Source organism: Rhizobium sp. BK591, from assembly GCF_014195045.1.
GTDB classification, from domain to species: domain Bacteria; phylum Pseudomonadota; class Alphaproteobacteria; order Rhizobiales; family Rhizobiaceae; genus Rhizobium; species Rhizobium anhuiense.
The window spans coordinates 684,669-741,031 of the sequence record NZ_JACIAZ010000002.1 but is presented as its reverse complement, the minus strand read 5'-3'; the positions used below and the strand labels follow the sequence as shown (position 1 = coordinate 741,031).

Below are 56,363 nucleotides of genomic sequence, written 5' to 3'. Positions count from 1 at the left end.
TGCCAAGGGTGATGTTTTCGTTTACGGCAGGGGTGGTGATAAGCCGCCTCTTCGGCGGCATGCCCGCCTGGAGGAAGGGTTGGGTCGCCATTGTGCCGTGCCTTCTTCTGATGATTTGCATTGCGGCGCCGGTTCCTGTCGTGTTGCGGCCTTACTACGACTTGATGTTCGCGATGGCCTTGGCCCCGCTCATCGTGATGCTCGGCCTCTTTCTGGAGATGCCCGCAAAAGCCGAGGCGTTGGCGACGTGGATTGGCTATATTTCCTATCCTGTCTACATCTTGCACCGCGGGGCGATCGGCGTTTTCAAGCCGGTTGCGGCGTCGATGGGATTGAATGGCCCTCTCGCATTCTCAGTGTTTCTCAGCGTGGTCCTGTGTTTCGCTTATCTGACCGCTCGTCTCGTTGACAAAACGATGGCCACACGGACTCGTCGCGCTCGATAAGTTGCGTCCGCTACGCCATGGGCTTTCTGTTTGGCGAGAGAACCTCTCACGACGATCACGAACGCTCCAAAAGCAGACCTGCCGCCAAGGCATGAAAGGCCTCGACCGCCTTCGGCAGCACGCTCTGCGGGTCGTCGCTGGCGGCGATCCAGAGGGCGGCATTGAGAGCCGCGCCGCTCAGCAATCGGGCAGCCGCCTCGGCGTCGAGCGGCTTGAGGATGCCTTGTGCGGTCAGGCGCTCCACCGTGCTCTTGGTCACCTGTAGACAATTGTTCTGGCTGGGCCATTGCGAGGGATCACCCAGCACCGCTGGTCCGTCGAGCAGAACGATGCGCTGGACTTCCGGATTGAGCGCCATCTCGATATAGGCCGCGCCCTCGGCGAGTAGGCCCTGCCAGTCGTCACCCGCCCGAGACCCGATCTGTTGAGCGCGCGCCGCCATCTCCGTGTCGATCTGATCGACGACCGCCGCCAGCAGCCCGCGCTTGTCTCCGAAGTTGTGGTAAAGCGCGCCGCGTGTCAGGCCGGCGTCAGCCGTCAGCTCGTCCATCGACGCTGCAGCGTAGCCCTTTTCGGCGAAAGCCTTTCGCGCCGCCGCGATCAGCTTGGCGCGGTTTTCCTGCATCGTTTCATTGCGTGTTTTCGCCATTCGACCCCTCAATTCACATACGAAGCGTATATTAACTTGACATACGATGCGTATGTCAGTTACTTCACATACGTACCGTATATCAAATCGAGCACGCTTGTGAAGCATTCCCCGCGCTCACCGGTCTTTGCCAACATCAAGAGAGATCAGAATGACCCAACGCGAAGCAATCTTTCCTGCCGAAAGGCACGCTCTTTACGAGGAGCACGGCTATTCCGCCGCCATCCGGTCCGGCGATCTGCTGTTTGTATCCGGACAGGTCGGCAGCCGCTCCGACGGAACGCCCGAACCCGATTTCGAACGCCAGGTGCGGCTGGCCTTTGAAAACCTCAAGGCGACGCTGAGCGCCGCCGGCTGCACGCTGGATGATATCGTTGACGTCACCTCCTTCCACACCGACCCCGAAAACCAGTTCGGGACGATCATGGCGGTCAAGCAGGAGATTTTCAGCAAGCCACCCTATCCGAATTGGACGGCGCTCGGGGTAAACTGGCTCGCCGGCTTCGACTTCGAGATAAAGGTCATCGCCCGCATTCCGGCAAGTCCTTGACATCGCCACCCGGCGCGCGGGAAATCCTGCCATGGTCTGTCGGACGAGCACTCTGCGGAAGAAGGATCCTGCGATGGAGCACTTCGACCGAACTCCGCCATTGCTCGGAAGCACCAAAGGAAAAATCGGCGAAATCAGTTGGCCGTAGGATGGCGGGCGGGGAGGCGGCGGCAAGACGTGGTGCCGACGCTGATCGATTACCAGAACGCCTATCCCGACGTCAGCATCGAGCTGTCGCTAGACAACAATGTCCATGACCTCGTCGGCGAGGGTTTCGAGCTCGGCATCCATATCGGTCCGCTATCGGGCAGCAGCCTGGTCGCCCGCCCGCTCACGCCCTACCGGCGGATCCTCGCTACCTCGCCGGAGGATCTGGCGAGCCATCTCTGCCTCGGCCACTCCTATTGGCGCATGCAGGATCGCTGGCACCTCGTCGGACCGAGAGGAGAAATGCGCGATGTGTTGATTTCCGGAAAATTCTCGACCAACCAGGGGACGGCGCTGCGCATGGCAGCGCTCAGCGGCGCGGGAATTGTCCTTCAGCCGGAACTGCTGCTCACCGCCGACATCACGGAAGGCCGGCTCGAGCAGGTGCTGCCGGAATGGTCCTACAAGCCCGTCCTGATGTCCCTCATCTATACCCCGAACCGGCGGCCGACGGCGACGCTGCGCACGGTGATCGATTTCCTGGTGGAACGCTTTGGCTGACGGCATCGGGCCGAAGCCTGCCAGACATTGAACACACGCTGACTGCCAACTTCTTTGGCAGGTATCTTCCATGAAGTAACGTCTATATATTTAATATGATTAAAATTTAATATTATAAGGAATTCGCAAATACCCCACAGAAACATGAGGCCTTATTGAAAAATCGACGAGATTACTTAAAATATATCTCCCGCCGACATTGACATCTCCATGCCACCCAAACATCGGTAAACCAAAAGATGAAAATTGCACGTCACGCTTGAGTAATTCCGCGACTGCACAAGCATTGAGGGATTTATGCTTTTTCTAAGCTTGCCGTGGGTGATTGGCCCCATTCCAATTGTGGCGACTGCGTGGGCTGCATACGTTTGCATTATCAGTATAGCAAAGAAAAGAGGGGCTGGCGGTGAGGCGTTTTTAGCTGGCTTACTGTTCCCAAGCGGGCTGACTGCAATATCGTGTCAGTTTTTTCTATCGGATTATAATTTAACTGCGCTGCTGATAAGCAGTCAAATAATCTCAAGTGCATGCTTCCTTTTTATACTGAACGCCAGCACATCGTCGCGATTGTTTGGCGCATCTGAAGCACAGTCTTCAGCTAGTCCTCCGGTCTTCTCGAGGCCTTTCGTGATTTTGTCCGCTTCTTTCATCATTTTCAATGTGTTTCTATGGCGGTTTCCTGGGCCTAATCGCTGCACTATCGGAAAATGCTTTGTCATGGAGTGGGGCCTAGGAAGGATAGATCGTGTTTTTTCAAGAATTTACTTAGAAACAATCTTGGGAACGATCATGTTGGCGGGAATAATTTCTCATCTTTTGCGGTTGTTTCTGAAAATTAGGCGCGCGACCGATATTCGAATTAAATAGTGGGGATTCCGTATTGGCAGACGTTGTCATTGTCATACTCTAGCTCGCGCGCTCAGACAGAAGTTGTAGCGCGTCGTCTGGATGACACCACCGTCAGCGTTTGGTTTCTGATAGTCGGGCTTCTGCTCTGCACGTGGCCCTCCAGATGTCGGCGACGGCGCAGAACCGGAAATCACCGCCGTGCCGGCGGCTTCGTGGCGGCGCGGCGCTGCAGCGCGAAACGTGCAGCCGAGCAGTTGACGTCGGGCACGAGATCGTAGGTCTGCTGGTAGAGGCTCTGCGCCAGCGTATTGTTGCCGCGGGTTTCCGAGGCGAGAGCGGCGAGCGCCGTGCGCTTGTAAGCCTCGACGATCGGTTCGGCGGCCTTTGCCAGCGCCGCATCGTCGGATGGTTCGGCGCTCAGCGAAAGGGCGGCATAGGTTGCGTCGCCATCCCTGCCGACGCGGCCGCCGACGGCGCCGTTGAAGCTTTGCTCGGAAACCTGGCGCATGCGCCGGGCATTCTTGATGCATGTCGGGATGCGGGCGGCTTCCGCGTTGATGCGTTCCGCCGTCGGGCCGCCGTCCGCGCTGCCGCTGTCGGACAGGATGACGTAGCCGATGATGCCGACGATGGCGAGATAGGCGACCCCCATGCCGGCGAGGAAGGCCGGCTGCTTGAGCAGCGATTTCTTCGGCTTGTCGTCACCGGCCTTGGAGGCCTCCTTCTTCGGCGCCTCCTTGGCGGCGGCTTTGACGACGAACTGGAATTCGACGTCCTTGCCGAGACGGAAGCTGTCGCCAGCTTTCAGCGAGGCCGTCTGCAGCAGCGCTTCGCCGCGCAGCATGATCGGGTTCAGACCCATGCGGCGAATGATGAAGCCGCCGTCGCTCTGGCGCTCGATGCGCGCATGGATCGGCGCCAGGAACGGATCGTCGACGACGATATCGGCGTTGGAAGCTCGACCGATCGACATTTCCGGCCGGTCGAGCACATGGCTGCGGCTCTGGCCGCCGGGCCCGGTCTGCAGCAGGCTTGGTTTGTTTCCGCGAAAAAAGGAAAAGGCCATGATCAGAACATCCCACTCGACATCATCTCGACGATTGCCGGCGCCAGCACCAGAAGAAGGATCGACACGACGATCATCATCGCCGGCATGACGATCTTGGCTTTCAGCTTTTCACTGGCCCTGTCGGCCTTTTCCCAGCGGCGGAAGCGCAGGTCGCGCGCATGTTCGCGCAGCAGCTCGACGCGGTTGCTGCCCTCGACTTCGCCCTGAATCACGGCGCGAATGACGCGCACGACCTCCTCGGCGGTCATGCGACGCTCCAGCCGCTGCAGCGCCTCGACCATGCCGGTGCCGAGCGCGACGTCCTTCAGCGTCTGTTCGATCTCCTCGCTCATGACGGTGCCGGGTGCGGCCTCGGCATAAAGCCTCAGGCTTTCCGGCAGCGTCGCCTGCGCCTGCTGCGTCATGACGACGAGATCGAGGAAATAGGGAAATTCGCGCGAGATGCGCTCCTTGCGGTCCTGCATCTTGTCGTCGGCGACGACCCAGAAATAGATCGCGGGAATCAGGCCGAGGATCAGCCCGGCGACCAGCCCGCCGATCACGCTGCCGCTGGCGATGCCGAACAGCACGCCGAGCAGGATGAAGCCGAACAGGCTGAGGACGACGAGAAGGGCGATATATTCCCGCCCCGTCACGCCGCCGAAGGGCCGGCCGCCATAGATCAGCTTCTGCTCGAGCTGGGCGCCGTAATCGGCCAGCAGCGGCTCGAAATGGGTCAGCACGAATTCGACAGGCGTGCGCATACCGATGCTGTCGACGATATTCGGCGGCGGGCCATCGCCGCCCGCGGACCGGCGCACCACCTGGATGCTGCCGAGCAGATCGCCAATCCACCAGACGAAGAGGGCGGCGGTGATGCCGGCAAAGACGACGGCGATCGGGGCGAGGGGTATTTGAGACATCATACCGACACCTTCATCATCGAGCGCATCCAGAAGAAGCCGGTGGCGTAGAGAATGGCGCCGACGATCGCGATGACGATGCCGATGGCGTTGCCGAACACCTTGTCGATCAGTTCCGGCTGGCCGAAAAAGATCATCAGGATCATGAACAGCGCGCCGCCGTTGACGACGCGGAAATTCATGCGCGCCTGCGACGACGAGGTGGTAATCTTCTGGTCGAGCTTCCAGATCTCCTTGAAGGATTTCGACATTTCCGTCAGCGGCTCGGAAATGTCGCCGCCCTGGCGGGCAAAGAGGCCGAGGGCCGCATCGACCATCTTGAAGTGCAGGCTCGGCACGTTGCGGCCGTGGCGGTCGAGCGCCTCGACCAAGCCGATGCCGAGCTTCTGTTCGCGGGCGATGCGCTCGAACTCGCGTGAGGCCGGCATCTGGCCGGTATCGGCCACCGCATTGACGGCGATGGCAAGCGGCTTGCCGGTGCGCACTGCCGAGACGATCTGGTCGACGGCATAGGGAAGCTGCGATTCGATCTGCAGCCAGCGGCGCTGCAGGAAGTAGCGGATGATCGCCTTGGGCAAGAAGAAGGCGACCGGGATGGCGATGACTATGCCGGCGATCGGCCCGAAGATCAGCGAGACCACCACGAAGACGAGGATTGCCGTGATGCCGTAGGCGAGGATCATCGTATAGGGCGGAACGGCATCGCGCCCGAAGACCTGGGCCGCCTCGCTGGCGAGCGCGATGTCGCGTTCGGTGGCGCGCAACAGCGGCGCCGGCCAGCGCACCGGCGCGCCCCAGACGAGCAGTCCCGCCGTCACCGCGCCGAGGGCGACCGTAAAGATCTGCAGAATGCTGATATTCATGGTTTCCCCCTCAAACGAACATGTCCAATTTTTCGATTTCGCCGTCGTCGTTGAACTCGACGAGCTCGGCGACGAAGCTCGGCAGGTAACCGGTGAAGGCATGCACTGCCTGGCCGCCGGCGCGGCCGACGAGATGGAAAATCGGCTCGACGATGACAAGGCCGGTATCCGGATCGATGCCGATCACCTCGGATATCTCGGTGACGGCGCGCCGGCCGCTTTCCAGGCGGTTGAGTTGCACGACGAGCTCGACGGCGGCGACGATCTGCTGGCGGATCGCCATCACAGGCAGCGAGCTCTGGCCCTGCAGCACCATCACCTCCAGGCGGGTCATCATGTCTTGCGGCGTATTGGCATGCGCCGTCGTCATCGAGCCGGCATGGCCGGTGTTCATCGCCTGCAGCATGTCGATCGCCTCCGCGCCGCGGCACTCGCCGACGATGATGCGATCGGGACGCATGCGCAGCGCGTTGCGCACCAGGTCGCGGATGGTGACGCTGGTCTCGGATTCCGCCGTCTTCGGCCGCGATTGCAGGTAAACGACATGGATGCCGTCGAGCTGCAGTTCCGACGTGTCCTCGACCGCCACGACGCGCTCGCCGACCGGGATGAACTGCGACAGGCTGTTCAACAGCGTCGTCTTGCCGGAGCCGGTGCCGCCCGAGACGACGATGTTCTTGCGGGCGCGGACGGCCGCCTCGAGGAAGGCGCGCATCGGCTCGCTGAGCGCACCTGCGGTGACCAGCTTGCTAATGTCGAGCCGCGACTTGCCGCCGAACTTGCGGATGGTCAGGCAGGCGCCCTTGACCGCCAGCGGTGGAATGACGGCGTTGACGCGTGAACCGTCCGGCATGCGGAAGTCGGCCATCGCCTCGCTCTCGTTGATCGAGCGGTTGGAATCGACGGCGATGCGCTCGATCACCTTCATCAGCTGCCGCTCATTGGCAAAGGCGAAGGGGTAGCGCTCCAGCAGGCCGAACTTTTCGACATAGATCTCGTCGTACCGCGTCACCATGATTTCCGAGATGACGTCGAGATCCATCAGCTCCGAGATCGTCCCCCAGCGATACATCAGCTCCTCGATATTGGAGCGCAGATGCATATGGGCGATCTCGTAACGGTCGCCGGCATTGAAAAGCGCCTGCCGAGCCTGGAAGGCGGCGCTGAAGCGGGTGTCGAGCTGGGCGAAGTCCGCGCGGGTGGATTCGAAGTTGAGCTTCAATTGCAAGGCCGAGATCAGCGCCTTGCCGACGTCGAACAGGCGGCGGTTGTCCTGTTCCTCGCGCGCCAGGCTTGCGGCATTCGACGAGGCGTCGCGCCGGCCGGTGCGGGCGATGCGTTTTGCCAGCCATCGATAGACGGCGTTCTTGATGACGAGGATGACAAGATCCTGCGGCGCGCTGTCGAGCGCCTCCTTGATGAACATGTCGAGACGCTCGCGGATGCGGCCGCGCGTCTCCTCGCGGCCGAAATCGGAAGATTTCACCAGCCGGTCATACTGCGTGTCTTTTAGCAGTCGCTCATGTATCTCCATCTGCAGCGCCAGCACCCGTTCCTGGTCCGGAAACTGCGTGACCGCCTCAGGCGCTGCCACCGGCTCGACGAGTTCGATCGTGACGTTCGGCACCCAGATCGACATGCCGGCCGAGACCGCGACCGGCGTGCCGGCCCGAAGCGGCTGGTCGTCGACGCGCGTCGGGTTGCGCCCATGATGCTGCACCGACCAGCCCTGGCCCGATTTCCGCAGCACGAATTGCGGCGAGGAGACATGGCTGCCGCGCAACCGCACGACGCCCGCACCGGCCGGCAGCGTCAGCGTGCTGCTTTCGCCGACAAAATAGGTCTCATTCGCCGAGAGCGGGATCACCTCCCGACCGCTGCCGTCCTCATAGGAAATTTTCAACAGCATGGCTCATTCCCCCGCGACGGTCACATGCGCGTCCAGTTGATGCTCGGCAGGTCCTCGACGGTATTGTCGGTCGGATTGCGCAGCACGAGATTGAGGCTGCCGTTCGACTGGCCCATGGCGAAGATCAGCATCTCGGCTTCCGACGGCGTCACTTCGACGGTCACATTGTTGTAAGTGCTGTTGGCCTTGGTCACCGCACCCTCCGGGGTCGTCGCCGCACCGACGGCCAGAACCTTGACGTTCTGCAGGAAGGTGCGGGTGACGACGCGGGTGCGTGAGCTGATGCCGAGTTTATAATCCTGCGCCTGCTTCCGGTAGGCGTTGACATCGTTCTCGTCGGCGCCCGGATACTGGGTGAGGTAGTTCTTCAGCATCTGCTCGACCGGCGACGGCGGCTGGGCCGGAGCCGGCGGTTGCCCAGTCGCGGCAGGCTGCTGGCCCGGAACGGCAGGCGCCTGGCCAGGTGTTCCGGGCTGAGTAGCGGCGGCAGGCGCCACCGGCTCGACCGGTTCGTCGACTGTACCGAGGATATCGACATAGCTGCCCGGCTCGACGAAATGGCCGACGGCCGCGGCAGCGTTGACGGGAAGGGTCAGCGCCCGCTTGCCGGGCGCGATCATCGTTGTCAGGCGTCCGCCATCGGTATCGTCGAAATACTGGAAGAGCAGCACGGAGCCGGCCGGAATGTCGCTCGCAGCCGTCCTGTCCTTCAGCCATTCCTGGTAGGCGCTGGCGGCGGGAACCGCGAGTTTGGCAAGCGCGCCGAAACTTTCCGGCAGCATCACCGGTTCGGCGAGCATATCGGGCGTGATCGCCTGGCCTCGCGTCACCTTCCGGTCTGGCTGGAGCCGCATGAAGGCATAGGCCACCTGCTCGTTCTTGACGCTCTCGGTCCAGAAGTAAAGCAGAACGCCGGTGATGAGCCCGACGATGACGGCCGCAATGAGCTTCCAGTTCATGGTGTTATTCCTTCGACGAAGGGTTGCCGGATTTGAATGACCTCGACGGTCCTGCCGTCGGTTTTGCTGCGCGTGTACAAGACATTGGCCTCGACGCTGCCGCGCCGGCCGTAAAGGGCGGTGACCCCGCCGCGCTCAGCCGGCGGCGTCTCGATGGTGAAGCCGTCGCGGGCAAGAAGATCGGCGCGCTGATCCGACCAGCGCGAGGCCGAAATGGTGCCTTTCGACACGACCGTGCGCGAGGTGTGGCCCTTGTCGCGATCGCCGATATCGCTCAGCACCTCGACGCCGGCCGGCGGACGCAGCGACATCGGCAGCTTGCTGACATCGGCAGGCGCCGCAAAGGCCGGCAGCGTCGAGGCGACATCCTCGAAGCGGCTCATCAGCACCTCGGTCATCGGCGCATCGGCGGGACGGCGGATCATGATCGAGACGCCCGGGATCGGCGCTCTTGCCGAAGGATTGGCCGGATCCTGCCGCCTGAGATAATCGAGGGCGGCCTCGCCGTCGCCGTCGAAGAAGCGCACCACCACGGCGAGGTCATCGCGGATGCGGCTTACCTTCGGGACGATCAGCATGTTGGCGGCGATGACGGCGGTCAGCTCTTGCCTGTCATTGCTCTTCGGCAGGGCAGGTCTTGTATTGACGGCCAGCACCCGCAGCCACTCGTCGGTGATATCGGAAATGCTGCGGTCGCTCTGGTAGGGCGTGAATTCTAGCGGCTGGCCGTTGATGGCGAGATCGCGCGGCGAACGTTCCGGCGCGCCGAGAATGCCGGCCAACATCGAATTCAGCGTCACCCTGAAATCCTTGTAGATCTCGGCACGGCCCGGCGTGGCCACCACGGTGGCGAGGCTGATGACCAGCGCCAAACTCGTGAGATGGCCGGCAAAACGGAAGGAGATGCGCGAGCCCTGTCCCATCTCATTTCGCTCCCGGAAAGACGCCGTCGAAGAGATCGCCGGAATCGTCGGCCACATCGCGGATTTCCCGGCGCAGCGTCGGATCGTAGCCGCGGCGCGTGGTATCGTTGTTGTGCGAGGCAAACAGCGTCGAGTCATCCACCGTGAACGCATCCTTCCAGCGGATGCTCCTGATCGTATCGAGATCGTCGGAATCCCTGAACTTGTAGACCCGGTCGGCGGTCGCGGTGACCAGCTGCGGCTTTTCGTTGGCGAGGTCGCCGACCATATCGCCGAAGTCGCGACCGTCGCTCTTCAGGGTATTTTGCACGTCGTCCCAGACAAAGGTGCGTTGCGGTTCGCCGTCGCCTTCATGCGACGGGGTGCGCGAGCAGTTCATGGCGTCGCGGCCGGGCAGGGCCGGCAAGGCCGGGATCGGGAAGACGTTCGAGAAGTCGGAGGTGCAGGTGAGCCCATTCGCCTCGGCGAAGGCGGCGTTGCGCATGGCGAGCATGGTCCCGACCTTCTTGGTGGAAATCCTGTTCGCGTGGATCACGAAAATCACGATCAGCAGGATGACCGGCGCGGCGAGCACGAATTCAATCGAGGCAAGCCCGCGACTGTCGCGGTGCAGCCGCATCAGCAGCCCGCGGCCCGGAGGACCGCCCATTGGCTCAGTGTGTGTTGACGGCAGCCCAGGCATTGGCTCCTCCCTGATCGAAGACGCGCGTCAGGCCGGTGAAACTGTCGGCGGCCGGGCTCTGCTTGATGGTGTTCGAGACCTCGCCCATATCGTCGGCAAGCGTGGCGGGAGCCAGCGATGCGAGCCAGTCCTGGGTATAGAGGTCGAAGGCCGTGTAATTGTGGACCCAGCTCTGCGCCAAGGCATAGGCGGATGGCGTCTTGTCCTTGAAGATGCGGACCTGCAGCCGGGCGCGCGGTGCGCGCGAAACGACCGCCAGCGTCTGGTAGTCGGTGAGCTGGTCGCCCCCGAAGGGCGTGAAGTTGAAGGGTATGCGTCCCTTCAGCCAATAGGGCTTCGGGAAGGAGACGACGGGCAGACTAGCGCCCGCCACGGAGATCGCACCGCCCGCCGGGCCGCAGACCTGGTTCCAGATCATGTCGAACTTGCGGGTGAAGTCGTTCTCGTCCTTTGTCTGCGCATCCGAATAACGCGGCGGCACGTCGATCGGCAGCTGGAAGGGGTTGGTGATGCCGAAGCCGACGCCGAAGACCTTGTCTGCCAGCCAGAAACTGACATCGAGCGCCAATTCTTCCCAAAAGCCGAGGTCGCCGGCATATTGCTCGACAATCGCCTTGAACGGAACCTTGCTCAGGTAAGCCGGGCCGAAGGCTTCATAAAAGATGTAGAATTCCACCAGTTGATCGTCGATGCCGCTCTCGTGGTTGACCCAGTCGCGAATATGGCTGCCGTCGACCCCGCCTGCCGTCAGCGGACCCTTGCCGTTGGGGAAGCCACGATTGGCGAACTCGCCGCGCATGAGGAGCGGATCCTGTCCCTGAGTCCCATAGGACATGGCAAGGCACATTTCGGTATAGGCCGCGGCGGGATTGACGCCATCACGGTCCACCGGCAGGTTGCCGCCGGCACCTTCTCCGGCCTGGCCGCAGGATTCGCACGGGGGATGGAAGACGACGTGATCCGACTTGTTGAGGCGCACGAGGTGCAGGGCTTCGTTGCCGACGCGCTGCGGAAAGCTTTCGACGAGGTAGTCGTTCAGATCGTTCATCGCATCGATGATGTCACTGGACTTGTTGATAAGACCCCAGGGATCGTATTTGACTTGCGCCGCCACCGTATAGGCAATCGCCTTGGTGGCTTCCGTCGCCCGGAATCCCTGGAACGCCAAGCAAGCGCCGTAGATTATGCCGCCGACGATCGGCACCTTTTGCCAGCCGGGGCAATAGGGCATCGGCGGAAGCGGCGGCAGCAGGGATGCCGGCCCAAAGCCTTCCGTGAAGGAATATTCGGCGAGTTTCGCCAGAATGACACCCGAGCGCAGGGCCAGTTCCGCCGTCGTAAGTTGGAAGGCGACCGAGGTCGCCATGACGACGGTTGCCTGCGACGAGGCGACGTTGTTCATCGCCATGATGTTGAGATAGCGCGCTTCCCAGTCGGCGTGGACGAGGGCGGCGGCGTCGGCCGTATCCTGCGTGCGCTGCTTGTCGTAGATCATCTGTCCGGTGTTCAGGATCCAGACGATCATCAAAGCGAGCGCGATCGCCATGTAGAGAATGATCGGCGAGAGGAAGCCGCGTTCGTCGCGGTGCAGACGTTTGATGAAGGTCGGTGTCATAGCAAGTTCACCTCCGCCGTCGAAATCGTGTAGTAGCGGCCGTCCTTCCTTTGGCCGCGGGCAAAGACCCAGCCGGCATATTCGAGCAGCAGGAAACGCGCTTCCACCTTGGCGGTCACCGGCACGTGCGGCGAGCGATTGATGGCGGCATAAAGCGCCATCGGCGCACGGTCGACAGTCACGGTGACGTTCTGCGGATCGAACATATAACGGGCCTGGTTGCGCATCGCGCGCCAGTTCTTCGAAAGGCCCGAGGCGTCGGCAAGGCTTTTCAGTGCGTCTTCCGGCGGCTGGCAGGCGCCGACGCATTTCAGCTGGTCGTAGGGAGCGGCCGGGATCAGCGCCAGGCGGGCGGCAAGATCGGCCTTGCCGGCGGCGGCATCGTCGTCGCAGGTCTTGGCGTCGATCAAGCTTCGGATGGTGATCGGCAGGGCCGGGCAGAAATAGACGCGGGCGCTGCGCGCCGCCGCATAGGCGGCGTAATGGGTGAAGAGGTGGTTTTTAGCCAGGATCGTGAACTGGAAGACCACGAACATGAAGAAGACGAAGACCGGCGTGACGAGCACGAAATCCATCATTGTCGTGCTGCCTGATGTATCGCCGTGCAGCTCGGATATCCGGCGCCGGCGGGCGGAAAGCCGCGGCAGCAGCAGCATCGAGGCAAGCAAGATTATGGCGATCGCGAAGGTGCCGAAGAGCGCGCCGTGATCCTCAGGGATCCAGAAGGTCCGTGAGTGCAGGATCGAACTCCAGAAAGCACCGTCGAAGATGGGGCGTTCGAGTTCCGCGCGCATTGCCGTTACCTCACGAGTGAGAGAGGGGTGAAATCGGGCATGAAAAGGCACCAGAGAAGTCCGAGCGCAGCGGCAACGCCGAAGCGGACGGTATGATGGGTTTCGCGCGGCTTCAGCACCGAAGCGGCATCGCGGAAACCGGCGGGCAGGAGCAGCGCAAACAGTCCGACAGTTCGGGCCAGCACGCTCCACTGAACACGCCGCGCCATCGAGAAAACGGCGATCACGCCGCCGATCATAAGCGATGCGAGGGTCACGTCGATGGCGGGCCACAGGCCGAGAATGGCGCCGAGCGCCGCCATCAGCTTGACATCGCCGCCGCCGCAGCTTCCGGCTGCGAAGGCGATGAAAAAGATCAGGCCGGCTGCGAGGAGCCCGGCAAAGGCCAGGCCGATCCCGGTCAGACCGCCACTGAGCGCTGCCAGCATGAACCCGCCAAGCAGGCAGGGATAGGTGACGGCGTTCGGGATATGACCGTGGCGATGGTCGAGCACCGCCGCGGTCATGGTGCAGGCGACGGCAAGAGCCGCCGCTGCAGGCATCAGGATCAGATCGTAGGTCATGTCCATGACACTGATCCGCTTATTGACCCGGCTCGGGAATTCTCTCAGCGTCGGAGAGAGCCGTGTTCTTTTCGTTGAACCATTCGCCGATCTGTTTGCCGAATGCGAGCAAAAGCAGCATCAGCGGAATGACGATCAAAGCGACGGCCAGGACGATCTGGGCCATGTCGCCGCGCTCGTCCTTGTGAAGTGCAATTGCGATAGTCTTGAGTTTTCCAAACATCTGCGTATTCCTCGTTCCTAGGTTTGTTTCGGATCGAAGACCTTGGCGAAGATGAAGCAAGCATACGCTATCGATCCGAACCAGCACGTTGCTCGTTCCAATGATATTTTCTGCTTCAGCTTATCTTCCCCAGTGGCCAACGCTTGTTGAGCAACACCATTAAGACCCAAGAGTGCGCCCAAGGCCAGCCCTCCGTCAAGCAAACGAAACGAAGGGTTCCAATTGACTTGGAGACGTCGCCGGCAAAGCCGCAGTTGACGGCGGAGTTTTTCAACTAACCGTTTGAACCGTCTGCAGTTTTACCTGCCGAGACGAAGTTTTTGGCGCTGTTGCGGCACCTCGTCTACTGCTCCATAATTGGTCAATTCTTTCAAAGCGATAGAAGAAGTGGCGCGCTGCACTCATAACGGCCGTCTTCGTCGAGCCCAACCATGGTGTTATTTGAGGATCTGGATTAAGCTTTCCTCAAATGGTGGACATGGTCCGCCAGTCGATCCGGAGAGAAAACGATGGAAACGATGAGCAGCATCTTGATACTTGGATTGGTCCTCATTCCACTGATGATGTTCTTTCCGACCGCCGTTCAGATGATGGCGACACTCTTCGGCATGAGCACGGTTCTGGTCGGGATGCCGCTCTGATGAAAGCCGTTTCCGACGACGCTGCCGAACAGGCAACCTTCCAGGTTCTGACCCGGGCGCTGGACAAGCTGCTCGGGCCGATCCGTTTTCTCCTCGAGGATCCGAGCGTTTCCGAAATCCTGATCAACGGGACATCCGACATCTTCGTCGAAAGGCGAGGCAAGCTCGAACGCGCCGATACGCGTTTCGCCAGTCGCGAGGACCTGGAATCGGCCGCGCGCAGCATCGCGCAATTCTCCGGCAAGCGGCTGACGCCGGAGGAGCCGAGCGTGGAGGCCCGCCTGCCGGATGGTTCACGCGTCCAGATGATCCAGCCGCCGGCGGCCCGCACCGGGCTCTGCATCTCCATCCGCCGCTTTCTGAAAGAACATCGCAGCATCCGCGATCTCGTCACACAGGGCAGCCTGACCGAGGAGTCGCTGTCGCTGCTGCAGGCGGCCGTCGGGCTGCAGAAGAACGTCATCATCTCCGGCGGCACCGGCACCGGCAAGACGACGATGCTGAACGCGCTGTCGGAAGCCTTTGCCGACCACGAACGCATCATCGTCATCGAGGACACCTCGGAACTGCAGATCCGCAAGGAGCACGTGGTCTATCTCGAAGTGACGAAGCCTGACCGTTTCGGCCGCGGCGGCGCCAGCATCCGCGACCTGTTCCGCTCGTCGCTGCGCATGCGGCCCGATCGCATCATCGTCGGCGAATGCCGCGGCGGCGAGGCCCTCGATATGATCCAGGCAATGACTTCGGGGCACAGCGGCAGCCTTTCGACAGTGCATGCGAACACGCCCTACGATGCCCTGCACCGGCTGGAAACGCTGGCGCTGATGTCGGATATCGACATGCCGCTGCGGCCGTTGCGCGCCCAGATCGCCTCGGCGGTCGACGTCGTCGTGCAGATCGCCCGCTTCAAGCGCACCGGAAGGCGCCGGGTGATCGAGATTTCCGAGATCAAGGGCCTGAACAATGACGGCCAGTATATCGTCGAAAGCATCTACAAACTCGAGGGCGACGGCCATTCCAATTCCGATGGCGCACTGCTGTGGACCGGCGTCGTGCCGAGCTTCGCCACCGATGCGATGGAAGAACTGCAAGGCGCAGAGCGCGCGGAGTGGATGACGGCCGAAGCCACCGCGCGGGCAACGGCTTGAAATCTGTTGGCGGACGCTACTTGGGAACTGTCTGCCCGACTTTCGACGCTTGGTAAAAGGCCCGGAGATCGCGCCGAGCGTCGATAGCATGCACCGGCCGCGCAGATTTTTCTGCGGAAATCGAATCGCCATTAATGCCGGGCCGATACTCTTGTTCGCTATCCCCTACAATTTAAAGGGTTCACAAAACTGTCATAATCCGCAATCATGGGTAGATTGATTGTTTTATTTCAATGTGAGCCGATGTTCCGATATAGCACGCCCCCAATGTTCGACTGTGCAACGGCCTTGGCGGCATCTGTTGTGTCGTACTTTGACCCCGAGTCCAAAGCAATCAGCCCTCCTCGTTGGGAGAAAGAGCGGGAACTCCATAAGTCGACAGTCGAATTTGTGCGGCAGGGATTGGAAATCGAGGTAGCCGAAGCGTGGTCTATCTCTCCTTCGGTGCCTTCTTTTTTTAGGGGTGTTTTGTCGAGCATCAAAGATGCCCTTGAACGGCCCGGCATGCCGGTCAACCAGGCAACTATTGTAGCGAGTCGTGTCCTTTCTGAAACGAGGCTGCTTTTTGCCATGCAAAATTTTGACGCAAATTCGGCGTCTCCGAGCAAGCGGCGATCAGATCACCCCGGTAAAGTCAGCGTTATAATTCCTTTTCGAGCAACCGTCCCTCATGACGGCCGGCTGCGAAACCTGCTTTCGTGTTTGAGGGTACTTACCCGACAGAGCGCTGGAGCAGTATCCATCGTCGTTGTCGAAGATGATGAGATTCCCCGCAACAGGGGGGCACTGGAGCACTACGACATCCAATATCATCATCGGCTGAACACCGGCAAATTCAACAAATCAGCAGCGATTAATTTCGGCTCATCAATTTGCAGATCGGATGATGGGATTCTCTGCATTCTCGACGGTGATGCCTACCTAGATGAAACATTTGTCGATCAGTCGATAGGTTGCCTCATTGAGTCGGGCTGCAAGGTACTCTTTCCCTACACGGACATGTACTTCATTCAGCCGGAAGATACGGGCCGAATATACGAAAAGGGATTTCGGTCTGCCTGCCCAATCTTCGGGTACGTTTCGAAGAATGCACCAGGAGGCTGTGTCTGGTTATTTCAAGAAACATTCGACGCCGTTGGCGGATTCGACGCAGGCTTTGTCGGCTGGGGAGGAGAAGACCGTGACTTCTTCAGCCGGGTTGAAGCGATTGAGAAAATCGCCCGCCTTCCCGGCATTTTTGCCCATCTCTATCACGAACGAGCCCCAGAAATAAAAATATCGATGAATTCAGGAAAGCCATGGGAAAATGACTATAGAGCCTCTGCCACCTAAAGTATAAGTGAAGGAAATTTATAGTGCAAAATGCGATATCCGAATATATAACGGATTTTAATAGCGCTTTGGCGTCAGTGCATCTAAATTCGATTGCCTCTTTCGTTGATCTGATCGATGACGCTTGGCAGCGGGATAAGCAAATCATAGTTTGCGGCAATGGCGGCAGTGCTTTGACGGCGCTCCATTACGTTACTGACTGGAACAAATCGCTCCCACTCGCGACAGGGAGGCGGTTTCGTGGTCGGTCCGTTCTTGACAATATTGGTTTGCTGACTGCCCACGCGAACGACCAATCCTATCCAGAAAGTTTTGCCGAGCAGATCCGCAATGTAGTCGATCCCGGCGACGTTGTTCTGCTGATTTCCGGTAGTGGCAACTCCGCCAACGTCGTCCAAGGGGCGAAAGTCGCAAAGTCCCTTGGCGCAACGGTCGCCTCGATCGTCGGGTTTGATGGCGGAGCACTGGTATCGTTGTCCGACCGGATTCTTCACGTTTCGCGTTCCGACATGCAAATATGTGAAGACATTCACATGATGGTCGGACACATGATCCTGCGCACACTGATCAAGCGGCACACTCCCCCTATTGCTGCTGCATGAGCCATCTCAAATCGCCTGACGTACCGCCCGACTTAATAGTTTCAAAAACCCCATTGAGGGTGAGCTTCCTGGGTGGAGGAAGTGATGTGCCAAGCTTCTATAAGAAAATGAATGGCGGCGTCGTGAGCACCGCCATCGACAAGTTTGTGTTCGTGACCGCCAAATGGCGACGCGATAGCAAAATCAGGTTGGTTACTCATTCGGAACAGCTATTCTCAACCTGGCATAAGATAAGCGATCCGATCCTACGATCGGTTTTCCAGTCTCTCAACTGGCGAGGGGGAGTTGACGTTTCGATCATGTCGGACGTCACATCAAGCGGAAGCGGCCTTGGAGCATCCAGTGCCGTTGCCGTTGGCCTGTTCAATGCACTTGTGCAACTCGCCGGTCATTTTCTCGAACCGAATGAGCTAGCAGCGCGCGCTGCGCACGCCGAAATGATAATTGCTGGCCGCGAGATCGGGAAGCAGGATGCCTACCCTCCGGCCTTTGGCGGTCTTCGACATTATCGGTTTCTGTCTAACGAAACGGTCGAATGCCGTGGCCTCGACCTTTCGCCTGATGTGCAAGCAGAATTGTCAAGCTGGCTTATGCTGCTCGACAGCGGTTATCGCCGGGACGCGTCGAAAACATTGGCAACACAAAGGGTTCTTGTGTCGCCCGTTGCACGCGACGAGGTTCTGGCAAGGATGGTCCACCTTGCTGAAGACTTGGCATTGGACTTGGAACGTTCGGATCTATCGAACGTCGGAAATTACTTCGACGAGGCGTGGCATCTCAAAGAGCGCCTTGGCGCTTTAGATGGCAAACCTGAGCTGGCGGAGATTTACAATCGAGCCAAGCGTTGCGGGGCTTTAGGTGCGAAAATTCTGGGAGCCGGCGGAGGAGGATATTTCCTGTTTCTAGCGCCCCCTAGCGCACATGCTCAGCTCCAGGATGCCTTTCACAGCAAAGCCTTGCACAAGGTTTCCATCCATAGCGAAGGCTCTCGTGCCGACAAGATTGACTACTCTGGCGTGGGAGCGTCTTAATGGAAGGTGCAGATCACTTTGATGTTTTGGTCGTGGGAGCTGGCTGCGCAGGGCTCACAACTGCCGACGTTCTAAGCGAACTTGGCGCAAAAGTCCTCCTCATCGAGCAAGGAGATAAAATCGCTCCTGGTCCAAGCACTCGGAACGGGGGCTATGTTCACGGTGGCGGTTTTCATGCCGCTGTGATCGATGATCCGATACGGGCGGCCCGCACTGCGCAACGATGCAGGGAAGGGTGCGAATTTTACCGCACGCATCATTGGACGGCGATCCATCACAACGCAGCGCCGGTTCGCCTTCTTGTCCGCGACAAGGTTCTCGCAGACCGAGCCCTGGAAAGATGGGCCTCTTTTCAGATAGAAGCGATCCCTCTTTCTTCTGCCCAATTGGCCAACCCTGAATTTGAATTCCGCGGAAACGCCACGGTTGCTGCATACGTGAAGGACCTGCCGATCAACTACGCAATGGTCTACCAGAAGCTCCTATCCCGGATGCTTCATAGAGGCGTCACCACGTGGGTGGGACATCGCCTGTCTTCATACGTCGATGGCATTGCAACAATCACGGTCGCGGGTGAGACCAAGCGCGTGAGGGTAAAGCAGGTCGTCTATTGCGCAGGTTTCGAAACAAAAGGCTTGTTGGAGCGAAACAGAGACCGGTGGAGTTCACTCGGGGATACGACTGTTAAACTATGGAAAAGTCATGTTGTTTTGACGAAGCGTTTCACGAAATTTGGATACATGATCGTCGATCCCGGTGACGTTTCGGTGATGCCCCAAGGCGACTACTGCGTTGTATGTCAGAGCCAGGAGGATTTGGAAATCGAAGCGCCCAACTATGACCAGGTGCCCTCCACTGTTGCCGGCATCAAAGACCGGCTGAATACAACCTATAACGTCCCGCATTTCGCAGCTTATCAGTCCAATGCCTGCCTGAAGCCGAGCATTCATGTCAGCAGCGCCGGCCCACGATCAGTTGACGTGCATGTCATAGAGCTTTCTGAAAATGAGATCCTCGCCCTTCCAGGCAAAGCAACGGAAGCTCCCCTCATGGCAGCAGAGGTAGCCGCCAAATTACAAGCCATGCTCACGTATTCAATAACGAAACGGCCGGGAGACACATATTCATGGTGAAACACAGATTCCCGGAAGAGACCCATCTTTCAGTGGTAGCTCGAAATGTCCGCTGCAAGCTCGCTGGTAGTTTCGAGTTCGATGACGCAGGTCGATCGGAACAGTTCCGCATTTGGTCAGATTTCACACGGACTCGGCCGAGCGCGTTCGATGGCGCACTTCTCAGGCTCAAATCTTTTGCGAGCGCAAAGGGCATCGCGGCAATCGAGGCAGAGCGGACATCCTTCTCCGCTTACATCACATCACGCCAGCCGTCGTTTTCTGATGAGTTTCCAGCGTCAGGAAGAGCAGACCCCCTGGGCTTGACTGTTCTTCTTGTCAGCCGCGATAACCACCTTGTCCTCACTCAGCGGAGCCTAACAGCCGAGCAAAACCCGGGTGGTCTCTATTTCGTCGGCGGATATGCCGAGCCGACCGCGCGCGATGGAGAGATCAATCTATTCGAAGAAGCCACGCGCGAAGTGAAAGAAGAACTTGGGGTTCTGGATGTTGATCCAGACCGATCATGGCTGATCGGCCTAGCGTATGATCCTGTCTACTGCCATCCGGAGCTGTTCTTCGTTATGAGGGCCGGTCACACTGCGGCGGAGATTGTGAGCCTCAGCCGGGATGCGGATGATCGGAATGAGGCAAACAGCATCTTTACGCATCCATTTGATGCCGTTCTATCAGAGGATGTGAAGCAACTGGCGACTTTTCCGAGGACGTGGAGCTATATCAGAGGCATTAACTTCGCGAGACGCCATGTTGAAACCACTGGCCGGTTATAAGCGGCAGGAATACGAGAAATTCCATTCTCGCATATACTGGCGACGCGAACGACAAAGCCGACCGCGGCAGGAAATTCTATTCTTGGACCGGGATGGCGTCCTCAACGTCGATAGCGGATATGTGGGGAGTATTCGGCAAGTTGAACTCCTGCCCGGGGTGATCAATGCGATCCAATTTTGTCGCCGGTCAGGAATCTTCGTCGCTCTCGTGACAAATCAAAGCGGCATTGGAAGAAAGTATTACTCCTGGGCTGATTTCGAGTTGGTGTGCCATCACATAGAGCAATCGATCTCAAGAGATGCTCCAATGTTCGAAGCTATTGCAGCCTGCGCTCAGGTTCCAAATCCGGACTTAGTGGAGGAGTTCGAATGGAGGAAGCCAGGCCCGGGCATGATACAGGCAATTTGTGACCGGTTGGAGTTACGCGCGGACCGGTGTTGGCTTGTCGGAGATCGGCTCTCTGATGTTGAAGCAGCTGCGCGAGCCGGACTTGCCGGTGCAGTTCAAATATCGGACCCGCGATCGAAGCGAGCGAGCCCTGCTTCCACGGGATTTTCCCATCTTTATGCAGATGAAGCCGCTGACGCCATTGCGCTGGCCGCATCATCAATCCTTCGACAAAGAGATTTAAGGGATCGCAATGTCTATGAGTGACGCCGAGACCACGTCAACTCGGTGGAATAATGTCGCCTATGCTCTGTCCATCGGCCTGCTAACGGCGTCAGTAAATCCCAATCTTTCCTTGTATCTGTATGAGAGATTTCGCGTCGACCCCACCACGCTAAGCTGGCTTTTGGGTCTGAACAGTATTGCCGGCTTGGTTTTCACATTGATTATACCGGCGATCTCCGATCGCGTTTCAGACCTCCGAAGAATGCTTTCCACGGTGAATTGCGTTGCATTTTTCGGGTTGGCTAGCATTCCTTTCGTGTCAGACCCGCACACGCTTGGCCTGCTGTTTGTTCTGTTGCTGGGACCATACAGCGCGTTATCGAGCCTCTTTTTCGCATACATTCGACGGACGCATTCCAACCCATCGCTCGTTGTGAAATTACGGAGCCTGTTTTCTGTCGCATGGGTCGTGGGACCAGCAGCAGCCACCACAGCGATGACCAGTTTCGGTCTATCAAGCATATTTTGGATTGCCGCGACTCTTTGTTTAGCCAACAGCATGTTTATTTGGTGGATGCCGTCATCCAACCCACCGTTTCCCCGAGCTAAGAGGGACAACGGTCAAAACGGAAAAATTACTGTTATCTTGATGTTCGCTGGTTTTGTGCTCCTTCTGGGCACCAACTATATCACGGGCAACGTGGTCTCCTTGTTGCTAAGGGATGAGTTTCACTCAACTCTGTTTCAGATCGGCCTCGTCGCAAGCTTGGCCGCCGCGTTTGAGATACCGCTGTTCTTTTTATTGCCAATTGTCGCAGAAAGACGTGGACGCGCATTCGTGTTTAAAATTGGCTGTCTAGCAGGGCTCCTTTACTGCATCGGCCTTTCAGCCTCACAAAACTACCTGCAAGTTCTGCTCTTACAGGCTCTTAACGCCGTATTCGTTGCATCCGTGATAGGAATGGGGCTTGCCTGGTTCCAGGAAATTCACCCGGCGAAGATTGGATTCATGACGGGACTTTTTTCCAACGCTTCGCGTCTAAGCGCATTGGTCGCGGCACCAGTTATCGGCACGTCAACACTTTATTTTGCAAGCTATCGAGGTCCCATCCTAGTTGCAGCCATCATGGTCCTGGCGGGCGGGCTGATTCTGCTCCCGATCGCCGCCGACAGGAAACAGCACGCTCGGTAGCTTCCATGCGACGTGCAGGAAATCGCACCTGCCATATTTTTCATCCGACCACTCGATCACCGTCGTTAGAGTGTCATTCGCCCCCAGCCGGAACCGCTCTCTCTCAACCAATTCCACCGGCCCTTGGTCGGTGTCCGGATGGGTCTCGTAGAGGATTACATAGGGAGCCTCAACGAGCATGCGCGCCGAGGGACTGATATCCCGTTGGCGTGAGCCGAGACGCGGCTGGTCGATCAAAAGCATCGCCTTCTCTCGGAAACGGCGGAAATATCGCTCCGCCGCCTGAGGCTGTTCCCGGGCGATGTCAGCGTAGATTTTTTTCACGCCGGCGCGGGCGGCGACAGTCCAGACGAGCGGGCATGCTGGGCGGCGAGCTTGGCTTCCTGGCGTGCCTCGTCGAGCAGCCGATCGAAATCTACGGGCTCAATGCCGCCGCTTGCCTTGCCTTCGGCCCAGAATGCGCGCAAGCGCTCAATGTCGCCCTTACGGGATTCCCATTTTGCAGACCAGTCGCGGATAGCTTCACGGATTACTTCGCTGCTGCTGGCGTATGCGCCGCTTTCCACGGCATCGCGCAGCAAATCCGCCTGCTGTGGCGTCATCGAGACACTAATCTTTTCGACGTTGGGCACAAGCAGCTCCATTTCCCCGCGGTGGTAAAGATTACCACCGCCTCGACCTCCTGCCAAGTATCCTGGAAATGGCGCCATTGCCGACACGGATGGCCCCTATGCGTCGTCCTTTTCGGCGCTCGCCGCCATATGGGTGAGTTCGTCCCAGAGGCTTTCGGCAAAGCTGCGCAGGACCGTGAGTTCGAAGCTGTCATCGCCGGTGCGGACGATCTGCACGGAGAGATGACCAACCATGGTCATGGCCGAATGGCCTTCCGGGAAGACGCCGGGATCGAGATTGACGGCGGTGCCCTTTGAGAGAAGCGCCCGCGAAGAGCGGCCGGAAACGCCGATGCGCACACGCCCGTGGCTCTGGTCCATGACGTAGGCTTTTCCGGCAAGCGCTGCGGCGAGGGCATCAAGGCTGGCAGGGACGAGTGGTTCGTCGCCGGCGACGAACCATTGACCGAAGCCCGCCTTGCGGATCGAACTTTTTGCAAAGCCTGCCTTTGCCAATTCCGCAGCGAGCGCGGATGGCTCTATCGCGCCGAGCACATGCAGGAGATGCCCCTCCGGCAGGGCTTGCAGGCGGATGCCGGCCTCCGAGATGCCGTTATAAACCGTTCCGGCCAGAACCGGTTTGTGTTGCGGAAGATCAGGCATGAAGCTTCTCGTTTTCGGGATCGATGAAGACGGGATGGCAGAGCACCGCATCGGTGAATTCATTGCGCAGGCCGTTCCAGACCGTCACCTTTTCGCCGATACGCTCCGGCCCGCGCTTGACGAGCGCCAGGCCGATCGTATGGCCGAGCCCCGGCGAAAAGGCGCTCGATGTGACGTAGCCCTGATCGTTTTCGAGCGTCGCCGCAGCGCCCTCGGCAAGGATATGCGAGCCGGTGCGGAAGCCGCTTGTCGGATTGAGCGGTTTGACGCCGACGAGGCGCGGGCGCTCGGGATCCTGCAGGCCGTCGCGGGCAAGCATGGCCTTGCCGATGAAATCCGGCTTGGTTGATGAAACCATGCGGCCGAAACCGAGATCGCCTGGGGTGACCGTGCCGTTGATCTCGGCATGGGTGACGTGGCCCTTCTCGATGCGCATGACGCCGAGCGCTTCGGCGCCATAGGCGCAGATGCCACGTTTCTCACCGGCTGCCATGATCGCGTCGGCAACGCCTTCGCCGTAGCCGGCCGGTACTGCCAGCTCGTAGGCGAGTTCGCCGGAGAAGGAGATCCGGAAGAGCCGGCCTTCGAGCCCGCCGCCGAAGAGCGAGACCTTGCGGGCGCTCATGAAGGGGAAGGCCGCATCCGACAGATCCTCGTCGACGATCTCGGAGAGGATGTCGCGCGACTTCGGCCCGGCAACGGCCATCTGCGCCCATTGATCGGTGGAGGAGGCGAAGCAGACGTCGAGCTCCGGCCAGAGCGTCTGGGCGCAGAATTCGAGATGGGTGAGCACGCCGGCGGCAAGTGCGGTCGTCGTCGTCATGAAGAAATGATCGTCGCTGAACCGGCTGGTGGTGCCGTCGTCATAGATGAAGCCATCCTCGCGCAGCATGATGCCGTAACGCGCCTTGCCGACGGCAAGCTTGGCGAAGCCGTTGCAATAGATGCGATCGAGGAAGGTCGCGGCATCCCTGCCGAAGATTTCGATCTTGCCGAGGGTCGAGACGTCGCAGAGGCCGGCATTTTTGCGGATGTTCAATACTTCGCGGTCGACGCTTTCGCGCCACGTCGTTTCGCCCACGCGCGGGAACCAGGAAGAACGATACCAGAGGCCGGTTTCGACGAAGACCGCGCCGTTTTTCTCGGCCCAGCCATGCAGCGGCGATTTGCGCGCCGGCTGGAAATGTTTGCCGCGCGATGCCCCGGTCAAAGCGCCGAAGGAGACCGGCGTATAGAAGGGCCGGAAGGTCGTCGTTCCCACCTCGGCGGGCGACACGCCACGCGTCTCGGCGAGAATGCCGATGGCGTTGATGTTGGAAAGCTTGCCCTGGTCGGTCGCCATGCCGCTGGTGGTATAACGCTTGGCGAGCTCGACATGGCCGTAGCCTTCGCGCACGGCCAGCCCAAGGTCCTTGAGATGCACGTCGTTCTGATAGTCGACGAAGGCCTTGCCCTTTGAACCTTTGACCGACCAGAGCGGCTTTGCGTGCTGAGCCGTCTCGGTGGCGGAAGCAAAGGCCGGTTCCGCGGCGAGGCCGATTGCCTGCAATGCGGCGGCGGCCTTTGCGGCGCCATCGCCGAGGCAGGCTGTGGTCTGCGCAAGGCCGTCTGCGGCGCCCGCAACCGCGAGGCCTTCCTGTGCAGTCGGCGCCAGAAACCCCGAAGTCTCCTCCGACCATCGCGGCTTGCCGCCGCGATGGCAGGCAAGATGAATGACCGGGCTCCAGCCACCCGACATCGCGAGCGCATCCGCGTCGATCCGGCGAAGGCCGCCTGCGGTTTCGACGCCGACGCTGTGCAGGCGCTTGCCGCCGAACGCATCGATCACCCGGGCGCCCCGCAGAACCTCGGCACGGCCCTGCCAGCTCTTGCCGCCATCGGCGCGACTGTCGATGATCGCCGCAACTCGAAGGCCGGAGGCTTCAAGGTCGGCGGCGGTGTCATATCCGGCATCATTGGTGGTGAAGATCACCGTGCTTTGGCCCGGCGCCACCGCCTGCCGGTTGAGATAGCTGCGCATGGCGCCTGCCATCATCACACCGGGAATATCGTTGCCGCCAAAGACGAGCGGCCGCTCTTCGGCGCCGGTCGCCAGGATCGCCTGGCGGGCGACGATGCGCCACAACCGTTCGACCGGACGATCCGGATCGGGCATCGCTACATGCTTCTGCACCCGCTCGACGGCGCCGAAGACATTGTCGTCGTACCAGCCGAACACCGTCATGCGCGGCATGCGGCGCACGTTCTCCAGGCCCTCCAGCTCGGCAAGCAGCTCGTTGAGAACAGTGCCCGCCGGCTTGCCGTCGACGGTGCCGGTCTCGGAAAGCAGGCTACCGCCGAGTTCCGGCCCCTCGTCGGCGAGGATGACGCGTGCGCCGGCCCGGCCGGCGGTCAGCGCTGCGGCAAGGCCGGCAGGGCCGGCGCCGATCACCAGCAGATCGCAATGCGCCCAGCATTTCTCGTAGGAATCAGGATCGGCTTCGTAGGAGGCTCTGCCGAGGCCCGCCGCCTTGCGGATCACCGGCTCGTAGAGCTTTTCCCAGAGGGCCGCCGGCCACATGAAGGTCTTGTAATAGAAGCCGGCGCTGAGGAAGGGCGACAGCAGCCCGTTGACCGCGCCGATATCGAAGCCGAGAGAGGGCCAGCGGTTCTGGCTCTTTGCCGTCAACCCCTGATAAAGCTCGATCATCGTCGCGCGTGTATTCGGTTCGGTGCGCCCGCCGCTGCCTGTCGTCACCAGCGCGTTCGGTTCGGCGGCCCCCGCCGTCAGAATGCCGCGCGGGCGGTGATATTTGAAGCTGCGGCCGACGAGCTGGACGCCGTTGGCGAGCAGCGCCGAGGCGAGCGTGTCGCCCGGATGGCCTTCGAGCGGCCTGCCGTCGAAGGTGAAGCCGAGCGTTGTGGCGCGGTCGATCCGGCCGCCGGAGGAGAGACGGAAACTCGTCATGCCGGTTCTCCGCCGAGCTTGGAAAGGGCGGCATCCCTGACGCGGTGGACCGCATGGGTGACGGTGTCGCGCTCGACGATCAGCCAGCGGCGGCATCCGGAGGTGTGATGCCAGTATTCGCTGTGCCGGCCGCGCGGATTGTCACGGAGATAGACATAGTCGAACCAGGCATCCGCGCCGGCATCCGGCGCCGGCCTGGCAAGGCTGGCATCGCCGCGGATCGAAAATTCCTCCTTGGGCCGGGCACCGCAATGGGGACATGAAATCAGGCTTGCCATGGTCGAATGTCCTTAGTGCAGATTGGGCTGGGCGCCGACGCCCTTTTCGTCGATCGGATAACCGCGCGCGAAACGGTCGAGCCGGAAGGCGCGGGCGGTCTGATGCGGCGTGTTGCGGGCGATCAGATGGGCGTAGCAGAAGCCGGAGGCGGGTGTCGCCTTGAAGCCGCCGTAACACCAGCCGGTATTGAGGTAGAGATTGTCGATATGGGTGCGGTCGATGATCGGCGAGCCGTCCATGCTCATATCCATGACGCCGCCCCAGGAGCGCAGATAGCGCACGCGCGAAAGCGACGGGATCATCGCCAGCCCGGCCTCGGCGACATGTTCGACCGAAGCGAGATTGCCGCGCTGGGCATAGGAATTATAGCCGTCGATATCGCCGCCGAAGACGAGGCCGCCCTTATCGGACTGGGAGACATAGAAATGCCCGGCGCCGAAGGTGACGACCGTGTCGATGAAGGGTTTCAGGCCTTCGGAGACGAAGGCCTGCAGCACATGGCTTTCAATCGGCAGCCGCAGGCCGGCCATATCGGCGACGACGGTGGAGTTGCCGGCGGCTGCGAGCGCCAGCTTGCCGCAGCCGATGAAGCCCTTGCTGGTCTCGACGCCGGTCACCTGACCATTTTCGCGGCGGATACCGGTCACCTCGCACTGGGTGATGATGTCGACGCCGCGGCTGTCTGCGCCGCGCGCATAACCCCAGGCGACCGCATCGTGACGCACCGTGCCGCCGCGCGGGTGGAACAGGCCGCCCATAATGGGGAAACGGGCATTGTCGAAATCGAGGAAGGGCAATTTCCGGCGCACTGCCTGCCGGTCGAGAAGCTCGGCGTCGACGCCGTGCAGCCGCATGGCGTTGCCGCGGCGCGTATAGGCGTCACGCTGCGCATCGGAATGGAAGAGGTTGAGCACGCCGCGCTGCGAGACCATGGCGTTGAAGTTGAAGTCCTGCTCCAGCCCTTCCCAAAGCTTCATCGACAGCTCGTAGAAGGGATTGTTGCCTGATAGCAGGTAGTTCGAACGGATGATCGTCGTGTTCCTGCCGATATTGCCGGAGCCGAGATAGCCCTTTTCGAGGACGGCGACATTGGTGACGCCGAACTCCTTGGCGAGATAATAGGCGGTGGCAAGACCATGGCCGCCGCCGCCGACGATGATGACGTCGTAATGCGGCTTCGGCGCCGGATCGCGCCAGGCAGGCGCCCAGCCCTTGTTGCCGCGAAGGCCGTTCAGAAAAATCGAAAGAGCGGAATAGCGCATGGGTCACCCGGAAAGAACAGGAGCATGATGCCAGAAAGAGACGCATGTACTTGCACGATAAGGACATAAATCGCTAAGAAAGAGACATGTCTTCATTTGATAGCAAAAATGTCCAGACAATCGGCTTCATCCTCATCCCGGGATTTGCGCTGATGTCCTATGCCTCGGCCACAGAGCCGCTCAGGGCGGCAAATCTTCTGGCCGGGCGCGAGATCTATCGGCTGCGGATCTTCTCGCCGGATGGTGCAGCGGCGCTTTCCTCCTCGGGCACCAGCGTTCCCGCCGAACTTTTGCCGGTCAGAGGCTCGGGACTTGGAACAGCCTTTGTCTGCGCCGGCGGGTCACCGCGCGACTGGCGATATCCCGGTGTGCTTGCCTGCTTGCGGCAGCTGTCGCGCGAAGGTGTGCGGATCGGCGGCATCTCGGGTGGCCCCTATCTGATGGCCGCCGCCGGATTGCTGGGCGGCCGCGACTTCACCATCCACTGGGAGCATGCAGCCGCCCTTCTCGAAGCCTTCCCGGACCTCACGCCGCGCCAGGCGCGCTTCATGATCGACGGCAACCGGATCACCTGCGGCGGCGGCATCGCGCCCCTCGACATGATGCATGTGCTAATCGCCGAGCGCATGGGACCGGATTTCGCCCGCCGGGTCAGCGACTGGTACCTTCATACCGAGGTCAACGAGCCGGCAGCCCCGCAGCGCGCCTCGCTGGCCGAACGTTACGGGGTCCATCATCCCGGCCTGCTCAGTGTTCTCGAACGGATGGAGGAGACGATCGAGATGCCGCTCGAACGTGCCGCCATGGCGCGCATCGCCGGCGTCACCGCACGCCATCTCGACCGGCTCTTTGCCACCCATCTCGGCACCACCTTCCTCGATCAGTATCGCAGGATCAGGCTGCAGCATGCCCATCGCCTGCTGAAACAGAGCCCGCTTTCGGTCTCGGAAATCGCGGTCGCCACCGGTTTTTCCAGTCTGAGCCATTTTTCCCGGATGTTCCGCGCCGTCTACGGCATCGCTCCGCGCGCGGCGCGGCGGGAATAGGTTTTCTTCACGGTTGAGGAATTTTCACTATGGCGATAGGGTTGCCTTCAGATCAAAGAGAAGGCGGCGGTGGAAAATCCATGAAATCCAAGCGTGAAGCGGCAGAGCAACCGGAACAGGCGCATAGTGGACGCGCGCCCTTTTCCCAGGATCCGCACGCCGTCCGGGAGCCGAAGGAGAACAACCTCGAAATGGCGATCGGCCACGAGGTGCGCGCCTACCGCAAGAAACTCGGCATCACGGTCACCGATCTGGCGGCCGCGACCGGCATTTCGCTCGGCATGCTGTCGAAGATCGAGAACGGCAACATCTCGCCGTCGCTGACGACGCTGCAATCGCTGTCGCGGGCGCTCGGCGTGCCGCTGACCGCCTTTTTTCGCCGCTTCGAGGAACCGCGCAATGCCGTCTTCGTCAAGGCGGGGCAGGGCATCGAGCTCGAACGGCGCGGCACGCGCGCCGGCCATCAATATAATCTGCTCGGCCATATCGACAACAATACCAGCGGCGTCATCGTCGAGCCCTATCTGATCACGCTGACGGCCGATTCCGATATTTTCCCGACCTTCCAGCACGAGGGCATGGAGTTTCTCTACATGCTCGAAGGCGAGGTGATCTATCGCCACGGCGACCAGCTTTTCCAGATGCAGCCGGGCGACAGCCTGTTCTTCGACGCCGACGCGCCCCATGGGCCGGAGCAGTTGATGAAGTTGCCGAGCAAGTACCTCTCGATCATCAGTTATCCCCAGCAGAACTCCAAGAGCTGACTTGCCTTAGAAGAAAATTTTATTCCTCCCAGTTGATGTCCTGATGTAGACCTGCTAGTCCTTTCTCAACATGAAAGGAGGCACACCTATGTGCGGCATCGTTGGACTGTTCCTCAAGGACAAGAGCCTTGAGCCTCAGCTGGGAAATCTGCTCTCGGATATGCTGATAACCATGACCGATCGCGGTCCGGACTCGGCCGGCATCGCCATCTATGGCGGCTCCGCCGAAGGCAGGGCAAAAATCACCATCCAGTCGGCCAATCCCGGCGCGGATTTCGACGGCCTCGCCGGCGACCTTGAGAAGGCCGGCATCAAAGCCGACGTCTCGATCAAGAGCACGCATGCGGTCATCGAGCTGGACGCGTCCAAGCTTGGCAATGTGCGCAAGGCGCTTGAAGAGATCCGCCCGGCGGTCCGTCTGATGGGATCGGGCGAAAGCGTCGAAATCTACAAGGAGATCGGCCTTCCGAAAGACGTCGTGGCGCGCTTCGGCGTCCGCGCGATGAGCGGAACCCACGGCATCGGCCATACCCGCATGGCGACGGAATCCGCGGTCACCACGCTCGGCGCGCATCCGTTTTCGACCGGCGCCGACCAGTGCCTCGTGCACAACGGTTCGCTGTCCAACCACAACAACCTGCGTCGCGAACTGGTGCGCGAAGGCATGACCTTCGAGACGCAGAACGATTCCGAAGTCGCCGCCGCTTATCTGACGGCCGAAATGGCCAAGGGCAAGGATCTCGGTCAGGCGCTGACGGGCGCGCTCGACGATCTCGACGGCTTCTTCACCTTCGTCGTCGGCACCAAGTCCGGCTTCGGCGTGGTGCGCGACCCGATCGCCTGCAAGCCCGCCGTCATGGCCGAGACGGATCAGTATGTCGCCTTCGGCTCGGAATATCGCGCGCTGGTCAACCTTCCCGGCATCGAGAATGCCCGTGTCTGGGAGCCGGAGCCGGCAACCGTTTACTTCTGGGATCACGACAAGGCCGCCTGAAGGACGCCTGAAAAGCAGGAGCCGGCGCAAACCGTCTCGGACCAACGAGGAATAAATGCCCACATTCGATCTTTCCAACACGCCTCTTCGCGAACTGAACAGCGCGCTGCACGCCCTTTCCCAGGGTGCCAACGACACTGAATTCGAAGTCATCAACCCGCGCGGCAGCCATGCCGTCGCCGTTGGTATCGACAGCCCCGTCACGGTCGCTGTCAGAGGATCGGTTGGCTATTACTGCGCCGGCATGAATGACGGCGGCAGGGTGACGGTTCATGGTTCGGCCGGTCCGGGCGTTGCCGAAAACATGATGTCCGGCACCGTCGTCATAGAGGGCGACGCCAGCCAATATGCCGGCGCCACCGGCCGCGGCGGCCTGCTCGTCATCAAGGGCAACGCGGCGTCGCGTTGCGGCATTTCGATGAAGGGCATCGACATCGTCGTTCATGGCAGCATCGGCCACATGTCGGCCTTCATGGGTCAATCCGGCCATCTGGTCGTGCTGGGCGACGCCGGCGATGCGTTGGGGGATTCGCTCTACGAAGCCAAGCTGTTCGTCCGCGGCGAGGTCAAAAGCCTCGGCTCCGACTGCATCGAGAAAGAGATGCGGCCGGAGCATCTGGACAAGCTTGCCGAACTGCTCGATCGCGCCGGGGTCACGGACGTCAGGCCCGAAGAGTTCAAGCGCTACGGCTCCGCCCGCAAGCTTTACAATTTCAACATCGACAACGCCGACGCGTATTAAGGCGAGGGACCCCCATGAGCTATCACAACCCCTATACCCCGCCGCGCAAGTCCGCGACATTCGACGACTATACGCTTGCCGAAATCCGCCGCGCGGCCGCGACCGGTATCTATGACATCCGCGGCGCCGGCACCAAACGCAAGGTTCCGCATTTCGACGACCTGCTGTTTCTCGGCGCCTCCATCTCGCGTTATCCGCTCGAAGGTTACCGCGAGAAATGCGACACGACTGTGGTGCTCGGCTCACGTTTCGCCAAGAAGCCGATCACGCTGAAGACGCCGATCACCATTGCTGGCATGAGCTTCGGCGCGCTGTCCGGCAATGCCAAGGAAGCGCTCGGCCGCGGCGCGACGATCGCCGGGACCTCAACCACGACAGGCGACGGCGGCATGACCGATGAAGAGCGCGGCCATTCGCAAACGCTGGTCTACCAATATCTGCCGTCGCGCTACGGCATGAATCCGAAGGACCTGCGCCGCGCCGACGCGATCGAAGTCGTGGTCGGCCAGGGCGCCAAGCCCGGCGGCGGCGGCATGCTGCTCGGCCAGAAGATCTCCGACCGCGTCGCCAATATGCGCAACCTGCCCAAGGGCATCGACCAGCGCTCGGCCTGCCGCCATCCGGACTGGACCGGCCCCGACGATCTGGAAATCAAGATCATGGAGCTGCGTGAGATCACCGACTGGGAAAAGCCGATCTACGTCAAGGTCGGCGGCGCGCGTCCGTACTATGACACCGCTCTTGCGGTGAAGGCGGGCGCCGATGTCGTCGTGCTCGACGGCATGCAGGGCGGCACGGCGGCGACCCAGGACGTCTTCATCGAGAATGTCGGCATGCCGACGCTCGCCTGCATTCGTCCGGCTGTCCAGGCGCTGCAGGATCTCGGCATGCACCGCAAGGTGCAGCTCATCGTTTCGGGCGGCATCCGCTCCGGCGCCGACGTTGCCAAGGCGCTGGCGCTGGGCGCCGACGCGGTCGCGATCGGCACGGCGGCGCTCGTCGCGATCGGCGACAACGATCCGCATTGGGAAGAGGAATACCAAAAGCTCGGCACGACGGCCGGCGCCTATGACGATTGGCATGAAGGCAAGGATCCGGCCGGCATCACCACCCAGGACCCGGAGCTTGCCAAACGCCTCGACCCGGTTGCGGCCGGCCGCCGCCTCGCCAACTACCTCAAGGTCATGACGCTCGAGGCCCAGACGATCGCGCGTGCCTGCGGCAAGAACCATCTGCACAACCTTGAGCCGGAAGACCTCGTCGCACTGACGATCGAGGCATCGGCCATGGCGCAGGTGCCGCTCGCCGGCACCAACTGGATCCCCGGCAAGACCGGTTTCTAAAAACGCCGGCCGGGCGCGTTTGGGAGGATGCGGCCGGCTTCACCATCAAGTGTCTAAGATCATTACATAAGGTCAATACAAGGGGACAAACGTGACACTGGACCTCTCGCAATACGCCTCCGAAAAAGGCATCAAATATTTCATGATCAGCTATACCGACCTGTTCGGCGGCCAACGCGCCAAGCTGGTTCCCGCCGAAGCCATCGCCGACATGCAGAAAGATGGCGCCGGCTTTGCGGGCTTCGCAACATGGCTCGATCTGACGCCTGCCCATCCCGACCTGTTCGCGGTTCCCGATGCTTCCTCCGTCATCCAGCTGCCCTGGAAAAAGGACGTCGCATGGGTTGCCGCCGACTGCGTCATGGACGATCAGCCTGTCGAACAGGCCCCGCGCGTGCTGCTGAAAAAACTGGTCGCCGAAGCTGCGAAAGAAGGGCTGCGGGTAAAAACCGGCGTGGAGCCCGAGTTCTTTCTCATCTCTGCCGATGGCTCGGTGATTTCAGACCAGTTCGATACCGCCGAGAAGCCCTGCTATGATCAGCAGGCGGTGATGCGTCGCTATGATGTCATCGCCGAGATTTGCGACTACATGCTCGAGCTCGGCTGGAAGCCCTATCAGAACGATCACGAGGACGCGAACGGCCAGTTCGAGATGAACTGGGAATATGACGACGCGCTTCAGACGGCGGACAAGCACTCCTTCTTCAAGTTCATGGTCAAGTCGGTCGCCGAAAAGCACGGCCTTCGCGCCACCTTCATGCCGAAGCCCTTCAAGGGCCTGACCGGAAACGGGTGCCATGCCCACATCTCGGTCTGGGACATCGATGGCAAGGTCAACGCCTTCGCGGACAAGGAAATGGCCTTCGGGCTCTCCGCTCAGGGTAAAACCTTCCTCGGCGGCATCATGAAGCACGCCTCGGCGCTCGCCGCGATCACCAATCCGACGGTCAATTCTTACAAGCGCATCAACGCGCCGCGCACCACATCGGGCGCCACCTGGTCGCCGAACACCGTGACCTGGACGGGCAACAACCGCACCCACATGGTGCGTGTGCCGGGACCCGGACGTTTCGAGCTGCGCCTGCCGGACGGGGCGGTCAACCCGTATCTCTTGCAGGCGATCATCATCGCCGCCGGCCTCGACGGCATCCGCAGCCAGGCCGATCCCGGCCGGCATTACGATATCGACATGTATGCCGAGGGGCATCTGGTGAAGGACGCACCGCGCCTGCCGCTCAACCTGCTCGACGCGCTGCGGGCCTATGATGCCGACGAGGGCTTGAAGGCGGCCATCGGGGCTGAGTTTTCCGCCGCCTACCTCAAGCTCAAGCATCGGGAATGGAATGCCTACTGCTCGCATTTCACCCAGTGGGAACGCGACAACACGCTCGACATCTGAGGAGCGGGCAGACCTGCAATAGGCACGCCGGACGGAAAAGCGCCGGCGCGCCCAGGTTCTCTGCGCTTGAAACGGCGAAGGAAAAGACCGCATGAAGAACTTCGTACTCACCGTATCCTGCAAATCGACGCGCGGCATCGTTGCGGCGATTTCGAGCTATCTGGCGGAGAAGGGCTGCAACATCATCGACAGCTCGCAGTTCGACGATCTCGATACCGGCAAGTTCTTCATGCGCGTCAGCTTCATTTCGGAAGAAGGGCTTTCGGGGGCCGATATCGACGCCGGTTTTACAGCCGTCGCCGCGCCCTTCGAGATGGATTACGAGTTTCACGACAGCGAGAAGCGCATGAAGGTGCTGCTGATGGTGTCGCGCTTCGGCCATTGTCTCAACGACCTGCTCTACCGCTGGAAGATCGGCGCGCTGCCGATCGACATCGTCGGCGTCGTCTCCAACCATTTCGACTACCAGAAGGTCGTGGTCAATCACGACATCCCCTTCCACCATATTCCGGTCACCAAGGCCAACAAGGTGCAGGCCGAGGCCCGGATCATGGAGGTGGCCGAGCAGACCGGCACCGAACTGATCGTGCTCGCCCGCTACATGCAGATCCTGTCGGACGAGATGTGCCAGAAAATGTCCGGCCGGATCATCAACATCCATCATTCCTTCCTGCCGAGCTTCAAGGGCGCCAATCCCTACAAGCAGGCCTATGGCCGCGGCGTCAAGCTGATCGGGGCGACGGCGCATTACGTCACCGCCGATCTCGACGAAGGCCCGATCATCGAGCAGGACACGGCGCGCATCACCCATGCGCAGTCGCCCGACGACTATGTCTCGATCGGTCGCGACGTCGAAAGCCAGGTGCTGGCGCGCGCCATCCACGCCCATATCCATCACCGCACCTTCATCAACGGCAACCGCACCGTGGTCTTCCCGGCAAGCCCCGGCAGCTACGCCTCCGAACGCATGGGTTGAGAGAGACGGCCATCGACGGCAGCACGCAGTCGCATCGGTCATGCAGGACGTTAAAGCTGCGGCGAGTGCCGCCGAAAGTTTGGGAAATGCATGCCGGGCGGGCTTGCCACGGCGCGAAAGACTTATATAGTCAGGAAATAAATATTCCGTAGAGGAAATAAGAGGGAACGGAAATGGCTTTATCATGGCGTTTCTCCGTCTTGGCGGATCGGCATCGCGCTCTGGGATCGAAGCTCGAGGACTGGAGCGGCATGGGAACCGCCTGGACCTACGACAAGGACATGTCGGAAGAACATGTCGCGGTCCGCACCAAGGCCGGCATCATGGATGTCTCGGGCCTGAAGAAAGTGCACCTGGTCGGCCCGCACGCCATCGCCGTGCTCGACTACATCACCACCCGCGACCTGACGAAGATCTATCCCGGCCGCTCGGTCTATGCGACCATGCTGAACGAGCGCGGTCACTTCACCGACGACTGCATCGTCTATCGCACCGGCCCGAATTCCTGGATGCTGGTGCATGGCTCCGGCTCCGGCCACGAGGAAGTCGTTCGCCAGGCGGCAGGCCGCAATTGCGCCGTGCTCTTCGACGACGACCTGCATGACCTGTCGCTGCAGGGTCCGCTCGCGGTCGACTATCTCGCCAAATACGTGCCCGGCATCCGCGACCTCAAATATTTCCACCACATGCAGACGACGCTATTCGGCGCGCCGGTGATGATCTCTCGCACTGGCTATACCGGCGAGCGCGGCTACGAGATCTTCGTGCGCGGCCAGGACGCCGTGATGGTCTGGGACCGGATTGTCGAGGAAGGCAAGGAGATGGGCATCATCCCCTGCTGCTTCTCGGTTCTCGACATGCTGCGCGTCGAAAGCTACCTGCTCTTCTACCCCTACGACAATTCGCAGATGTATCCCTTCGCCGATCAGCCGCCCGGCGACAGCCTCTGGGAACTCGGCCTCGACTTTACCGTCAGCCCCGGCAAGACGGGCTTTCGCGGCGCCGAGGAACATGCCCGCCTCAAGGGTAGGGAACGCTTCAAGATCTTCGGCATGCTGATCGATGCCGACGGACCGGCCGATCTCGGCGACGAGGTCTTTGCCGACGGCAAGAAGGTCGGCGTCATCAGCTGCCCGAGCTATTCGTCGCTGACGAAGAAATCCATGGCGATCGCCCGTCTCGACGTTGACAAGGCGGTGCATGGGACGAAACTCGAAGTCCGCGGCAAGACCCTCAAGGCGGGCGCCACCGCCCATACGCTTCCCTTCGACGATCCGGAGAAGAAGAAGAGGACTGCCGTAGGTTAAGGAGCACGCGAATGCTCGTTGCAGGCATCAAGAGCCGACCAGTCTACACGGGACTGACCATCCAGCCCAACGCCCGGCGGCACATTTTCGCGCTCGAAGGGGAGGGCGCCAAGGCTCTCCTCGATCAGCAGCCGGCGCTTGACGACACGGCGCTTTCCCGTAGCGAAATCCTCTATGTCGCCCGCGGCTCGCAAGGGTCCGGCCTGGACGAGGCGCTGCGCCACCTCGGCGCCGACATGTTCTTCACCGCCCCGACCATCGCAACGCTGCTCTTCCGGTTGAAAGGCTCGCTCGCCACCGCCCATATGGGCACGCGGCTTTATATCTCGGGCACCGAAGGCTTCATCGGTCAGGCGATGCTCTTGGCGCTCGAATACGGCATGGACCATGCCTCCGTCATCACCGAGCATCGCGGCTCGCTGGCCCGACGCGTGCAATGCGTCCATTGCAAGGGCATCACCGACGACGTCACCACCAGCCCCTTTGCCTGCAGCCATTGCGGGCTCCCGCTTCTGGTGCGCGACCATTATTCACGCCGGCTTGCGGCCTTCCAGGGCGTCAATATCGATGCCGAAGAGCCCGGCAGCGCGCCTGATCCGGAGGAGTTGTTCCTTTGAGCGGTGGTACTGAAATTCCGGTTCGCGTGGCGCGGATCACGCCGATCGCCGAGCGCGTCAAACGATTTCGCTTCGAGCGCCTGGACGGCAAGCCGCTGCCCTATTTCTCCGGCGGCGCGCATGTCATCGTCTCGATGAACGATGGTGGCCACATGCGCCGCAACGCCTATTCGCTGATGTCGCCGCCGCATGACTGCACGGCCTATGAGATCAGCGTGCTGCATGTCGAGGATTCACGCGGCGGCTCCACCTTCATGCATGAGAAGGTCAGCGAAGGCGACGAGCTGAAGGTCAGCTACCCCGTCAACCTGTTCCAGCCGGACTGGCGCGGGCGCAAGCATCTTCTGATCGCCGGCGGCATCGGCATCACCCCCTTCATCGCGATGATGGAACAGTTTTCCCGCGAAGGCGCCAATTTCGAGCTGCACTACGCCATCCGCACGCGTGACCGCGGCGCCTATTGGCGGGAACTGCTGGAGCGCTACGGCGGGCATCGCATCAAGATCTATTGCGACGCCGAAGGCGGCACCATCCCGTTGACTCGCCTGCTCGACAGCCAGCCGCTTGGCACGCATCTCTATGTCTGCGGCCCCACAGGCATGATCGACGGCGTGCTGAAAACAGGCCTTAACGCCGGCTGGCCGGAACAGAACCTGCATTCGGAACGGTTCCTGTCATCTCTGCCCGGCAAACCGTTCACGATGGAACTGATTCGCTCCGGCAAGACCGTGAAGGTCGGCCATCACGAAAGCATGCTGGAGGCGATCGAGGCGGCGGGCGTCGACGCGCCCTTCCTCTGTCGCGGCGGCGCCTGCGGTCAATGCGAGACGGGTGTCGTCACCTGCGACGGCAAGCTGTTGCACCATGACGTCTATCTGACGAACGAAGAAAAAGCATCCGGCCGCAAGGTGATGATCTGCGTGTCCCGCTTCGAGGGAAACACGCTGCATCTCGATCTCTAGCGGCATCTGATAAAGCGGGACAAGGAGACCGAACATGGCAATCGCCTTCAAGCAGGAAACCTTCCGGAACGACTTCAGCTACCGCAACAGCCCCGAAAACATCCGGCGTTTCCCGTTTCCCTTCGACCGCGACGAATACATGTATTCCGTCAACATGGAGCCGCATGTGCGCGGCCGGACGGGCACCGTCTACGAAAACCTGATCGACGTCGACGAGCATTACGTCGCCGAAATGCACGACCGGGCATTGGTTCTGAAGGAGGATCCGCTGCGTTATCAGGCGCTGCCGCACATGATGAGCGCGCAATGGGATACGCTCGAACTTTTGATGGAAGAGCAGGCGGCGGGTTACCCCGACCATTTCACGCTGATCCGCAACGGCGATCAGTGGCGCTGGATCAACCGCCCGCTCGGCATCGACGACAGCTTCACCTTCGGCGATGCCTCGACGCTGCCCTGCGAACCCTTCGAATATATCACCCGCCAGGCCCAGGGCGACTTCTGCATCGTCGATCAGCGCGACGGCAATCTCTGGATGGACGCCGGCATGGTGACGACGCAGGCCGACTGGTCGCTCGATTTCGATATCGGCATGAATTTCATGGAATGGCACGGGCCGGTGCCGCTCGCCCACCAGATCGGCGTCTTCGACCGGGCGCTGAAATTCCTGTTGAACCTGCAGCAGGGCAAACCGACACGGCGTTTCAACTGGACGATGACGATCAATCCGCGGCTCGACACCAGCCCGGAGAACTACCACAAATGGGGTCCCGATCGCACCACGGTGACGCCTGACAATGTCGGCGAGAAGGTGCATCTGCGCGTCGAACTGCAGAGCCTCTGGCGCCTGCCGCGCTCGAACGCCATCCTCTTCGTCATCCGCTGCTACCTGATGAACATGGAAGAGCTCGCCACCGTGCCGAAATGGGCGCGCCGCTTTCCGCGCGTGCTGAAGACGCTGCCGCCAGAGCTCATCGACTACAAGGGCCTCACCCGCTTCCGCGAGACGACGATCGACTGGCTTTCCAAATATGACGACGGAGCTCCGACCAGCCCCGGCATCTATCCCGACTGACGCGCAGCGGTGCGCACCAGCGCCGCGTGCGGTTTCAGACGCGCAAAACAGGCAATGACATATAATCAAGAGGGGAATGCTTCATGACAAGAGTAGCCGTCATCGGTGCCGGTCCTTCCGGGCTTGCGCAGCTGCGCGCCTTTCAATCGGCCGCCCAGAAGGGTGCCGAGATCCCGGAGATCGTCTGCTTCGAAAAACAGTCGGATTGGGGCGGGCTCTGGAACTATACCTGGCGCACCGGCCTCGACGAATATGGCGAGCCGGTCCATGGCAGCATGTATCGTTACCTCTGGTCGAACGGCCCGAAGGAATGCCTGGAATTCGCCGATTATTCCTTCGAGGAGCATTTCGGCAAGCCGATCGCCTCCTATCCGCCGCGCGCCGTGCTCTGGGATTACATCAAGGGCCGCGTCGAGAAGGCGAATGTCCGCCACTGGGTGCGCTTCAGCACGCCGGTGCGCATGGTCCGCTTCGACGATCAGACGAAGAAATTCACGGTGACGGCGCATAACCGCATCGAGGACCGGATGTATGACGAGGAATTCGATTATGTCGTCGTCGCAAGCGGCCATTTCTCGACGCCGAACGTGCCCTATTTCGAGGGTGTGAAGACCTTCAACGGCCGCGTGCTGCATGCCCATGATTTCCGCGACGCGCTGGAGTTCAAGGGCAAGGATATCCTCATCGTCGGCCGCAGCTATTCGGCCGAAGACATCGGCTCGCAATGCTGGAAATACGGCGCGAAATCGGTGACGACGAGCTACCGTTCAAAACCGATGGGCTTCAAATGGCCGGAGAATTTCGAGGAACGGCCGCTGCTGACCAAGCTCGAAAACCGCACGGCGCATTTCCTCGACGGCTCGAGCAAGGAGGTCGATGCTGTGATCCTCTGCACCGGATACCAGCACCACTTCCCCTTCCTGCCCGACGATCTCCGGCTGAAGACCGCCAACCGCCTCTGGGCCGACAGCCTCTACAAGGGGGTGATCTTCGACAAGAACCCGCAGCTTTTCTATATCGGCATGCAGGACCAGTTCTACACCTTCAACATGTTCGACGTGCAGGCCTGGTGGGCGCGCGACGTAATGATGGGGCGCATCACCCTGCCGTCGGAAGAGGCGCTGAAGGCCAATTTCGACATGTGGCGCGCCCGCGAGGAAACGCTTGAAGATGCCGAGCAGATGATCTGGTATCAGGGCGACTATGTGAAGGAACTGCTTGATGAAACCGACTATCCCTCCTTCGACATCGAGGGCACCAACCGGACCTTCATGGAGTGGGAACATCACAAGGCCCACAATATCATGGGCTTCCGCGATCATGCCTACCGGTCGCTGATGACCGGCAACATGTCGCCGACGCATCACACGCCCTGGGTCGAGGCGCTCGACGATTCCATGGAAGAATATCTGCGCAACTGATGAGGCAGGCCTGCATTGCCGGAGGAGGGTGGTCGTGCATTCTCTTCCGGCGCATGCGCCGTATTAAATGAGACGACATAAATCCATCTGCAACTCTTCTCTTCGGATGTGGCCTTCATGGATTTTCAAACGAGCATTCTCGGGCGCATGAACGGTTTTCTCTACCGCTGCCGCGCCGACGAAAACTACACCATGCTTGAAATGACCGACGGCATCGAGCGCATCTTCGGTTATCCCACCGACGAGATCATCGGCAATCGCACGCGGACCTTCACCTCGATCATGTACGAGGAAGACGTGCCTCTGATGGACGAGATCGTCGGTCGGGCGCTGGAGAAGCGCACGGACTGGACGATGGAATACCGCATCCGTCACGCCATGGGTCATCTCATCTGGGTCACCGAGACCGGCGGCGGCATCTGGGACGAGAAAGGCGAGCTTCTCTATCTCGAAGGCAGCATCATCAACATCGAATCACTCTATCAGCGAATCGATGAGCAGACCGCCGACATGCGCGTCACCGCCTCGAAGACCAATGAGATCCTGCAATCGCTGCGTTACCTGAAGCTGCTCGCCGTCAATGCCGGCATCGAGGCCGCCCGCGCCGGCACCGCCGGATCAGGCTTTGCCGTGCTGGCCGCCGAGATGCGCACGCTCGCCAACTCCTCGGAAGAGGCCGCACGCGCCATTTCCAACGCGCAACGCAAGGCGGAAGGCTGAGCGTCACCCGGCGCAGCGGCAGATTTGCGGCTGACGTCGAAAGCCGCATTATTAACTGTTCGGCACTGCTGGAGAATACAAAGCGTTTGCAATGGCTTGGCGCAATCTCGCCCTTGAAAACCCTCACGTCATTATGGGTAATGTTAAGGCCGCGTTAACTTTTTGTTAACCATAGCAGCGCTAGACATGGTCAACGATTTCTTCACATAGATGACCAAAGTGCTAACAGACGCTCGCTCTATCCGCATCAAGGGCCGCTCTTTCCTCGCGGTCATGCTGTCCCCGGATCTTCCCATCGATGATTGGTTGATCAGGCTGGACGATCTGGCCGCGCGTTCGGCCGGGTTCTTCCTCGGCCGGCCTGTCGTGCTCGACCTGACCGACCTGCAGATCGACCGCTCGCAGCTGAAGGACCTGATTGCCGAACTTGCCAAGCGCAATGTCAGCATCATGGGCATCGAAGGCGCGCGGCCTTCGATCCTCGGCTCCGGCATGCCGCCGGCGCTCAAAGGCGGCCGGTCGGTTTCCGATATCGAGGTTCCGGCCAAAGAGAGCGTCGATACGCCGGTCAAACCGGCAGCGGCGGAGACGCGTCCGGCCATGCAATCGATCGTCATCCGGGAGCCGGTGCGCTCCGGACAATCGGTAATATTCCCGGAAGGTGACGTCACCGTCATCGGATCGGTCGCCTCGGGTGCCGAGGTCATCGCCGGAGGGTCCGTGCATATCTATGGCGCCCTGCGTGGCCGAGCCATGGCGGGGTCCATCGGAAACGCATCGGCGCGGATCTTTTGCCGCAAGCTCGAGGCCGAGCTGGTTGCAATCGACGGCATCTACAAAATGGCGGAAGACATGGCCCCCAATCTTCGCGGACAGGCTGTTCAGCTCTGGCTCGAAGAGGACGCGATCATGGCAGAGAAACTGATCTGACGGCAGCGCTGCGCGTCTCTTCGAGAGCCGCAAAGGACGCTGTAACACTTTGAATTACTGGGGCCACGGCAAAGGAGAGACAATGATGGGGAAAGTGATCGTCGTCACGTCAGGCAAGGGCGGGGTTGGCAAGACCACCTCGACCGCCGCATTGGGAGCGGCGCTGGCGCAACGCAATGAAAAAGTCGTCGTCGTCGATTTCGACGTGGGCTTGCGCAATCTCGACCTCGTGATGGGCGCCGAACGCAGGGTCGTCTACGACCTGATCAACGTGATCCAGGGCGACGCCAAGCTTACCCAGGCGCTGATCCGCGACAAGCGGCTGGAAACGCTGTTCCTGCTGCCGGCCTCGCAGACGCGCGACAAGGACAATCTGACGGCCGAGGGCGTCGAGCGCGTCATCAACGACCTGAAGCGCTATTTCGACTGGATCATCTGCGACAGCCCCGCAGGGATCGAACGCGGCGCGACGCTTGCCATGCGCCACGCCGATGTTGCCGTGGTCGTCACCAATCCGGAAGTCTCGTCGGTGCGCGATTCCGATCGCATCATCGGCCTGCTGGATGCCAAGACCGCCAAGGCCGAACGCGGCGAGCGGATGGAAAAGCACCTGCTGCTCACCCGCTACGACGCCAACCGCGCCGAACGTGGCGACATGCTCAAGGTCGACGACGTCCTGGAAATCCTTTCCATCCCGCTGCTCGGCATCATACCCGAAAGCATGGATGTCCTGCGTGCCTCCAACATCGGCGCGCCAGTCACGCTGGCAGACAGCCGCAGCGCGGCTGCTATGGCCTATTTCGATGCCGCTCGCCGGCTCGCCGGCGAGACGGTGCCGATCGCGATCCCAGAGGAAAAGAGGAATATTTTCGGCAAGATCTTCGGACGGAGGGCAGCATGAATATTTTCCGTCTTTTCAACAAGCAGAGAACAGCACCGGCCGCCCGCGAACGGCTGCAGGTCCTTCTCGCCCATGAACGCTCCTCGGCGGGGTCGGACCTGGTCTCGCTGCTGCGTGAGGAAATCCTGGCGGTGATCGCAAAACACGTGCAGCTCGACCATGACAAGGTGCAGGTGACGATCGATCGCAACGAGTACGTCTCGACGCTGGAAATCGACGTCGAAATCCCGCTGAATGCAGCCGTGCAGGCGGCTTGAAGATAGCGCTGCCTGTCGTGTCGACAGGCGGCGCCGACAGTCAGGACTTTCTGGCTTTGCGATTGGCGTAGCGCAGGTCGCGTTCGGCCTTTCGGGCCGCTTCATCGGCAATCACGCGGGCGATCCGGTCTTTGTCAGCCGCTTCGCGCGCGTCGGCCTCGGCGCGTGCGGCGGCCTCGGCGGCAGCCTGACGCTCGGCTTCTGCGGCCTGAGCCCGCTCCAGTTCCTCGAGCTTGACCCGTTCGCGCGCAGCACGCCGTTCTTCCCTGGCCGCGGCAATGGCCTGGCGCTCCGCCTGCTTGGCGAGCCGGGTGGGTTCAGCCGTATCCTTGGCGGTACGATACGCATTGAGGAGAGCGGCCTTGGCTTCGGCAGCGGCGCTGCGGCGATCGGCAAGCTCGTTGTTTCTGGCGTTTTTCAAATCTGTTTCCTGACTGTTGGATGTCTGGCCCGAAGGTCAGATTTTCTTTTTCTTTGCGGCAAGAGCGGTAACCGCTGTCAAGCGATCCTGCAACTCCTTGGCCTCGCGGGCTTCGCGTAACCGCAAGGTCTTTTCTTCGCGGGCCCGCACCGTCTGATCGACTTCCTCAACCGCACGGCTTCGCGCCAGGAATTGCGATTGCGCGTTTCCAAAGGCAATCTCCGCCTGCTTGCGTGATTTGCTATGTGACTCTGTCATATCCGTCCTGGATTCATGCGCCGCTCAGCGAACGCAGCAAAAAGGCCAGGCAAATTGCCTGACCTTGATAGTATCATGCTTTCGGCAGTGCCGGTACATCCGCGGTCAAAGGAAAGCAGATTTCAGCTCAGCCAGCCTGGAGATTGCAAGCGGACATTTTGCCCGACTTGTTATCGCGCTCGAGCTCGTAGCCGATCTTCTGGCCCTCGACGATTTCGCGCATTCCGGCGCGCTCGACGGCAGAGATGTGAACGAAGGCGTCAGCGCCGCCGTCATCAGGCTGAATGAAGCCGAAGCCCTTGGTGGAATTGAACCATTTAACTGTGCCAGTGGTCATAACAAACCCTTTCATAGCAATTGACAGACCGCACGTGCGCAAGCACGACGGATGATGATCTCGATTTTGAAGAGGGAAGTTCGTCCAGGGCACGTTGCCAGCGTGCGATAACAAAAGTCAAACAAGCAATATCGACAACCGGGATATAGTCATCCAAGCCGAGTTTGTCAACTTTTAGTTTTTCAGAGTAGTGAAATCTCCGCCAGGTTGTATATCGGCCGCCTTGCATGCCAAAAAGGCCGATCGCCGCCTCCGCCCTCAAAAAACAGGGGTTACGAGCGCGGCCGTGTCTTCTGCGGGTCGTAGTGCGAAAGCGGCACGATCGTCGCCGGCAGGCGCTTCTGGTGGCCGTCGAGCTTGCCGATTTCGACCTCGGTGCCGGGGCTTGCATGCATCACGTCGATGCGGGCGAGCGCGATGGTCTTGCCGAGAACAGGCGAGCGCGTGGCACTGGTGACGACGCCGACCTGGGCCCGGCCGATATGGACGCAATCGCCATGACCGACGGCCTCGTTGGCCTTGATGTCGAGGCCGACGAGCAGGTGGCGCGGATGCTCCTTGCGCCGGATCAATGCCTCGCGGCCGATGAAATCATCCTGCTTGGATTTCAGCGGCACGGTGAAACCGATGCCGGCCTCGAACGGGTCCGTCTGGTCGGTGAATTCGTGATGGGCGAAAATCAGGCCCGCCTCGATGCGGACCATGTCGAGCGCCTCCAGCCCCATCGGCTTCAACCCGTGCGGCTGGCCTGCCTCCCAGACGGCGTCGAACACCGTCAGCGCATCCTTCGGATGACAGAAGATCTCATAGCCGAGCTCGCCGGTATAGCCCGTGCGCGAGACGACGACAGGGGCGCCCTCGAAGCCGCCGATGCGACCGACGGTGAAGCGGAACCATTCGAGCTCGCCGATTTCAGGCTGGCGCGGCGCCGTCCAGATGATCTGCTTCAGGATATCGCGGCTCTTCGGCCCCTGGAGGGCGATATTGTGCATCTGGTCGGTCGAGGAGCGGACCCAGGCCTTGAAGCCCTTCTTCTCGGCCTGTTGACGCAGCCATATGCCGCTGAAATCATCGCCGCCGATCCAGCGGAAATTCTTGTCGCCGAGCCTGAACAGCGTGCCGTCATCGATCATGCCGCCGTTTTCGTAGCACATGGCGGAATAGACGACCTGGCCGGTCGACAGTTTGCGCACGTCGCGCGTCAGGCAATATTGCAGCAGTTCCTCGGCATCCGGCCCCGTCACCTCGAACTTCCGCAAGGGCGAGAGATCGATGACGGCGGCGCGCTCGCGGCAGGCCCAATATTCCTCGACCGGCCCTTCGCTGGAAAAGCGGTTCGGCAGCCAGTAGCCGCGATATTCGGCGTAGTCCCGCGTCAAGGCGGAGAGGCGAGGATGGAAGGCGGTTTCGCGCGTCAGTTCGGCGTCGGCATCTGGGGTCATGCGATAGGCTACCGCTCGTGAGAATTTCTCTTTTCCGGAAAAGGTGCGGACGTGGATATCCGTCGGATCCCAGCCGTTCGCCGCGTCGATATCGTCGGGACAGGACGAGGAGACGCAGACGAGATCGGTCAGCGCCCGCATCAGCACGTAATCGCCGGGACGCGACCATGGCTCGTCGAGATAGAGCTGGTTGTTGTGGTCGATATTGGTGTTGTAGAAATAGTTCAGCGCTTCCCAGCCCTTGCGGCCGGCAATGCCGTAGGGCGCCAGCGCCGCGTTGAAATTATCCGTGCAGTTGACGTGGCCGGGATAGCCCATGTCGTCGTAGTAACGCGCATTGCAGGCGGTCGCGAAAGCGTCGTGGCGCCCGACCGTATCCTGGACGATCTCGACCAGCGGCTCGAAGTCGCGGTCGAAGGCCTTGGAGGGCAGGCCAGGCATGGGATAGCTGCGGCCGAGCAGCGTGCGGGTGACGGTGGAATCAAGCGCGAGATCGAGGCCTTTGTCGACCTTGCGGGCGGCAAACGCCTGGAAATCGGTGCACTGGCGTCCATAGACGTCGATGATCTGGATGAATTCGCCGGCACGTACGAAATAGGCAGCGGCGGTCGCCGCCCGGATGCGGATATCCTCGACCGGATCGGCGACCGGTTCCGGCAGGGCCGAGGCGTAATCGCGGATCAGCAGGCTGCGCTTGATCCTGATCTCGATCGGCGTCGCCGTATCCTGCGCCTCCGGCGACATGGCTGCGGCGGGTGCCGCGACAATCAGCAGGCCCTTCATGGCAATCGTGAAATCCGCTTGGCTGCCCGGGGTCGATCCCGCCCCGAAAATGCGAAGCGCTCCGGCCGAAGCCAGATCGGCGCCGCGGCGCTGAAGCGCTACGCGCGTGCGTGCGGCGCTCTCATGCTCTGCCTGAAGAATGGCCTTCAAACCCTCGGCTGAATTGCTGAATGCCGCACCAAGACCGGCCGCCCGGAATCGTCCCTTTTCGTCGAGGAAAGAGATCTCGCAGACCTGCCCGCCCTCGCTGTCGATGACGCTGACGCGGTCGCCCGGCGCGACGCGCAGGACGACCGATCCGCCGCCCTTTGCCCGGTAGCGCTCGGTTCCCTCCGGCAGGGTGGGAATGCCGGGATAATGCACGAGGCTCGCAGTCGCCGGGCGCAGGCCGCTCGTAGCAGGATGAAGTTCTCGCATGCTGCCCTCATGGGGGATCGGCGTACCCTGGGGCACACCCATACAGGTTACAAAATGCCTCGGGAAAGTAAAGTCATGTTGACTAAAAAGAAAATATCTTCACTATGCATAAAGAGCTGAGACTCGGGGAATCCGTCGGGAACACGGATCGCCAAAATCATCCGGGCCGGCTTGAGACTGTCAGGGAGACACGTTCAGGGAGACGTACAAAGATACGTCCGGAACAAATCGAATGGGGAATTTCACCGATGACAGATGTTGTGGAGGCCGGAATTGCATCCGGCACCGAGGGTAAGCTTGTACGCGCGCTCGATTGGAAGGGCGCATTCTGGGTGGCTGCGGGCGTGCCGCCGCTCGTTCTTTTCTCCATCGGCGGTATCGCGGGCACGACGGGCAAGCTCGCCTTCGTCGTCTGGATCATCTCGATGGTGATGGGTTTCCTGCAATCCTTCACCTATGCCGAAATCGCCGGCATGTTCGGCAACAAATCCGGCGGCGCCTCGGTCTATGGCGCCACCGCCTGGCTGCGTTATTCGAAATTCATCGCGCCGCTGTCGGTCTGGTGCAACTGGTTTGCCTGGTCGCCGGTGCTGTCGCTCGGCTGCGCCATCGCCGCCGGCTACATCCTCAATGCCTTCTACCCGATTCCGGCGGCGGATTCGCAAATGGTCCTCGACTGGATCGCCGCCCATGCCGCTTCCATCACGGCCGATAGCCCCCGCGTCGCCGAATATATCGCCGCCCATGCCGGCACCACCCCCGATGACGCCGTCAAGGCATTGCTCAGCACCGACGGTGTCGCGGCGCTCACGCCGGCGATCCGCAACTGGTCGCTCGTCACCTTCAACATCCCCTTCCTTGCCACCGCCAATATCAATGCCACCTTCTTCATCGGCGGCATCCTGATGCTGATCATCTTCGCGATCCAGCATCGCGGCATCTCGGAAACGGCCAGCGTACAGAAGTGGCTGGCAATCATCGTGCTGGTGCCGCTGCTGATCATCGGTCTTTACCCGATCGTCAGCGGCCAGATCCTTGCCACCAACGTCACCGGCCTCGTGCCGCCGACGGCAGCCTATGCCGCCGCCGACGGCACCTGGAGCAACGGCGGCTGGACGCTCTTCCTCGGCGGCCTCTATATCGCCGCCTGGTCGACCTACGGCTTCGAGACGGCGGTCTGCTACACCCGCGAACTGAAGAACCCGAAGACCGACACCTTCAAGGCGATCTTCTATTCCGGCCTTGCCTGTTGCCTGTTCTTCTTCCTCGTCCCCTTCGCCTTCCAGGGCGTTCTCGGCCATGCAGGCATGCTCGCCCCCGGCATCGTCGACGGCACCGGCGTTGCCGAAGCGCTCGGCGGCCTGATCGGCGCCGGCCGGGTCGTCACCCAACTGCTCGTCGTGTTGATGATCATGGCGCTCTTCCTCGCCATCATGACGGCGATGGCCGGCTCTTCGCGCACGCTCTACCAGGGCTCGAAGGACGGCTGGCTGCCGAAATACCTCGACCACGTCAATGAGAATGGCGCGCCGACGCGGGCGATGTGGACCGATTTCGCCTTCAATCTCTTCCTGCTGGCAATCGCCTCGGATGTCGGCGGCTATTTCTTCGTGCTCGCCGTCTCGAATGTCGGCTACATCATCTTCAACTTCCTGAACCTCAACTCCGGCTGGATCCACCGGGTGGATTCCGGCCATATCGAACGCCCCTGGAAGGCGCCGACGTGGCTGATCGGCCTCAACACCGTGCTCGCCTTCGTCAACGCCCTCTTCCTCGGCGCCGGCGCCAAGGTATGGGGCTATTCCAATGCGCTCTGGGTCGGCTTCATCTTCGCCGCCCTGATCCTGCCCGTCTTCGCCTATCGCCACTATGTGCGCGACGGCGGCAAGTTCCCGGCCGGCGCGATGGAGGATCTCGGTCTGGTCGGCCAGGATCTCGGCGTCAAGAAAGCCGGCATCCTGCCTTACCTGGCGCTCGCTGGCGGCTTGGCGATCGTCCTGATCGCCAACGTGATCTTCCAGCTTCCGGCCTAAAATCGCCTCCCAAGCAGCAAGGCCGAAAAGCCGCCATGGAAACATGGCGGCTTTCTTCGTTGGTGTTGCAGACCGGGCGAGACGACTCATCCGGTTATGGGCGGAGACTCAGCGGCCGCCCTCGATCTTGCGGTGGCGCTGGTTGATGCCGCCCTTGCCGTAGGGATAGTCGAACGGCTGAGGGGCGCTCACCTCGTTCAATCTTGCCATGTCATCATCGGAGAGCTTGAGCTTCATGGCGCCGAGATTGTCGGCGAGCTGTTCGGGCGTACGGGCGCCGAGGATGACCGAGGTGATCGCCGGCTGTGCCGCCGTCCAGGCGAGCGCCACCTGCGCCATGCTGACGCCATGCCCCTTGGCGATCTCTTCGACAACAGCGATGATCGCCCAGGTTCGCTCCAGCGCATTGCGCGGCGCATAGGATTCGCCGCCGCGATTGGGGTTTTCACCGAGGCGGGTAGCACCCGTCGGCATCTCGTCGCGCTTGTACTTGCCGGTCAGCCAGCCGCCGCCGAGCGGCGACCACGGCAGCAGGCCCATGCCGGCATCCTGGCAGGCCGCGACAATCTCAAGTTCGATGTCGCGCACCAGCAGGTTATATTGCGGCTGCAGCGTCACCGGGCGGGTATAACCGCGTGCCTTGGCGATTTCCGAGGCCTTGGCGATGTGCCAGCCGACATAATTGGAGAAGCCGTAATAGGCGATCTTGCCGGAGGAAACCGCATCGTCGAGAAAGCGCAGCGTCTCTTCGATCGGCGTCAGCGCATCCCAGGCATGCATCTGATAGAGATCGATCTGCTCAAGGCCGAGGCGGCGCAGAGAATCGTCGAGCGCCTGGCCGAGATGCCGGCGCGACAGGCCGATATCGTTGGGTCCGTTGCCCATCGGGAAACGCCCCTTGGTGGCGACGATCGCCTGGCGGGCCTCGGTCGGGCGCGCTTTAAGCCAGCCTCCGATGATCTCTTCCGACTTGCCGGCGCTGTAGACATCGGCGGTATCGATGAAATTGCCGCCCCAGGCGAAATAATCGTCGAGCAGTTTATGCGAGGCGGCCTCGTCAGCCTCCGCGCCGAACGTCATGGTGCCGAGGCAATAGGCGGTGACGACGGTCCCGCTGGGACCGAGCTTGCGATAGTCCATTTCTTCCTCCTCATGCGGATACCCGCAGCCGACGCGCAAACGGTCGGGGTAGAAGCCGGGGCTCCTGCAATCAATGACAATATTGAGCTTGAGGCGGCCGCTTGCCGCCGGATGACGTACCGCGCCCTGAGCTCGCAGCGCAGGGGCGAGGGGGAGCATAGCCAATCCCGCCCTCGCGACAAGTGAGAAAAAATTTTCCCGCCTGCCGTCGCAGCCGGCGACGGTTACGGATTTTGCGAAAACGAGCCGGCGATCAGATCGGCCGCAGCAACCCCGGTCTCGTAGGCGCCGTGCGCCGTTGAATAGCGCGACGTCGAACAGGCTTCGCCGGCAAAGAAGATCCGCCCGTCATGCGGCGCGGCGAGACGGCCGCGCAAATTGGACGCGCCGGGTTCGGCATAGGAATAGGAGCCGCCGATATGGGGCACAGCGGCCCAGGCCGACAGTGCGGCGACCGACAATTGCTTGCGAATGTCAGCGCCGAAATGCGCTGCCAATTCGTTGCACGCGAAGGAAAAGGCGGCCTCGCTGCCTTGCCCTTCCAGATCATGCGCGAGGTCGCCGGCGAAATAGGCCTCGACGACAGGCGCGCCGAACGGCCGGAGCTGATAGGTGCCGGTCGCGCCACGACTGGTGGAACCGAGCATATGCGTATCCGCCGGCAGCGCCTCCGGATTTGCGAGCCTCAGGAAGAGCTTGTCGGCGAGGCCGAGCGGCAAACGGGCTGCCGCCTCGATCTTATCAGGCACAGGCGGGTCGAAGGCGATCCTGCCGGCGGCAAGCACATTCGTCGACACGGTCACCAGCACGGCGCGGGCACGGAGCACACCCTGGTTCGTCTCGATGCCGATACGGCCGGCATGACGGTGGTCGATGCGCGTCACCTCGGTGCCGAGCCTTGCCGGAACCGGCTTGCCGTAACGCGAGACCAGCGTTCCATAACCCTCGCGCACCCGCCAGTCGGGACCGGGGCCGGGATCATATCTGTTGTAATCGACGATTGACGACCGCTCCAGCTCGGCGCCGGTGATATAAGTGCCGATCGCACGGATCTGGCCGTTCCAGGGATTGTCGGGCTCGAGCAATTCGGCCATGGCGGCGTCATTCCCCTCATGGCTCTCGAGACGCTCGAAATAGGCGCCGATCGCCTGCCTTGCGGCACGCGCCTCCGCGCCATCACGCTGAAGCTGGCGTCCGCCGTCGTTCCAGGGCGCCGGCGTGCGGTCGACCGTCAGTCCGACCTCGCCGGCGATCGCAGTCCAGGCATTGGTCCGCGCGCCATGCAGCCAGCCGCAGCCGAGATCGAGCGCAATATCGGCGTCAGGCAGTCCAACCGTCCAGGCGCGCCCGCCGAGACGATCGCCGGCTTCAAGCAGGAGGATGGACAGGTCCGGGCGGAGCGCCTGCAGGCGACGGGCGGCGGCAATACCGGCAGCTCCACCGCCGATGATGACGACATCCGCGTCGGCACCCTTGCTATCGTCACCAGGCATCTATTTTCCTTCGGTCGTGCGACGGTTAAGTGGAAAGGGGCAAGGCAGTGCCGCTTCGCTATTGCAACTGTGCCAGCAGCCGCCGGAGCGCTGTCCGCAGATCGTCCATTTGCTGCTGGCTGGTCAAGGCGGCCCAGCTTTCATCGACGCGCCGGCCCGCCGCCATCGCTATCGGCCTGACTCCTTGGCCTTTTTCCGTCAGAAACACCAGCCGGCCGCGCCGATCGTTCGGATCGGGCCGGCGCTCGACATAACCCAAGCGCTCGAGTTCTTCCACGGCCTGGGTCATCGTCTGCTTGCGAACACGGGCGAGCTTGGTCAGCTCGCTGACCTGAATGCCCTCGGGTCGCGCGAAGGTGAAGACGTTGGCGTGCGGCGGGCGGATATCTCCGTAGCCGGCCTCATCGAGTGCCGCTTCGACAGCCTGTGTCCAATGCTGATGGACCAGACGCAACAACAGGCCAAGGGACGAAGACGCCATGAAACCCCCGCGGCAATATAGACAGTTACCTGTCTATATGATAAATGGACAGTTGCCTGCCTATATAGCACGAAAGCGCGGAGCTCCATATGCCGACCATCGATATTCTCACCTCGTTCATCTCCTACGAGGAACTGGGGGAGGGCGACCCGATTGTCTTCCTCCACGGCAATCCCACTTCATCGCATCTCTGGCGGAACATCATGCCAGGCGTCGGGCCAGGCCGTTGCCTGGCGCCCGATCTGATCGGCATGGGACGCTCCGGCAAACCCGATATCGACTATCGCTATGGCGATCACATCGCCTATCTCGACGCCTGGTTCGAGGCGCTTGACCTCGACGACGTCGTGCTCGTCGGCCACGACTGGGGCGGTGCGCTGGCATTCGACTGGGCTTCGCGCCACGCCGAACGTGTGCGCGGCATCGCCTTCATGGAAACCATCCTGCGGCCGATGAGTTGGGAGGATCTGCCAGGCGGCGGAAAGGCGCGTTATGAACTGTTGCGGGGCGCCGGAACAGGCGAGGCCAAGGTCCTCGATGAAAATTTCTTCATTGAGCAGGCCTTGCGTGCAACCACGCTGAAAGGGCTTAGCGATGCCGACTGGGATGTCTACCGCGCTCCCTATCCGGACCGTAACAGCCGGCGCCCGCTGCTGGAATGGCCGCGGGCCATGCCCATCAACGGCGAGCCGGCCGATGTGGTCGCCAGGATCGAGAACTATGACCGCTGGCTTTCCGCCAGTCCTCAGACTCCCAAGCTGCTGCTGACCTTCGACGGGCCTGCCGAAACGCTGTTGATCGGCAGCGAGATGATTTCGTGGTGCCGCGACAACATCGCAGGCCTGGAGACCAGGGGGTGCGGGCCTTCGCGCCACATTGCCCCTGAGGACCAGCCCGAGGCGATTGCCGCCGAAATCAAAAGCTGGATCGACAGGAGGGGTCTCAGGGCAGCGCAGCCGAAGGTCGAGTCTCAGGTATAAAATCTGCGTCTGCGTCACCGTGACTGCGCCATGACAGACTGTTGCAATGTTGAGCCGGTTCATGGGCGGGATCAATCAGCCGCTGTGAAGGTCCAATGCCCCGTTTCGATCGACGACGCTTTCTTCTCGCCTGGCTTCGCGCACCGCTGCGCATCGCTTCGATCACACCATCAGGCCCCCGCCTTGCGGGCCTGATGACCAAGGAAATTTCTGCGCTCACCGGGCCGGTTCTCGAACTCGGTCCGGGCACCGGCGTTTTCACCGCGGCCCTTTTGCAACGCGGCATTGCCGAGCGGGATCTGACGCTGGTGGAATACGAGCGTGATTTCGCCACGCTGTTGCAGGACCGCTTTCCCGATGCCAGGGTGCTGCAGGTGGACGTGCGGCAGATGTGGAAGACGTCGCTTTCCGGAAGTTTCTTCGGCGGCGTCGTCAGCGGGCTTCCGCTTCTTGCCATGCGGCCGGACGACGTGCAGGCGCTGCTCGAGGACTGCTTTGCCAACCTCAGGCCGCACGGCGCCTTCTATCAATTCACCTACGGGCCGAAATGCCCGGTGCCTGCCGAAATCCTCGACGCCCTCGGCCTTGTCTCAAAAAAGATCGGCTGGACGTTGCGCAATATTCCGCCGGCCGCGGTCTATCGCATCAGCCGCCGCTACCAGCCAATGGCCCTGATCGAGCAGCGCCGCGCATGATGACGGATAGGATCCTTTGCGACGAAGCGGCGCTCTTGCATTCGATACGCCACGGGCACCGCAGACTTGCTTGAGGGTGATATGGTTTCCACCTATGGATCGACGGCCCCGACAAGCCCCCATAGGCCCTGCGACAGGAATGTGAGATGCGCATATTACTGATCGAGGATGAACCTCAAATGGCCGCAGCACTCCGAGGGGCGCTCACCAGGCACGACATGGTGATGGACCACGTTTCGAGCTTGGGCGACGCCGAACTGGTGATCGGCGACGGCGCCTATGACGCCGTCCTCCTGGATCGGCAGCTGCCAGACGGCGACGGTCTTGAGCTTATTCCGAAGATCCGCAAAAGGGGATTGACGCTACCGGTCATCGTCATCACCGCCAAGGGAGAGGTTCCAGACAGGATCACCGGCCTGGAGACCGGCGCCGACGATTACCTCGCCAAGCCCTTCGTCTTCGACGAACTTCTGGCGCGGCTGCGTGCCGTCATGCGCCGCTCCGAAACCTTGCGCCCCGCGCTGATCTCGATCGGCCGGCTTTCATTCGATCCGACCTATTGCGAGATCATCGTCTCCGGCCGGCGTCTGGAAATGCCGCGCCGGGAAGCGCTGGTGCTCGAATGCCTCGTGCGCCGGGCCGGCCGCATGGTGCCGCGACCGGCCTTGATGGAAGCGGTTTTCGGCTTCGACGACGAGATCCAGTCGAACGCGCTCGATTCCCACATATCGCGGCTGCGGCGCAAGCTGGCAGCGTCGCAGGCGGGCGTGGTCATCAACGTTATCCGGGGCGTGGGTTATCTCCTGCGTGAGGCATCATGAGCAAACATTGCTCCTATTCGCTGCACAAGCGGCTGTTCTGGCGGCTTCTTGCCGTCCAGTCGGTCGTGCTCATCCTGGTGATGATCGTGCTGATCTCGGTGGCCAAGATATGGGATTACCGGTCGACGGAAGGTACGATCGAGATTCTGCGCCAGGCCGTCTTCCGCCAGCCCACCGGAGCGTTGGGCCTGAGGGAGACCGAGGATATCAGGCAGTTGCGGAAAGATGCGCCCGATCTCTGGTACACCATTCGCGACATGCAGGGGCATGTTTTGACCGAGGGCCGGATTCCGGAAGAATATGCCAGCATCGGCAATACGCTCGATCATGTCGGCCAGGCGCGCTTCGGCGAGAATCTCGGCGACCACGACCGTCCGGCGGCAAGGATGAAGTGGATTGCGATGGATGGGGGACAGGTGCAGTTCCTGACCGGCACCGACGGCCCCAACCCGCTCGCCCCTTTCCTGTTCGGCGTTTCGCTGATCCTTGCGAAAATGGTGATTCCCATCGTTGCGGTGATGGCGTTGGGAGCGCTGATCGCAACGCCGCTCGTCGTGCGAAGGTCGCTGGTCGGGATCGACCAGGCCGCGTTGCAGGCCGATACGATCGATATCGACCAGCGCGGCGGCCGGCTCTCGGCAGACGATATTCCCGACGAGATCGCGCCGCTGGTGCGTGCCGTCAACCGCGCGCTCGGCCGTCTCGACGAGGGGTATGAGCGGCAGGAACGGTTTCTGACCGACGCCGCCCATGAACTGCGCACGCCAATCGCCATTCTGAATACGAGAATTGGATCCCTGCCGCACAGTTCGATCAAGACCGACCTTCTGGAAGATGCCGCAAGGCTCGCCGTCCTCACCGAGCAGATGCTCGATCTTCAGCGGCTGAAACAGGGCAAGGTCCAGTTCAGCAAGGTCGATTTGGGGCAGCTGGCGCGCAAGGTCATCATCGAGATGGCGCCGCTGGCCTTTGCCGCCGGTTATACGGTGCAGTTCGAGGTCGACGGCGCCGGAGAGATCGACGGCGATCCTCTGGCGCTGCAGCGCGCCCTGATGAACATCCTGCAGAACGCGATCAACCACGGCGGCAGGAAAGGCATCATCTCGCTGACGTCAGGCTGCAACTGGATCGAGGTCAGCGACGAGGGACCAGGCATTCCCGCCGATGTCCGGGATCGGATATTCGAGCCCTTCTTCAAGCGCCATCATGACGGACGCGGCGCTGGCCTCGGCCTCAATCTGGTTCGCGACATCATCCGTTTGCATGGCGGCGAGGTGACGATCGACAACCGCAATCCCGGCGCGGTCTGCCGGTTGAGCTTCCCGCTGGAGAGGGCCGCAGGTGGGGACACTCCACAGCGGCTGGCGCGAGTGATGGATTCAATCGCCTCTCCGTGACATATAGATTCGATGAGCGTGCATAGAGATTCGCAACTCGACATGTTTGCTAAGGCATCGCCCGCGATCGCCAAGGCGCGCGGTCCATCGCGCCGGCCGCCGTCGCAGCCGGCCGGCTCTTCCCAAGAAGACATGGCGCGGACGCTGGAAGAGAGCGGCAATTATCGCATCCTGAGAAAACTCGCCGCCCGGCCGATTGCGCCCGTCAGACGGCCGGGATTTTCGCGGCTCGGCGTCGTTCTCGACACCGAGACGACAGGTCTCAGCCACCGCAACGACGAGA

Annotated in this window: 58 protein-coding genes and 1 pseudogene (2 of these 59 cut by a window edge); 33 read left to right on the top strand and 26 right to left on the bottom strand. The window is 61.1% G+C overall.

Features of this window, described 5'->3' with window-relative positions:
- On the top strand, positions 1–446 hold the 3' portion of the coding sequence (locus FHX10_RS10595) for an acyltransferase family protein (protein ID WP_029868310.1). The gene continues 646 nt to the left of window position 1, outside the view; the window shows 446 of its 1,092 coding nt (coding positions 647–1,092); its start codon lies off the left edge, out of view; it ends in the stop codon at positions 444–446.
- A gap of 55 nt (positions 447–501) precedes the next feature.
- Here the strand turns inward: FHX10_RS10595 and FHX10_RS10590 are convergent, their stop codons facing one another.
- Positions 502–1,095 (bottom strand): TetR/AcrR family transcriptional regulator, encoded by a 594-nt coding sequence (locus FHX10_RS10590; RefSeq protein ID WP_029868311.1) that lies wholly within the window; start codon positions 1,093–1,095, stop codon positions 502–504.
- A gap of 151 nt (positions 1,096–1,246) precedes the next feature.
- Here FHX10_RS10590 and FHX10_RS10585 point away from each other — a divergent pair, with 151 nt between their 5' ends.
- Both FHX10_RS10585 and FHX10_RS10580 read left to right on the top strand, forming a co-directional pair.
- On the top strand, positions 1,247–1,645 hold the full coding sequence (locus tag FHX10_RS10585; RefSeq protein ID WP_097542629.1) for a RidA family protein: 399 nt from the start codon (positions 1,247–1,249) through the stop codon (positions 1,643–1,645).
- A 171-nt stretch (positions 1,646–1,816) separates the two neighbouring features.
- A pseudogene (locus FHX10_RS10580) lies at positions 1,817–2,353 on the top strand (LysR substrate-binding domain-containing protein); the annotation flags it as partial.
- Positions 2,354–2,862: 509 nt separating this feature from the next.
- On the opposite strand, the gene FHX10_RS10575 reads toward FHX10_RS10580, so the two are convergent.
- From FHX10_RS10575 to FHX10_RS10520, 12 genes are all read right to left on the bottom strand, one after another.
- On the bottom strand, positions 2,863–3,072 hold the full coding sequence (locus FHX10_RS10575) for a hypothetical protein (protein ID WP_143542270.1): 210 nt from the start codon (positions 3,070–3,072) through the stop codon (positions 2,863–2,865).
- A 320-nt stretch (positions 3,073–3,392) separates the two neighbouring features.
- Positions 3,393–4,268: an FHA domain-containing protein gene (locus FHX10_RS10570; protein WP_097542630.1), complete on the bottom strand. Its 876-nt coding sequence runs from the start codon at positions 4,266–4,268 to the stop codon at positions 3,393–3,395.
- Between the two features lie 2 nt (positions 4,269–4,270).
- Entirely contained in the window at positions 4,271–5,176 is a 906-nt protein-coding gene (locus tag FHX10_RS10565) for a type II secretion system F family protein (RefSeq protein ID WP_097542631.1), read from the bottom strand.
- The gene (locus FHX10_RS10560; protein WP_029868316.1) at positions 5,173–6,036 is read right to left on the bottom strand and encodes a type II secretion system F family protein; all 864 of its coding nucleotides are present in this window, start codon (positions 6,034–6,036) and stop codon (positions 5,173–5,175) included. The genes FHX10_RS10565 and FHX10_RS10560 overlap by 4 nt, the downstream gene beginning before the upstream one ends.
- Positions 6,037–6,046: 10 nt before the next feature.
- Positions 6,047–7,945 carry an ATPase, T2SS/T4P/T4SS family gene (locus tag FHX10_RS10555; RefSeq protein WP_029868317.1) on the bottom strand — a complete coding sequence of 633 codons (1,899 nt, stop codon included), beginning with the start codon at positions 7,943–7,945 and terminating at the stop codon, positions 6,047–6,049.
- Between the two features lie 20 nt (positions 7,946–7,965).
- A complete protein-coding gene (locus FHX10_RS10550) occupies positions 7,966–8,904 on the bottom strand; it encodes a Flp pilus assembly protein CpaB (RefSeq protein ID WP_063475693.1) in 939 nt (312 codons plus the stop codon).
- Positions 8,901–9,827, bottom strand: a complete 927-nt coding sequence (locus tag FHX10_RS10545; protein ID WP_097542633.1) for a hypothetical protein — start codon at positions 9,825–9,827, stop codon at positions 8,901–8,903. Before FHX10_RS10545 ends, FHX10_RS10550 begins: the two co-directional genes overlap by 4 nt.
- 1 nt (position 9,828) lies before the next feature.
- Positions 9,829–10,509, bottom strand: coding sequence for a TadE/TadG family type IV pilus assembly protein (locus FHX10_RS10540; protein WP_097630152.1), 681 nt, complete (start codon positions 10,507–10,509; stop codon positions 9,829–9,831).
- Positions 10,481–12,124 (bottom strand): TadE/TadG family type IV pilus assembly protein, encoded by a 1,644-nt coding sequence (locus FHX10_RS10535; protein WP_097594694.1) that lies wholly within the window; start codon positions 12,122–12,124, stop codon positions 10,481–10,483. The genes FHX10_RS10540 and FHX10_RS10535 overlap by 29 nt, the downstream gene beginning before the upstream one ends.
- Positions 12,121–12,918 (bottom strand): TadE/TadG family type IV pilus assembly protein, encoded by a 798-nt coding sequence (locus FHX10_RS10530; RefSeq protein WP_097542636.1) that lies wholly within the window; start codon positions 12,916–12,918, stop codon positions 12,121–12,123. Before FHX10_RS10530 ends, FHX10_RS10535 begins: the two co-directional genes overlap by 4 nt.
- Before the next feature lie 5 nt (positions 12,919–12,923).
- Positions 12,924–13,487 (bottom strand): prepilin peptidase, encoded by a 564-nt coding sequence (locus FHX10_RS10525; protein ID WP_097542637.1) that lies wholly within the window; start codon positions 13,485–13,487, stop codon positions 12,924–12,926.
- A gap of 13 nt (positions 13,488–13,500) precedes the next feature.
- The gene (locus FHX10_RS10520) at positions 13,501–13,704 is read right to left on the bottom strand and encodes a hypothetical protein (protein WP_047611854.1); all 204 of its coding nucleotides are present in this window, start codon (positions 13,702–13,704) and stop codon (positions 13,501–13,503) included.
- Positions 13,705–14,173: 469 nt separating this feature from the next.
- Here FHX10_RS10520 and FHX10_RS10515 point away from each other — a divergent pair, with 469 nt between their 5' ends.
- The 8 genes from FHX10_RS10515 (at position 14,174) to FHX10_RS10480 (ending at position 22,166) form a co-directional block, all read left to right on the top strand.
- Entirely contained in the window at positions 14,174–15,493 is a 1,320-nt protein-coding gene (locus FHX10_RS10515) for a CpaF family protein (RefSeq protein WP_244604739.1), read from the top strand.
- 267 nt (positions 15,494–15,760) lie between these two features.
- Positions 15,761–16,825, top strand: coding sequence for a glycosyltransferase family 2 protein (locus FHX10_RS10510; protein ID WP_165932215.1), 1,065 nt, complete (start codon positions 15,761–15,763; stop codon positions 16,823–16,825).
- A 23-nt stretch (positions 16,826–16,848) separates the two neighbouring features.
- On the top strand, positions 16,849–17,427 hold the full coding sequence (locus FHX10_RS10505; protein WP_206114689.1) for an SIS domain-containing protein: 579 nt from the start codon (positions 16,849–16,851) through the stop codon (positions 17,425–17,427).
- A gap of 86 nt (positions 17,428–17,513) precedes the next feature.
- Positions 17,514–18,458, top strand: coding sequence for a hypothetical protein (locus FHX10_RS10500; protein ID WP_164735877.1), 945 nt, complete (start codon positions 17,514–17,516; stop codon positions 18,456–18,458).
- A complete protein-coding gene (locus FHX10_RS10495) occupies positions 18,458–19,591 on the top strand; it encodes an NAD(P)/FAD-dependent oxidoreductase (RefSeq protein WP_097542640.1) in 1,134 nt (377 codons plus the stop codon). The genes FHX10_RS10500 and FHX10_RS10495 overlap by 1 nt, the downstream gene beginning before the upstream one ends.
- Positions 19,585–20,361 carry an NUDIX domain-containing protein gene (locus FHX10_RS10490; protein WP_097622403.1) on the top strand — a complete coding sequence of 259 codons (777 nt, stop codon included), beginning with the start codon at positions 19,585–19,587 and terminating at the stop codon, positions 20,359–20,361. The genes FHX10_RS10495 and FHX10_RS10490 overlap by 7 nt, the downstream gene beginning before the upstream one ends.
- Positions 20,336–21,016 (top strand): D-glycero-alpha-D-manno-heptose-1,7-bisphosphate 7-phosphatase, encoded by a 681-nt coding sequence (locus FHX10_RS10485; protein ID WP_097630150.1) that lies wholly within the window; start codon positions 20,336–20,338, stop codon positions 21,014–21,016. The genes FHX10_RS10490 and FHX10_RS10485 overlap by 26 nt, the downstream gene beginning before the upstream one ends.
- Positions 21,009–22,166 (top strand): MFS transporter, encoded by a 1,158-nt coding sequence (locus FHX10_RS10480; RefSeq protein WP_097542643.1) that lies wholly within the window; start codon positions 21,009–21,011, stop codon positions 22,164–22,166. Before FHX10_RS10485 ends, FHX10_RS10480 begins: the two co-directional genes overlap by 8 nt.
- Here the strand turns inward: FHX10_RS10480 and FHX10_RS35565 are convergent.
- The 6 genes from FHX10_RS35565 to FHX10_RS10450 all read right to left on the bottom strand — a co-directional run bounded on the left by FHX10_RS35565 (position 22,086) and on the right by FHX10_RS10450 (position 27,928).
- Positions 22,086–22,490, bottom strand: coding sequence for a type II toxin-antitoxin system RelE/ParE family toxin (locus FHX10_RS35565; protein ID WP_097622400.1), 405 nt, complete (start codon positions 22,488–22,490; stop codon positions 22,086–22,088). The two genes, FHX10_RS10480 and FHX10_RS35565, sit on opposite strands and share 81 nt — an antisense overlap.
- On the bottom strand, positions 22,487–22,798 hold the full coding sequence (locus FHX10_RS10470) for a type II toxin-antitoxin system ParD family antitoxin (protein ID WP_097622649.1): 312 nt from the start codon (positions 22,796–22,798) through the stop codon (positions 22,487–22,489). Before FHX10_RS10470 ends, FHX10_RS35565 begins: the two co-directional genes overlap by 4 nt.
- Before the next feature lie 96 nt (positions 22,799–22,894).
- Positions 22,895–23,440 carry a sarcosine oxidase subunit gamma family protein gene (locus tag FHX10_RS10465; RefSeq protein ID WP_097542645.1) on the bottom strand — a complete coding sequence of 182 codons (546 nt, stop codon included), beginning with the start codon at positions 23,438–23,440 and terminating at the stop codon, positions 22,895–22,897.
- Entirely contained in the window at positions 23,433–26,387 is a 2,955-nt protein-coding gene (locus FHX10_RS10460; protein ID WP_097630149.1) for a sarcosine oxidase subunit alpha family protein, read from the bottom strand. Before FHX10_RS10460 ends, FHX10_RS10465 begins: the two co-directional genes overlap by 8 nt.
- Complete coding sequence (locus tag FHX10_RS10455) at positions 26,384–26,665, bottom strand: sarcosine oxidase subunit delta (protein ID WP_047611841.1); 282 nt, start codon at positions 26,663–26,665, stop codon at positions 26,384–26,386. The genes FHX10_RS10460 and FHX10_RS10455 overlap by 4 nt, the downstream gene beginning before the upstream one ends.
- Before the next feature lie 12 nt (positions 26,666–26,677).
- A complete protein-coding gene (locus FHX10_RS10450) occupies positions 26,678–27,928 on the bottom strand; it encodes a sarcosine oxidase subunit beta family protein (RefSeq protein WP_097542647.1) in 1,251 nt (416 codons plus the stop codon).
- 86 nt (positions 27,929–28,014) lie between these two features.
- Here FHX10_RS10450 and FHX10_RS10445 point away from each other — a divergent pair, with 86 nt between their 5' ends.
- The 16 genes from FHX10_RS10445 to minE all read left to right on the top strand — a co-directional run bounded on the left by FHX10_RS10445 (position 28,015) and on the right by minE (position 43,382).
- On the top strand, positions 28,015–28,974 hold the full coding sequence (locus tag FHX10_RS10445; protein WP_097630148.1) for a GlxA family transcriptional regulator: 960 nt from the start codon (positions 28,015–28,017) through the stop codon (positions 28,972–28,974).
- A gap of 80 nt (positions 28,975–29,054) precedes the next feature.
- Complete coding sequence (locus FHX10_RS10440; RefSeq protein WP_063475681.1) at positions 29,055–29,738, top strand: helix-turn-helix domain-containing protein; 684 nt, start codon at positions 29,055–29,057, stop codon at positions 29,736–29,738.
- A gap of 88 nt (positions 29,739–29,826) precedes the next feature.
- Positions 29,827–30,732, top strand: a complete 906-nt coding sequence (locus FHX10_RS10435; RefSeq protein ID WP_063475680.1) for a class II glutamine amidotransferase — start codon at positions 29,827–29,829, stop codon at positions 30,730–30,732.
- A gap of 55 nt (positions 30,733–30,787) precedes the next feature.
- Complete coding sequence (locus FHX10_RS10430) at positions 30,788–31,474, top strand: GXGXG domain-containing protein (RefSeq protein ID WP_047611831.1); 687 nt, start codon at positions 30,788–30,790, stop codon at positions 31,472–31,474.
- Between the two features lie 14 nt (positions 31,475–31,488).
- The gene (locus FHX10_RS10425) at positions 31,489–32,817 is read left to right on the top strand and encodes an FMN-binding glutamate synthase family protein (protein ID WP_003594873.1); all 1,329 of its coding nucleotides are present in this window, start codon (positions 31,489–31,491) and stop codon (positions 32,815–32,817) included.
- A 91-nt stretch (positions 32,818–32,908) separates the two neighbouring features.
- Positions 32,909–34,216, top strand: coding sequence for a type III glutamate--ammonia ligase (gene glnT / locus FHX10_RS10420; protein ID WP_063475679.1), 1,308 nt, complete (start codon positions 32,909–32,911; stop codon positions 34,214–34,216).
- Between the two features lie 91 nt (positions 34,217–34,307).
- Entirely contained in the window at positions 34,308–35,192 is an 885-nt protein-coding gene (purU, locus tag FHX10_RS10415; protein ID WP_132573346.1) for a formyltetrahydrofolate deformylase, read from the top strand.
- A gap of 173 nt (positions 35,193–35,365) precedes the next feature.
- Entirely contained in the window at positions 35,366–36,499 is a 1,134-nt protein-coding gene (locus FHX10_RS10410; protein ID WP_097630890.1) for an aminomethyltransferase family protein, read from the top strand.
- Between the two features lie 11 nt (positions 36,500–36,510).
- Complete coding sequence (locus FHX10_RS10405) at positions 36,511–37,116, top strand: dimethylamine monooxygenase subunit DmmA family protein (RefSeq protein ID WP_097630891.1); 606 nt, start codon at positions 36,511–36,513, stop codon at positions 37,114–37,116.
- Complete coding sequence (locus FHX10_RS10400; RefSeq protein ID WP_097630892.1) at positions 37,113–38,078, top strand: PDR/VanB family oxidoreductase; 966 nt, start codon at positions 37,113–37,115, stop codon at positions 38,076–38,078. Before FHX10_RS10405 ends, FHX10_RS10400 begins: the two co-directional genes overlap by 4 nt.
- Before the next feature lie 34 nt (positions 38,079–38,112).
- A complete protein-coding gene (locus FHX10_RS10395) occupies positions 38,113–39,153 on the top strand; it encodes a heme-dependent oxidative N-demethylase family protein (RefSeq protein WP_047613344.1) in 1,041 nt (346 codons plus the stop codon).
- Positions 39,154–39,236: 83 nt separating this feature from the next.
- On the top strand, positions 39,237–40,574 hold the full coding sequence (locus FHX10_RS10390; RefSeq protein WP_097544638.1) for an NAD(P)-binding domain-containing protein: 1,338 nt from the start codon (positions 39,237–39,239) through the stop codon (positions 40,572–40,574).
- 117 nt (positions 40,575–40,691) lie between these two features.
- Positions 40,692–41,294 carry a PAS domain-containing protein gene (locus FHX10_RS35435; RefSeq protein ID WP_063476227.1) on the top strand — a complete coding sequence of 201 codons (603 nt, stop codon included), beginning with the start codon at positions 40,692–40,694 and terminating at the stop codon, positions 41,292–41,294.
- A 210-nt stretch (positions 41,295–41,504) separates the two neighbouring features.
- Complete coding sequence (gene minC / locus FHX10_RS10380; RefSeq protein WP_097544639.1) at positions 41,505–42,224, top strand: septum site-determining protein MinC; 720 nt, start codon at positions 41,505–41,507, stop codon at positions 42,222–42,224.
- Between the two features lie 85 nt (positions 42,225–42,309).
- On the top strand, positions 42,310–43,125 hold the full coding sequence (minD, locus tag FHX10_RS10375) for a septum site-determining protein MinD (RefSeq protein ID WP_018448670.1): 816 nt from the start codon (positions 42,310–42,312) through the stop codon (positions 43,123–43,125).
- The gene (gene minE, locus FHX10_RS10370) at positions 43,122–43,382 is read left to right on the top strand and encodes a cell division topological specificity factor MinE (RefSeq protein WP_003574994.1); all 261 of its coding nucleotides are present in this window, start codon (positions 43,122–43,124) and stop codon (positions 43,380–43,382) included. Before minD ends, minE begins: the two co-directional genes overlap by 4 nt.
- 40 nt (positions 43,383–43,422) lie before the next feature.
- On the opposite strand, the gene FHX10_RS10365 is transcribed toward minE, so the two are convergent.
- From FHX10_RS10365 to FHX10_RS10355, 4 genes are all read right to left on the bottom strand, one after another.
- Positions 43,423–43,803 carry a DUF6481 family protein gene (locus FHX10_RS10365; protein ID WP_047613336.1) on the bottom strand — a complete coding sequence of 127 codons (381 nt, stop codon included), beginning with the start codon at positions 43,801–43,803 and terminating at the stop codon, positions 43,423–43,425.
- A 36-nt stretch (positions 43,804–43,839) separates the two neighbouring features.
- Positions 43,840–44,061 carry a hypothetical protein gene (locus FHX10_RS34990; protein WP_047613334.1) on the bottom strand — a complete coding sequence of 74 codons (222 nt, stop codon included), beginning with the start codon at positions 44,059–44,061 and terminating at the stop codon, positions 43,840–43,842.
- A gap of 127 nt (positions 44,062–44,188) precedes the next feature.
- Positions 44,189–44,398, bottom strand: a complete 210-nt coding sequence (locus tag FHX10_RS10360) for a cold-shock protein (protein ID WP_097630893.1) — start codon at positions 44,396–44,398, stop codon at positions 44,189–44,191.
- A 272-nt stretch (positions 44,399–44,670) separates the two neighbouring features.
- A complete protein-coding gene (locus tag FHX10_RS10355) occupies positions 44,671–47,040 on the bottom strand; it encodes a DUF1989 domain-containing protein (RefSeq protein WP_063476226.1) in 2,370 nt (789 codons plus the stop codon).
- Between the two features lie 248 nt (positions 47,041–47,288).
- Here FHX10_RS10355 and FHX10_RS10350 point away from each other — a divergent pair, with 248 nt between their 5' ends.
- Positions 47,289–49,073: an APC family permease gene (locus FHX10_RS10350; protein WP_047613331.1), complete on the top strand. Its 1,785-nt coding sequence runs from the start codon at positions 47,289–47,291 to the stop codon at positions 49,071–49,073.
- 108 nt (positions 49,074–49,181) lie between these two features.
- Here FHX10_RS10350 and FHX10_RS10345 read toward each other — a convergent pair whose 3' ends face one another.
- The 3 genes from FHX10_RS10345 to FHX10_RS10335 all read right to left on the bottom strand — a co-directional run bounded on the left by FHX10_RS10345 (position 49,182) and on the right by FHX10_RS10335 (position 52,187).
- Positions 49,182–50,213, bottom strand: coding sequence for an aldo/keto reductase (locus FHX10_RS10345; RefSeq protein ID WP_097622832.1), 1,032 nt, complete (start codon positions 50,211–50,213; stop codon positions 49,182–49,184).
- A 224-nt stretch (positions 50,214–50,437) separates the two neighbouring features.
- Entirely contained in the window at positions 50,438–51,706 is a 1,269-nt protein-coding gene (locus FHX10_RS10340; protein ID WP_097630895.1) for a flavin monoamine oxidase family protein, read from the bottom strand.
- A gap of 58 nt (positions 51,707–51,764) precedes the next feature.
- The gene (locus FHX10_RS10335) at positions 51,765–52,187 is read right to left on the bottom strand and encodes a MarR family winged helix-turn-helix transcriptional regulator (protein WP_097622830.1); all 423 of its coding nucleotides are present in this window, start codon (positions 52,185–52,187) and stop codon (positions 51,765–51,767) included.
- Between the two features lie 89 nt (positions 52,188–52,276).
- Between FHX10_RS10335 and FHX10_RS10330 the strand changes: the two genes are divergently transcribed.
- The 5 genes from FHX10_RS10330 to FHX10_RS10310 all read left to right on the top strand — a co-directional run.
- The gene (locus FHX10_RS10330) at positions 52,277–53,167 is read left to right on the top strand and encodes a haloalkane dehalogenase (protein ID WP_063476224.1); all 891 of its coding nucleotides are present in this window, start codon (positions 52,277–52,279) and stop codon (positions 53,165–53,167) included.
- 95 nt (positions 53,168–53,262) lie between these two features.
- Positions 53,263–53,862, top strand: a complete 600-nt coding sequence (locus FHX10_RS10325) for a class I SAM-dependent methyltransferase (RefSeq protein ID WP_063476223.1) — start codon at positions 53,263–53,265, stop codon at positions 53,860–53,862.
- Between the two features lie 146 nt (positions 53,863–54,008).
- Positions 54,009–54,683, top strand: a complete 675-nt coding sequence (locus FHX10_RS10320) for a response regulator transcription factor (RefSeq protein WP_097544644.1) — start codon at positions 54,009–54,011, stop codon at positions 54,681–54,683.
- The gene (locus FHX10_RS10315) at positions 54,680–56,080 is read left to right on the top strand and encodes a sensor histidine kinase (RefSeq protein WP_063476221.1); all 1,401 of its coding nucleotides are present in this window, start codon (positions 54,680–54,682) and stop codon (positions 56,078–56,080) included. Before FHX10_RS10320 ends, FHX10_RS10315 begins: the two co-directional genes overlap by 4 nt.
- 12 nt (positions 56,081–56,092) lie before the next feature.
- Positions 56,093–56,363: the 5' portion of a 3'-5' exonuclease gene (locus FHX10_RS10310; protein ID WP_097544646.1), read on the top strand. The gene runs 710 nt beyond the window's last position; only the first 271 of its 981 coding nucleotides appear in the window; the start codon lies at positions 56,093–56,095; the stop codon falls past the right edge of the window.

Bases quoted from the DNA above. Each gene is read 5' to 3' on its own strand.
- FHX10_RS10590 (WP_029868311.1), bottom strand. From the start codon at position 1,095: ATGGCGAAAACACGCAATGAAACGATGCAGGAAAACCGCGCCAAGCTG.
- FHX10_RS10585 (WP_097542629.1), top strand. From the start codon at position 1,247: ATGACCCAACGCGAAGCAATCTTTCCTGCCGAAAGGCACGCTCTTTAC.
- FHX10_RS10575 (WP_143542270.1), bottom strand. From the start codon at position 3,072: ATGACAAAGCATTTTCCGATAGTGCAGCGATTAGGCCCAGGAAACCGC.
- FHX10_RS10570 (WP_097542630.1), bottom strand. From the start codon at position 4,268: ATGGCCTTTTCCTTTTTTCGCGGAAACAAACCAAGCCTGCTGCAGACC.
- FHX10_RS10565 (WP_097542631.1), bottom strand. From the start codon at position 5,176: ATGATGTCTCAAATACCCCTCGCCCCGATCGCCGTCGTCTTTGCCGGC.
- FHX10_RS10560 (WP_029868316.1), bottom strand. From the start codon at position 6,036: ATGAATATCAGCATTCTGCAGATCTTTACGGTCGCCCTCGGCGCGGTG.
- FHX10_RS10555 (WP_029868317.1), bottom strand. From the start codon at position 7,945: ATGCTGTTGAAAATTTCCTATGAGGACGGCAGCGGTCGGGAGGTGATC.
- FHX10_RS10550 (WP_063475693.1), bottom strand. From the start codon at position 8,904: ATGAACTGGAAGCTCATTGCGGCCGTCATCGTCGGGCTCATCACCGGC.
- FHX10_RS10545 (WP_097542633.1), bottom strand. From the start codon at position 9,827: ATGGGACAGGGCTCGCGCATCTCCTTCCGTTTTGCCGGCCATCTCACG.
- FHX10_RS10540 (WP_097630152.1), bottom strand. From the start codon at position 10,509: ATGCCTGGGCTGCCGTCAACACACACTGAGCCAATGGGCGGTCCTCCG.
- FHX10_RS10535 (WP_097594694.1), bottom strand. From the start codon at position 12,124: ATGACACCGACCTTCATCAAACGTCTGCACCGCGACGAACGCGGCTTC.
- FHX10_RS10530 (WP_097542636.1), bottom strand. From the start codon at position 12,918: ATGCGCGCGGAACTCGAACGCCCCATCTTCGACGGTGCTTTCTGGAGT.
- FHX10_RS10525 (WP_097542637.1), bottom strand. From the start codon at position 13,487: ATGGACATGACCTACGATCTGATCCTGATGCCTGCAGCGGCGGCTCTT.
- FHX10_RS10520 (WP_047611854.1), bottom strand. From the start codon at position 13,704: ATGTTTGGAAAACTCAAGACTATCGCAATTGCACTTCACAAGGACGAG.
- FHX10_RS10515 (WP_244604739.1), top strand. From the start codon at position 14,174: ATGGTGGACATGGTCCGCCAGTCGATCCGGAGAGAAAACGATGGAAAC.
- FHX10_RS10510 (WP_165932215.1), top strand. From the start codon at position 15,761: ATGTTCGACTGTGCAACGGCCTTGGCGGCATCTGTTGTGTCGTACTTT.
- FHX10_RS10495 (WP_097542640.1), top strand. From the start codon at position 18,458: ATGGAAGGTGCAGATCACTTTGATGTTTTGGTCGTGGGAGCTGGCTGC.
- FHX10_RS10490 (WP_097622403.1), top strand. From the start codon at position 19,585: ATGGTGAAACACAGATTCCCGGAAGAGACCCATCTTTCAGTGGTAGCT.
- FHX10_RS10485 (WP_097630150.1), top strand. From the start codon at position 20,336: ATGTTGAAACCACTGGCCGGTTATAAGCGGCAGGAATACGAGAAATTC.
- FHX10_RS10480 (WP_097542643.1), top strand. From the start codon at position 21,009: ATGAGTGACGCCGAGACCACGTCAACTCGGTGGAATAATGTCGCCTAT.
- FHX10_RS10465 (WP_097542645.1), bottom strand. From the start codon at position 23,440: ATGCCTGATCTTCCGCAACACAAACCGGTTCTGGCCGGAACGGTTTAT.
- FHX10_RS10460 (WP_097630149.1), bottom strand. From the start codon at position 26,387: ATGACGAGTTTCCGTCTCTCCTCCGGCGGCCGGATCGACCGCGCCACA.
- FHX10_RS10455 (WP_047611841.1), bottom strand. From the start codon at position 26,665: ATGGCAAGCCTGATTTCATGTCCCCATTGCGGTGCCCGGCCCAAGGAG.
- FHX10_RS10450 (WP_097542647.1), bottom strand. From the start codon at position 27,928: ATGCGCTATTCCGCTCTTTCGATTTTTCTGAACGGCCTTCGCGGCAAC.
- FHX10_RS10445 (WP_097630148.1), top strand. From the start codon at position 28,015: ATGTCTTCATTTGATAGCAAAAATGTCCAGACAATCGGCTTCATCCTC.
- FHX10_RS10440 (WP_063475681.1), top strand. From the start codon at position 29,055: ATGAAATCCAAGCGTGAAGCGGCAGAGCAACCGGAACAGGCGCATAGT.
- FHX10_RS10435 (WP_063475680.1), top strand. From the start codon at position 29,827: ATGTGCGGCATCGTTGGACTGTTCCTCAAGGACAAGAGCCTTGAGCCT.
- FHX10_RS10430 (WP_047611831.1), top strand. From the start codon at position 30,788: ATGCCCACATTCGATCTTTCCAACACGCCTCTTCGCGAACTGAACAGC.
- FHX10_RS10425 (WP_003594873.1), top strand. From the start codon at position 31,489: ATGAGCTATCACAACCCCTATACCCCGCCGCGCAAGTCCGCGACATTC.
- purU (WP_132573346.1), top strand. From the start codon at position 34,308: ATGAAGAACTTCGTACTCACCGTATCCTGCAAATCGACGCGCGGCATC.
- FHX10_RS10410 (WP_097630890.1), top strand. From the start codon at position 35,366: ATGGCTTTATCATGGCGTTTCTCCGTCTTGGCGGATCGGCATCGCGCT.
- FHX10_RS10405 (WP_097630891.1), top strand. From the start codon at position 36,511: ATGCTCGTTGCAGGCATCAAGAGCCGACCAGTCTACACGGGACTGACC.
- FHX10_RS10395 (WP_047613344.1), top strand. From the start codon at position 38,113: ATGGCAATCGCCTTCAAGCAGGAAACCTTCCGGAACGACTTCAGCTAC.
- FHX10_RS10390 (WP_097544638.1), top strand. From the start codon at position 39,237: ATGACAAGAGTAGCCGTCATCGGTGCCGGTCCTTCCGGGCTTGCGCAG.
- FHX10_RS35435 (WP_063476227.1), top strand. From the start codon at position 40,692: ATGGATTTTCAAACGAGCATTCTCGGGCGCATGAACGGTTTTCTCTAC.
- minC (WP_097544639.1), top strand. From the start codon at position 41,505: ATGACCAAAGTGCTAACAGACGCTCGCTCTATCCGCATCAAGGGCCGC.
- minD (WP_018448670.1), top strand. From the start codon at position 42,310: ATGGGGAAAGTGATCGTCGTCACGTCAGGCAAGGGCGGGGTTGGCAAG.
- minE (WP_003574994.1), top strand. From the start codon at position 43,122: ATGAATATTTTCCGTCTTTTCAACAAGCAGAGAACAGCACCGGCCGCC.
- FHX10_RS34990 (WP_047613334.1), bottom strand. From the start codon at position 44,061: ATGACAGAGTCACATAGCAAATCACGCAAGCAGGCGGAGATTGCCTTT.
- FHX10_RS10360 (WP_097630893.1), bottom strand. From the start codon at position 44,398: ATGACCACTGGCACAGTTAAATGGTTCAATTCCACCAAGGGCTTCGGC.
- FHX10_RS10355 (WP_063476226.1), bottom strand. From the start codon at position 47,040: ATGCGAGAACTTCATCCTGCTACGAGCGGCCTGCGCCCGGCGACTGCG.
- FHX10_RS10350 (WP_047613331.1), top strand. From the start codon at position 47,289: ATGACAGATGTTGTGGAGGCCGGAATTGCATCCGGCACCGAGGGTAAG.
- FHX10_RS10345 (WP_097622832.1), bottom strand. From the start codon at position 50,213: ATGGACTATCGCAAGCTCGGTCCCAGCGGGACCGTCGTCACCGCCTAT.
- FHX10_RS10340 (WP_097630895.1), bottom strand. From the start codon at position 51,706: ATGCCTGGTGACGATAGCAAGGGTGCCGACGCGGATGTCGTCATCATC.
- FHX10_RS10335 (WP_097622830.1), bottom strand. From the start codon at position 52,187: ATGGCGTCTTCGTCCCTTGGCCTGTTGTTGCGTCTGGTCCATCAGCAT.
- FHX10_RS10330 (WP_063476224.1), top strand. From the start codon at position 52,277: ATGCCGACCATCGATATTCTCACCTCGTTCATCTCCTACGAGGAACTG.
- FHX10_RS10325 (WP_063476223.1), top strand. From the start codon at position 53,263: ATGCCCCGTTTCGATCGACGACGCTTTCTTCTCGCCTGGCTTCGCGCA.
- FHX10_RS10320 (WP_097544644.1), top strand. From the start codon at position 54,009: ATGCGCATATTACTGATCGAGGATGAACCTCAAATGGCCGCAGCACTC.
- FHX10_RS10315 (WP_063476221.1), top strand. From the start codon at position 54,680: ATGAGCAAACATTGCTCCTATTCGCTGCACAAGCGGCTGTTCTGGCGG.